General features: G+C 67.3%; 56 protein-coding genes and 1 tRNA gene (2 of these 57 only partly in view). 29 read left to right on the forward strand and 28 right to left on the reverse strand.

From position 1 onward, the window contains the following. Window positions 1-435, reverse strand: the start of a protein-coding gene (locus QUV18_RS19520) for a geranylgeranyl reductase family protein (protein ID WP_300895768.1). The gene continues 738 nt to the left of window position 1, outside the view; 435 of the gene's 1,173 nt are visible here — the first part of the coding sequence; the start codon lies at window positions 433-435; its stop codon lies beyond the left edge, outside the window. Window positions 436-835: 400 nt separating this feature from the next. On the opposite strand from QUV18_RS19520, the gene QUV18_RS19525 reads away from it, so the two are divergent. Further along, window positions 836-1,507: a transposase gene (locus QUV18_RS19525; protein ID WP_300895769.1), complete on the forward strand. Its 672-nt coding sequence runs from the start codon at window positions 836-838 to the stop codon at window positions 1,505-1,507. Between the two features lie 319 nt (window positions 1,508-1,826). On the opposite strand, the gene ettA is transcribed toward QUV18_RS19525, so the two are convergent. Beyond that, entirely contained in the window at window positions 1,827-3,479 is a 1,653-nt protein-coding gene (ettA, locus tag QUV18_RS19530; protein ID WP_300895770.1) for an energy-dependent translational throttle protein EttA, read from the reverse strand. A 221-nt stretch (window positions 3,480-3,700) separates the two neighbouring features. Here ettA and QUV18_RS19535 point away from each other — a divergent pair, with 221 nt between their 5' ends. Both QUV18_RS19535 and dacB read left to right on the forward strand, forming a co-directional pair. Then, a complete protein-coding gene (locus QUV18_RS19535) occupies window positions 3,701-4,315 on the forward strand; it encodes a nicotinate-nucleotide adenylyltransferase (RefSeq protein WP_300895771.1) in 615 nt (204 codons plus the stop codon). Between the two features lie 59 nt (window positions 4,316-4,374). Next, window positions 4,375-5,865, forward strand: coding sequence for a D-alanyl-D-alanine carboxypeptidase/D-alanyl-D-alanine-endopeptidase (gene dacB / locus QUV18_RS19540; protein ID WP_300895772.1), 1,491 nt, complete (start codon window positions 4,375-4,377; stop codon window positions 5,863-5,865). Window positions 5,866-5,871: 6 nt separating this feature from the next. Here the strand turns inward: dacB and QUV18_RS19545 are convergent, their stop codons facing one another. Beyond that, window positions 5,872-6,306 carry an Lrp/AsnC family transcriptional regulator gene (locus tag QUV18_RS19545; protein WP_300895773.1) on the reverse strand — a complete coding sequence of 145 codons (435 nt, stop codon included), beginning with the start codon at window positions 6,304-6,306 and terminating at the stop codon, window positions 5,872-5,874. 109 nt (window positions 6,307-6,415) lie between these two features. Between QUV18_RS19545 and QUV18_RS19550 the strand changes: the two genes are divergently transcribed. The 3 genes from QUV18_RS19550 (at window position 6,416) to QUV18_RS19560 (ending at window position 10,958) form a co-directional block, all read left to right on the forward strand. Next, window positions 6,416-7,546, forward strand: a complete 1,131-nt coding sequence (locus QUV18_RS19550) for a type III PLP-dependent enzyme (protein ID WP_300895774.1) — start codon at window positions 6,416-6,418, stop codon at window positions 7,544-7,546. A 75-nt stretch (window positions 7,547-7,621) separates the two neighbouring features. After that, the gene (locus QUV18_RS19555) at window positions 7,622-9,919 is read left to right on the forward strand and encodes a xanthine dehydrogenase family protein molybdopterin-binding subunit (RefSeq protein WP_300895775.1); all 2,298 of its coding nucleotides are present in this window, start codon (window positions 7,622-7,624) and stop codon (window positions 9,917-9,919) included. Beyond that, entirely contained in the window at window positions 9,897-10,958 is a 1,062-nt protein-coding gene (locus QUV18_RS19560; RefSeq protein WP_300895776.1) for a DUF2235 domain-containing protein, read from the forward strand. The genes QUV18_RS19555 and QUV18_RS19560 overlap by 23 nt, the downstream gene beginning before the upstream one ends. Before the next feature lie 166 nt (window positions 10,959-11,124). On the opposite strand, the gene QUV18_RS19565 is transcribed toward QUV18_RS19560, so the two are convergent. Then, window positions 11,125-11,622, reverse strand: a complete 498-nt coding sequence (locus QUV18_RS19565; protein WP_300895777.1) for a PaaI family thioesterase — start codon at window positions 11,620-11,622, stop codon at window positions 11,125-11,127. A gap of 157 nt (window positions 11,623-11,779) precedes the next feature. Further along, window positions 11,780-12,652: a methylenetetrahydrofolate reductase [NAD(P)H] gene (metF, locus tag QUV18_RS19570; RefSeq protein ID WP_300895778.1), complete on the reverse strand. Its 873-nt coding sequence runs from the start codon at window positions 12,650-12,652 to the stop codon at window positions 11,780-11,782. A 101-nt stretch (window positions 12,653-12,753) separates the two neighbouring features. Between metF and QUV18_RS19575 the strand changes: the two genes are divergently transcribed. Further along, window positions 12,754-13,683, forward strand: coding sequence for a LysR family transcriptional regulator (locus tag QUV18_RS19575; protein ID WP_300895779.1), 930 nt, complete (start codon window positions 12,754-12,756; stop codon window positions 13,681-13,683). A 52-nt stretch (window positions 13,684-13,735) separates the two neighbouring features. Here QUV18_RS19575 and QUV18_RS19580 read toward each other — a convergent pair whose 3' ends face one another. Beyond that, window positions 13,736-14,965, reverse strand: a complete 1,230-nt coding sequence (locus tag QUV18_RS19580; RefSeq protein WP_300895780.1) for an acyl-CoA dehydrogenase family protein — start codon at window positions 14,963-14,965, stop codon at window positions 13,736-13,738. A gap of 217 nt (window positions 14,966-15,182) precedes the next feature. Here QUV18_RS19580 and QUV18_RS19585 point away from each other — a divergent pair, with 217 nt between their 5' ends. Next, window positions 15,183-15,875: a Hint domain-containing protein gene (locus tag QUV18_RS19585; protein ID WP_300895781.1), complete on the forward strand. Its 693-nt coding sequence runs from the start codon at window positions 15,183-15,185 to the stop codon at window positions 15,873-15,875. Window positions 15,876-16,010: 135 nt separating this feature from the next. Further along, window positions 16,011-17,276, forward strand: a complete 1,266-nt coding sequence (locus QUV18_RS19590; protein ID WP_300895782.1) for a glycosyltransferase — start codon at window positions 16,011-16,013, stop codon at window positions 17,274-17,276. A gap of 112 nt (window positions 17,277-17,388) precedes the next feature. On the opposite strand, the gene QUV18_RS19595 is transcribed toward QUV18_RS19590, so the two are convergent. From QUV18_RS19595 to QUV18_RS19625, 7 genes are all read right to left on the reverse strand, one after another. Continuing rightward, a tRNA-Phe gene (locus QUV18_RS19595) sits at window positions 17,389-17,463 on the reverse strand. Between the two features lie 80 nt (window positions 17,464-17,543). Continuing rightward, window positions 17,544-17,726 carry a DNA gyrase inhibitor YacG gene (yacG, locus tag QUV18_RS19600; RefSeq protein ID WP_300895783.1) on the reverse strand — a complete coding sequence of 61 codons (183 nt, stop codon included), beginning with the start codon at window positions 17,724-17,726 and terminating at the stop codon, window positions 17,544-17,546. Further along, entirely contained in the window at window positions 17,723-18,745 is a 1,023-nt protein-coding gene (locus tag QUV18_RS19605) for a ribonuclease E/G (RefSeq protein ID WP_300895784.1), read from the reverse strand. The genes yacG and QUV18_RS19605 overlap by 4 nt, the downstream gene beginning before the upstream one ends. Then, window positions 18,742-19,320: a Maf family protein gene (locus QUV18_RS19610; RefSeq protein ID WP_300895785.1), complete on the reverse strand. Its 579-nt coding sequence runs from the start codon at window positions 19,318-19,320 to the stop codon at window positions 18,742-18,744. The genes QUV18_RS19605 and QUV18_RS19610 overlap by 4 nt, the downstream gene beginning before the upstream one ends. Window positions 19,321-19,335: 15 nt before the next feature. Further along, on the reverse strand, window positions 19,336-19,554 hold the full coding sequence (gene infA, locus QUV18_RS19615) for a translation initiation factor IF-1 (RefSeq protein WP_005978431.1): 219 nt from the start codon (window positions 19,552-19,554) through the stop codon (window positions 19,336-19,338). Between the two features lie 82 nt (window positions 19,555-19,636). Next, window positions 19,637-20,521 carry a carbon-nitrogen hydrolase family protein gene (locus tag QUV18_RS19620; RefSeq protein ID WP_300895786.1) on the reverse strand — a complete coding sequence of 295 codons (885 nt, stop codon included), beginning with the start codon at window positions 20,519-20,521 and terminating at the stop codon, window positions 19,637-19,639. Window positions 20,522-20,635: 114 nt separating this feature from the next. Then, complete coding sequence (locus QUV18_RS19625) at window positions 20,636-20,974, reverse strand: metalloregulator ArsR/SmtB family transcription factor (protein WP_300895787.1); 339 nt, start codon at window positions 20,972-20,974, stop codon at window positions 20,636-20,638. Window positions 20,975-21,229: 255 nt separating this feature from the next. Here QUV18_RS19625 and QUV18_RS19630 point away from each other — a divergent pair, with 255 nt between their 5' ends. The 6 genes from QUV18_RS19630 to QUV18_RS19655 all read left to right on the forward strand — a co-directional run bounded on the left by QUV18_RS19630 (window position 21,230) and on the right by QUV18_RS19655 (window position 25,803). Continuing rightward, on the forward strand, window positions 21,230-21,862 hold the full coding sequence (locus QUV18_RS19630) for an ATP-dependent Clp protease proteolytic subunit (RefSeq protein ID WP_300895788.1): 633 nt from the start codon (window positions 21,230-21,232) through the stop codon (window positions 21,860-21,862). A 145-nt stretch (window positions 21,863-22,007) separates the two neighbouring features. Beyond that, complete coding sequence (gene clpX, locus QUV18_RS19635; RefSeq protein ID WP_300895789.1) at window positions 22,008-23,270, forward strand: ATP-dependent Clp protease ATP-binding subunit ClpX; 1,263 nt, start codon at window positions 22,008-22,010, stop codon at window positions 23,268-23,270. Window positions 23,271-23,546: 276 nt separating this feature from the next. Continuing rightward, complete coding sequence (locus QUV18_RS19640) at window positions 23,547-24,437, forward strand: cation diffusion facilitator family transporter (protein WP_300895790.1); 891 nt, start codon at window positions 23,547-23,549, stop codon at window positions 24,435-24,437. A 125-nt stretch (window positions 24,438-24,562) separates the two neighbouring features. Further along, window positions 24,563-24,946 (forward strand): NADH:ubiquinone oxidoreductase subunit NDUFA12, encoded by a 384-nt coding sequence (locus QUV18_RS19645; RefSeq protein ID WP_300895791.1) that lies wholly within the window; start codon window positions 24,563-24,565, stop codon window positions 24,944-24,946. A gap of 33 nt (window positions 24,947-24,979) precedes the next feature. Then, a complete protein-coding gene (gene mlaD / locus QUV18_RS19650) occupies window positions 24,980-25,441 on the forward strand; it encodes an outer membrane lipid asymmetry maintenance protein MlaD (protein ID WP_300895792.1) in 462 nt (153 codons plus the stop codon). Next, window positions 25,438-25,803: a DUF2155 domain-containing protein gene (locus QUV18_RS19655; protein WP_300895793.1), complete on the forward strand. Its 366-nt coding sequence runs from the start codon at window positions 25,438-25,440 to the stop codon at window positions 25,801-25,803. Before mlaD ends, QUV18_RS19655 begins: the two co-directional genes overlap by 4 nt. On the opposite strand, the gene aat is transcribed toward QUV18_RS19655, so the two are convergent. From aat to QUV18_RS19675, 4 genes are all read right to left on the reverse strand, one after another. Continuing rightward, the gene (gene aat / locus QUV18_RS19660; protein ID WP_300895794.1) at window positions 25,767-26,417 is read right to left on the reverse strand and encodes a leucyl/phenylalanyl-tRNA--protein transferase; all 651 of its coding nucleotides are present in this window, start codon (window positions 26,415-26,417) and stop codon (window positions 25,767-25,769) included. The two genes, QUV18_RS19655 and aat, sit on opposite strands and share 37 nt — an antisense overlap. 121 nt (window positions 26,418-26,538) lie before the next feature. Then, the gene (accC, locus tag QUV18_RS19665) at window positions 26,539-27,888 is read right to left on the reverse strand and encodes an acetyl-CoA carboxylase biotin carboxylase subunit (RefSeq protein ID WP_300895795.1); all 1,350 of its coding nucleotides are present in this window, start codon (window positions 27,886-27,888) and stop codon (window positions 26,539-26,541) included. Window positions 27,889-27,898: 10 nt separating this feature from the next. Then, window positions 27,899-28,396: an acetyl-CoA carboxylase biotin carboxyl carrier protein gene (accB, locus tag QUV18_RS19670; RefSeq protein ID WP_300895796.1), complete on the reverse strand. Its 498-nt coding sequence runs from the start codon at window positions 28,394-28,396 to the stop codon at window positions 27,899-27,901. 179 nt (window positions 28,397-28,575) lie between these two features. Next, entirely contained in the window at window positions 28,576-29,118 is a 543-nt protein-coding gene (locus QUV18_RS19675; protein ID WP_300895797.1) for a LuxR C-terminal-related transcriptional regulator, read from the reverse strand. A 117-nt stretch (window positions 29,119-29,235) separates the two neighbouring features. Here QUV18_RS19675 and QUV18_RS19680 point away from each other — a divergent pair, with 117 nt between their 5' ends. Continuing rightward, window positions 29,236-30,756 carry an AMP-binding protein gene (locus QUV18_RS19680; protein WP_300895798.1) on the forward strand — a complete coding sequence of 507 codons (1,521 nt, stop codon included), beginning with the start codon at window positions 29,236-29,238 and terminating at the stop codon, window positions 30,754-30,756. Here QUV18_RS19680 and QUV18_RS19685 read toward each other — a convergent pair. Beyond that, window positions 30,753-31,064, reverse strand: a complete 312-nt coding sequence (locus tag QUV18_RS19685) for a cupin domain-containing protein (RefSeq protein WP_300895799.1) — start codon at window positions 31,062-31,064, stop codon at window positions 30,753-30,755. The two genes, QUV18_RS19680 and QUV18_RS19685, sit on opposite strands and share 4 nt — an antisense overlap. 158 nt (window positions 31,065-31,222) lie before the next feature. Beyond that, on the reverse strand, window positions 31,223-31,765 hold the full coding sequence (locus tag QUV18_RS19690; protein ID WP_300895800.1) for a DUF6647 family protein: 543 nt from the start codon (window positions 31,763-31,765) through the stop codon (window positions 31,223-31,225). Between the two features lie 103 nt (window positions 31,766-31,868). On the opposite strand from QUV18_RS19690, the gene QUV18_RS19695 reads away from it, so the two are divergent. The 5 genes from QUV18_RS19695 to queF all read left to right on the forward strand — a co-directional run bounded on the left by QUV18_RS19695 (window position 31,869) and on the right by queF (window position 35,209). Then, window positions 31,869-32,789 carry a LysR family transcriptional regulator gene (locus QUV18_RS19695; protein ID WP_300895801.1) on the forward strand — a complete coding sequence of 307 codons (921 nt, stop codon included), beginning with the start codon at window positions 31,869-31,871 and terminating at the stop codon, window positions 32,787-32,789. Between the two features lie 169 nt (window positions 32,790-32,958). Then, window positions 32,959-33,651: a 7-cyano-7-deazaguanine synthase QueC gene (gene queC, locus QUV18_RS19700; protein WP_300895802.1), complete on the forward strand. Its 693-nt coding sequence runs from the start codon at window positions 32,959-32,961 to the stop codon at window positions 33,649-33,651. Continuing rightward, entirely contained in the window at window positions 33,651-34,007 is a 357-nt protein-coding gene (queD, locus tag QUV18_RS19705; RefSeq protein WP_300895803.1) for a 6-carboxytetrahydropterin synthase QueD, read from the forward strand. Before queC ends, queD begins: the two co-directional genes overlap by 1 nt. Further along, the gene (gene queE, locus QUV18_RS19710) at window positions 34,004-34,732 is read left to right on the forward strand and encodes a 7-carboxy-7-deazaguanine synthase QueE (RefSeq protein WP_300895804.1); all 729 of its coding nucleotides are present in this window, start codon (window positions 34,004-34,006) and stop codon (window positions 34,730-34,732) included. The genes queD and queE overlap by 4 nt, the downstream gene beginning before the upstream one ends. Before the next feature lie 12 nt (window positions 34,733-34,744). Continuing rightward, window positions 34,745-35,209, forward strand: a complete 465-nt coding sequence (gene queF / locus QUV18_RS19715; protein ID WP_300895805.1) for a preQ(1) synthase — start codon at window positions 34,745-34,747, stop codon at window positions 35,207-35,209. A 63-nt stretch (window positions 35,210-35,272) separates the two neighbouring features. On the opposite strand, the gene QUV18_RS19720 is transcribed toward queF, so the two are convergent. From QUV18_RS19720 to QUV18_RS19755, 8 genes are all read right to left on the reverse strand, one after another. Then, window positions 35,273-35,542 (reverse strand): glucose-6-phosphate isomerase, encoded by a 270-nt coding sequence (locus QUV18_RS19720; RefSeq protein ID WP_300895806.1) that lies wholly within the window; start codon window positions 35,540-35,542, stop codon window positions 35,273-35,275. Window positions 35,543-35,688: 146 nt separating this feature from the next. Further along, the gene (locus QUV18_RS19725) at window positions 35,689-36,717 is read right to left on the reverse strand and encodes a DMT family transporter (protein ID WP_300895807.1); all 1,029 of its coding nucleotides are present in this window, start codon (window positions 36,715-36,717) and stop codon (window positions 35,689-35,691) included. Between the two features lie 175 nt (window positions 36,718-36,892). Next, complete coding sequence (gene acs / locus QUV18_RS19730; RefSeq protein ID WP_300895808.1) at window positions 36,893-38,842, reverse strand: acetate--CoA ligase; 1,950 nt, start codon at window positions 38,840-38,842, stop codon at window positions 36,893-36,895. Window positions 38,843-38,933: 91 nt separating this feature from the next. Continuing rightward, on the reverse strand, window positions 38,934-39,689 hold the full coding sequence (locus tag QUV18_RS19735) for an ABC transporter ATP-binding protein (protein WP_300895809.1): 756 nt from the start codon (window positions 39,687-39,689) through the stop codon (window positions 38,934-38,936). Window positions 39,690-39,780: 91 nt separating this feature from the next. Further along, on the reverse strand, window positions 39,781-40,536 hold the full coding sequence (locus tag QUV18_RS19740; protein ID WP_300895810.1) for an ABC transporter ATP-binding protein: 756 nt from the start codon (window positions 40,534-40,536) through the stop codon (window positions 39,781-39,783). Window positions 40,537-40,548: 12 nt separating this feature from the next. Then, the gene (locus QUV18_RS19745) at window positions 40,549-41,766 is read right to left on the reverse strand and encodes a branched-chain amino acid ABC transporter permease (protein ID WP_300895811.1); all 1,218 of its coding nucleotides are present in this window, start codon (window positions 41,764-41,766) and stop codon (window positions 40,549-40,551) included. A gap of 4 nt (window positions 41,767-41,770) precedes the next feature. Continuing rightward, window positions 41,771-42,802, reverse strand: coding sequence for a branched-chain amino acid ABC transporter permease (locus tag QUV18_RS19750; protein ID WP_300895812.1), 1,032 nt, complete (start codon window positions 42,800-42,802; stop codon window positions 41,771-41,773). 93 nt (window positions 42,803-42,895) lie between these two features. Further along, window positions 42,896-44,248: a substrate-binding protein gene (locus QUV18_RS19755; RefSeq protein WP_300895813.1), complete on the reverse strand. Its 1,353-nt coding sequence runs from the start codon at window positions 44,246-44,248 to the stop codon at window positions 42,896-42,898. A 218-nt stretch (window positions 44,249-44,466) separates the two neighbouring features. Here QUV18_RS19755 and QUV18_RS19760 point away from each other — a divergent pair, with 218 nt between their 5' ends. The 5 genes from QUV18_RS19760 to QUV18_RS19780 all read left to right on the forward strand — a co-directional run bounded on the left by QUV18_RS19760 (window position 44,467) and on the right by QUV18_RS19780 (window position 50,410). Beyond that, window positions 44,467-45,774: a helix-turn-helix domain-containing protein gene (locus QUV18_RS19760; RefSeq protein ID WP_300895814.1), complete on the forward strand. Its 1,308-nt coding sequence runs from the start codon at window positions 44,467-44,469 to the stop codon at window positions 45,772-45,774. A 71-nt stretch (window positions 45,775-45,845) separates the two neighbouring features. Further along, entirely contained in the window at window positions 45,846-46,214 is a 369-nt protein-coding gene (locus QUV18_RS19765) for a response regulator (RefSeq protein WP_300895815.1), read from the forward strand. Continuing rightward, window positions 46,211-46,498 carry a hypothetical protein gene (locus QUV18_RS19770; RefSeq protein ID WP_300895816.1) on the forward strand — a complete coding sequence of 96 codons (288 nt, stop codon included), beginning with the start codon at window positions 46,211-46,213 and terminating at the stop codon, window positions 46,496-46,498. The genes QUV18_RS19765 and QUV18_RS19770 overlap by 4 nt, the downstream gene beginning before the upstream one ends. Then, entirely contained in the window at window positions 46,498-49,188 is a 2,691-nt protein-coding gene (locus tag QUV18_RS19775; RefSeq protein ID WP_300895817.1) for a sensor histidine kinase, read from the forward strand. Before QUV18_RS19770 ends, QUV18_RS19775 begins: the two co-directional genes overlap by 1 nt. An 85-nt stretch (window positions 49,189-49,273) precedes the next feature. Then, on the forward strand, window positions 49,274-50,410 hold the full coding sequence (locus tag QUV18_RS19780) for a FliM/FliN family flagellar motor C-terminal domain-containing protein (RefSeq protein WP_300895818.1): 1,137 nt from the start codon (window positions 49,274-49,276) through the stop codon (window positions 50,408-50,410). On the opposite strand, the gene QUV18_RS19785 is transcribed toward QUV18_RS19780, so the two are convergent. After that, entirely contained in the window at window positions 50,411-51,274 is an 864-nt protein-coding gene (locus tag QUV18_RS19785; RefSeq protein WP_300895819.1) for an MBL fold metallo-hydrolase, read from the reverse strand. 125 nt (window positions 51,275-51,399) lie between these two features. On the opposite strand from QUV18_RS19785, the gene QUV18_RS19790 reads away from it, so the two are divergent. From QUV18_RS19790 to QUV18_RS19800, 3 genes are all read left to right on the forward strand, one after another. Next, entirely contained in the window at window positions 51,400-51,723 is a 324-nt protein-coding gene (locus QUV18_RS19790; RefSeq protein ID WP_300895820.1) for a TraR/DksA family transcriptional regulator, read from the forward strand. A gap of 85 nt (window positions 51,724-51,808) precedes the next feature. Further along, window positions 51,809-52,018, forward strand: coding sequence for a hypothetical protein (locus tag QUV18_RS19795; RefSeq protein WP_300895821.1), 210 nt, complete (start codon window positions 51,809-51,811; stop codon window positions 52,016-52,018). Window positions 52,019-52,107: 89 nt separating this feature from the next. Beyond that, a protein-coding gene (locus tag QUV18_RS19800) for an enoyl-CoA hydratase-related protein (protein WP_300895822.1) crosses the window boundary here: on the forward strand, window positions 52,108-53,919 show its 5' portion. Its footprint extends 240 nt past the window's final position; only the first 1,812 of its 2,052 coding nucleotides appear in the window; its start codon is at window positions 52,108-52,110; its stop codon lies beyond the right edge, outside the window.

A 53,919-nucleotide genomic window follows, 5' to 3' on the forward strand; every position in this document is an offset into this window, starting at 1 on the left:
GATCAGGCAGCGGTAATCGAGGGTATCGCCGGAGTGCAGCGCGACGCGGCGCGCGGCGAGGTCGAGCGCCTCGACCCGCTGGCCGGAATAGTCGGCGGCGCCGGCGGCGAGCGCCTTCGAGACCAGGAGCTGGTCGAGATCCCAGCGCATGGTCAGGTGCGTGGGCGGCACCCCGTCGAGCCGGCCGAGCGGGCGGCCCTCCATGTAGAATTCGAAATTGCGCCGGGTTTCAAAGAGTTGCGGGTCGATATCAAGGTCGAAGACTTGTTTGAGATGGGTGGCGCAGCGGCCGGTGATAAGGCCGCCGCAGAGCTTGGGGCGCGGGAAACGTGCCTTGTCGACCAGCGCCACCGAGAGCCCGTGTTTCCGGGCCGTCATCGCGGCCGAGGCCCCTGCCGGGCCGGCGCCGAGGATGACGAGATCGAATTGTGGCATGGGCGGTCGGGCTCTTGCGGCGTCTGGAGGAGAGCATACTGCGCCCGTTGCGCCAGGGAAAGGCGCCATTTTACAGGCGCTTAGATCAGAGGGCGGCCCAGTCGCGGAAGCGGTAGGGCGTGGCGGGGCGGTAGCCTGGCAGGCGGCCTGGATGGCGGCGGGGCTGGCTCCATTTCGGTGTCCGGTTCTGGTGCATGGCGGGTCTCCTCGGCGGGGGAGTGTGCCGTGGAAATCCGCCGGAATTGGCGCGGTGGCGGGGTTTTCGGGGTCTGGAATGTGCCGGGAACCGACGTCGGTATCACGTCGGTATTTTGTCGGTATCGCGTCGGTGCGATGGGCGGCCGGGGCGGTTTCCGGCGGGCGTGAACGGTTTTTTAACCGGAATCGGTCAGGCTGGGGCATGTCGAATTACATACGTCCCCGCCGCGGCGGCGCGTCGGTGTTCTTTACCGTCTGTCTGGCCGAGTGTGGCAGCCGCCTGCTGACGGAAGAGATCCTGCGCTTGCGCGCCGCCGTTCGGCGGGTGAGGGAAGAGAGGCCGTTTCATATCGACGCGTGGGTGGTGTTGCCGGATCACCTTCACGCGGTGTGGACCCTGCCGCCGGGGGATTCGGATTTCTCCACGCGGTGGGGCGCGATCAAGGCGCGGTTCACGCGGAGTTTGAACGCGGCGGCGCGCGGGACGGAGGCTGGCGGAACGGAGGCTGGCGCGGATGCCGGGCCAGAGAGAGGGCCGGAGGCAGGGCCAGGTGCTGGGCCGGATGCCGGTCCGCTGCGATTGCCGGCGGAGTTACCGGTGGTCCGGTCGGGGCGGTATGCCGGGCTGAAGCCCGGCCTGCGGGCAGACAAGCGCGAAGGCGCGCTCTGGCAGCGGCGGTTCTGGGAACACCACGTGCGCGACCTCGACGAGTATGCGCGGCTGGTGCGGTATTGCTGGGGCAACCCGGTGAAGCACGGGCTGGTGGAGCGGGCGGTGGACTGGCCGTACTCGTCGATCCACCGGGATGTGCGGCTGGGGATGGTCGAGCCGGAATGGACCGGGGCGCAGGTACCGGGCGCGCGGCGCGCATAGGGCCGGGCAGAACCGGGTTGGCGGGCGCTTGGGCGCGCCGGAGGCGTAGCACGGGCGCTGGCGCGGCGCAGAGCGCAGGCGTGGTACGAGGTGCGGGCGTTGTGTGAGGCGCAGGCGCGAGGCGGCGCGTAGGTGCGGCGCGTGGCGCAATTGTGGTGCGAGGCGTAGCCCACGGCGCAAAAGGCACTACGCGCGACAAGCCGAACCGGATGCGGTGGCCGTAGGCCGGGCTTTAGCCCGGCTACCGCCCGCAAAAAATCCGCGGCGTGCCGGGCGAAAGCCCGGCCTACATGCGGACTCGCTGCCGACCTTCAGGCCCCTACCGCGCGAACTTCTTGTGCTTGATCCGCTTGGGCTCCAGCGCGTCCGGGCCCAGCCGGCGCTTCTTGTCTTCCTCGTAATCCTCGAAGTTGCCCTCGAACCATTCCACGTGCGCCTCGCCTTCGAAGGCGAGGATATGGGTGCAGATCCGGTCGAGGAAGAAGCGGTCGTGCGAGATGACCACGGCGCAGCCGGCGAAATCCACCAGCGCGTCTTCCAGCGCGCGCAGGGTTTCGACGTCGAGGTCGTTGGTGGGCTCGTCGAGCAGCAGCACGTTGCCGCCGGATTTAAGCAGGCGCGCCATGTGCACCCGGTTGCGCTCGCCCCCCGACAGGAGCGAGACCTTCTTCTGCTGGTCGCCGCCCTTGAAGTTGAAGGCCGAGCAATAGGCGCGGGAGTTCATCTGCGCGTCGCCCAGCTCGATCACCTCGGCGCCGCCGGTGATCGCCTCCCACACCGTGTCGCCATCCTTGAGATCGTCGCGCGACTGGTCGACATAGGACATCTCGACCGTGTCGCCATACTCGATGGTGCCGGCGTCGGGCTGCTCCTGCCCGGTGAGCATCTTGAACAGCGTCGACTTGCCGGCGCCGTTGGGGCCGATCACGCCGACGATGCCGCCGGGGGGCAGCGAGAAGGAGAGGTTCTCGATCAGGAGCTTGTCGCCCATGTGCTTCTTCAGCCCCTCGATCTCGATCACCTTCGCGCCGAGGCGCGGGCCGTTGGGGATGACGATCTGGGCCTTGCCGACCTTCTCGCGCTCGGACTGGCTGGCGAGCTCGTTATAGGCGTTGATTCGGGCCTTCTGCTTGGCCTGCCGGGCCTTCTGGCCCTGGCGCATCCATTCCAGCTCGCGCTCGAGCGTCTTCTGGCGCGACTTGTCCTCGCGCGCCTCCTGCGCCAGTCGCTTGGCCTTCTGCTCGAGCCAGGCTGAGTAGTTGCCCTCATAGGGGATGCCGCGTCCGCGGTCGAGCTCGAGGATCCAGCCGGTGATGTCGTCGAGGAAATACCGGTCGTGGGTGACGATCAGGATGGTGCCCTTGTAGTCGATCAGGTGCTGCTGGAGCCAGGCGATCGTCTCGGCGTCGAGGTGGTTGGTGGGCTCGTCGAGGAGCAGCATGTCGGGCGCCTCGAGCAGCAGCTTACAGAGCGCGACGCGGCGCCGCTCGCCGCCCGAGAGAGAGCTGACGCTGGCCTCGTCGGGCGGGCAGCGCAGCGCCTCCATCGACACGTCGATCTGGGCGTCGAGATCCCAGAGGTTGGCGCTGTCGATCTCGTCCTGCAGCGCCGCCATCTCGTCGGCGGTGTCGTCGGAATAGTTCATCGCCAGCTCGTTGAACCGTTCGAGCTTGGCGCGCTGGGGGGCCACCGCCTGCATGACGTTCTCGCGCACGGTGAGGGTCTCGTCGAGCTGCGGCTCCTGCGGGAGGTAGCCCACGCGGATGCCGTCCGCCGCCCAGGCCTCGCCCTGGAACTCGGTGTCGAGCCCGGCCATGATCTTCATCAGCGTCGATTTCCCGGCGCCGTTGGGGCCGACCACGCCGATCTTCACGCCGGGCAGAAAGCTGAGATGTATGTTCTCGAAGCATTTCTTGCCGCCGGGATAGGCCTTGGACACGCCTTGCATATGGTAGACGAATTTCTGCGCCATTGGGGCTCTCTTCCTGAAACTCTGAGGTTGGCGCCCATGTAACCGGGCCGCGCGGCGAATTCAAATGCTCTTGCGGCCCATTCGCGGGCCGTGCGCGCGCCCCGGCTTCTTCTGGCCCTAAATATCCCCGCCGGAGGCTCCCCCGGCCGGCCCCGGGCGCAGGCGGGGCGACGGCACGAAACCGCTGGACACCCGGGTGCCGCTGCGGTCAGAAAGGCGCGATGCGATATGCGCTGCCACATACACGCGCCGGACAGGCGATCGGCCTTCTGGGCGGGTCCTTCGACCCGCCGCATGCGGGCCATGTGCATATCAGCCGCGAGGCGCTGCGCCGGTTCGGGCTGGACCAGGTCTGGTGGCTGGTGAGCCCCGGCAACCCGCTGAAGGAGCGCGGCCCCGCGCCGCTGGAGGAACGGATGGCCGCCTGCCGGGCGATTCTCGACCATCCGCGGATGCATGTTTCGGATTTCGAGGCGCAGGCGGGCACGCGCTTCACCGCCGAGACGCTGTGCGTCTTGCAGGCGGCGCGGCCCGAGCTGCGCTACGTCTGGCTGATGGGGGCCGACAACCTGGCCCAGCTCGACCAGTGGCAGGACTGGGAGGATATCGTCGGCCGGGTGCCGCTGGGGGTGCTGGCGCGGCCCGGTCAGCGGATATCCGCGCGGGTGTCGAAGGCGGCGCGGGTCTATCGGTTCGCGCGTCTGAAAGGGGCGCAGAGCCGGTGTCTTGCCCGTGCGGACGCGCCGGCGTGGTGCTTCGTGAACGTGCCGATGCGCGGGATTTCGTCGACCGAGCTTCGCAAGGCCGGGGATTGGCGCCGCAGTGGCAACAATTGACGGTAACGTGAGCGTGGTAGCGGATTGTACGCGCGGCAGAGTTTGGCATAATTGACCATATGTTAAAACGTGTTTCGAGACGGTTCTTTCTGGGTGGGGCCCTTGGCGGGCTCGCCGGCCTGAGTTGGGCCGAGGCGCCCGAGGTTTCCCTGCGCCCGAGGGCACGGCCGGCGCCGGCCGCGCCCAAGAGGCTGGCCACGCCCGAGGAGCTGATCGCCGAATCGCGGCTGACCGGGGTGGTGAGTTTCTCGGTGGTCGACGTGAAGACGGGCGCGGTGCTGGAGGCGCATGACGGCTTCACCGGGCAGCCGCCGGCGAGCGTGACCAAGGCGGTGACCGCGCTTTATGCGCTCGACGTGCTGGGGCCGGACTATCGCTTCGAGACGCGGCTCCTGGCCGGGGGCGGGGTGAAGGACGGCGTGGTGCAGGGCGACCTGGTGCTGGCCGGCGGGGGCGACCCGATGCTCGACACCGACCAGCTGGCCGGCATGGCCGCGAAGCTGAAGGCCGCCGGGGTGCGCGAGGTGAAGGGCAAGTTCCGGGTCTGGGGCGGCGCGCTGCCCTTCGAGCGGGTGATCGACCCGAGCCAGCCCGAGGAGGTCGGCTACAACCCGTCGGTGTCGGGGCTGAACCTGAACCACAACCGGGTGCATTTCGAGTGGAAGCGCGCGGGCGGGGATTACACCGTGACGATGGATGCACGTTCGGGCAAGTACCGCCCCGACGTGCGCGTCGCGCGGATGCAGGTCGCCGCGCGCAGTGCGCCGGTCTATACCTATGCCGACATGGGCGATCACGATGCCTGGACGGTGGCCAAGGGCGCGCTGGGCGGTGGCGGGGCGAGGTGGCTTCCGGTGCGCAAGCCCGAGGCCTATGCCGCCGAGGTGTTCGCCACCTTCGCGCGCTCGCACGGCATCAAGCTCGAGGCGGCCCCCCCGCCCGGGGCCGCGCCGAAGGGCGACGTTCTGGTCACGCACCGGAGCGAGCCGCTGGACGAGGTGCTGCGGGGGATGTTGAAATATTCCAACAACCTGACCGCCGAGCTGTGCGGGATGACCGCCAGCGCCAAGCGACTGGGCCGGCCGGTGGCGATGAAGGAGTCGGCCGAGGAAATGAGCCGCTGGGCGCAGACCTACCTGACGATGCCGGGCGCCAAGCTGGTCGATCATTCGGGGCTGGGCGAGACCTCGCGCCTGCGGGCTGCCGCGCTGGCGCAGGCGCTTGCGAAGGTCCACAAGGACGGGCTGCTGAAGCCAATTCTCAAGGAATTCCCGCTGCACGCGGCCAACGGGCAGGTCAACGCCGCCCATCCGGTCAAGGTGGTGGCGAAGACCGGCACGCTGTATTTCGTCAGTTCGCTGGCGGGGTACGTGACCGCGCCGGACGGGCGGGAGCTGGCCTTCGCGATCTTCACCGCCGATCCCGAGCTGCGGGCCGGGTTCGACAAGGGCTCGGAATCGCGGCCCGAGGGGGCGGCGACGTGGAACGCCCGGTCGAAGAACCTGCAGCAGACGCTGCTGGAGCGCTGGGGCCGGGTTTACGGCAGCTGAGGCTGCCTAGCTGCGCCGGTCGATCCGTGTCGACAGGTGGATCAGGCTTTCTGAACTTCTGACCCCCTTCGCCTCGCCGATGCGGTCGAGCGTGTCGTCGAGCTCCTCGGTGGTGGCGGCCTCGAGCCCGACGATCAGGTCGACGCGGCCGGACGTGGTGTGGACGGTGCGCACCCCCGGCAGCGACTCGAGCCGGGCGAGGACGGTGGGCGCGCTGCGCGGCTCGATGCTGACCAGGGCCGTGGCGCGGATCGGGGCGCGGAGGGCGTCTGTCACCCGCACGGTGTAGCCGGCGATGGTGCCCGTCTCCTCGAGCCGGTCGAGGCGGGCCTGCACGGTGGTGCGGGCCAGGCCCAGGCGGCGGGCGAGCCCCGCCACGGGCATGCGGGCGTTTTCGCGGAGCAGGGCGAGGAGGGCGTGGTCGAGCTTGTCGATTTGCATGGTGATTTCGGCGATATGTCGGCAATTTTCGACATTTTATACGATCCGCCTGATGAAATCGACGAGAATTGCGCGCAGACTGGAAAGAAACGGGACGCGAGGCAGTGACATGAGAGAAACCCCGACCTGGGCCGACCCGGCCAGCCATATCGCGCGGCACGGGCCGGACATGGCGCAGTTCTATTTTTCCCCATCGGTGTTGCAGGCGACGGCGAGGCGGTTTCGCGACGGTTTTCCGGGGCTCGTGACCTACGCGGTCAAGGCCAATGCGGGGGAGGAGGTTCTGGCGAACCTCGCGGCGTGCGGCATGCGCGCCTTCGACGTGGCGAGCCCGCGGGAGATGTACGCGGTGCGCGCCGTCTGCCCCGACGCGGTGCTGCATTACAACAACCCGGTGCGGTCGGTGGAGGAGGTCGGCATGGCCCGCGCGATGGGCGTGGCGTCCTGCTCGGTCGATTGTTTCGGGGAGCTGGCGAAGCTGGACCCGCTGCCAAGGGAGACGGAGGTGGCGGTACGGCTGGCATTGCCGGTGAGCGGGGCGGCCTATGATTTCGGCGAGAAGTTCGGGGCGGGGCCGGAGAAGGCGGCGGCGCTGTTGCGAGAGGTGGCGGCGATGGGGTTCGTGCCGGCGATGACCTTTCATCCGGGCACCCAATGCGCCGACCCTGCGGCGTGGGGCGCCTATATCGCGGCGGCGGCGGAAGTGGCACGGGCCGCCGGCGTGCGGATCGCGCGGCTGAACGTGGGCGGCGGGTTCGCCTCGCACCGCAGCGGGGTGGCGCCGGATCTGGAGGCGATTTTCGGGCATATCGGGGAGGTGACCCGCAGCGCGTTCGGAGAGGACGCGCCGGGGCTGGTGTGCGAGCCGGGCCGGGCGATGGTGGCCGAGGCGTTCACGCTGGCGACCCGGGTGAAGGCGTTGCGCGGCTGCGGGGCGGTGTTCCTCAATGACGGGTTGTACGGCGGGCTGTTCGAGGCGCGCGACATCGGCATGGGCGACCGCATCCGGGTGATCGGCCCGGATGGCACGCCGCGCGGCGGCAAGGCGGTCGAACGGGTGGTGTTCGGGCCGACCTGCGACAGTCTCGACCGGTTGCCGGCGCCGGTGGCGTTGCCCGGCGAGATGGCGGAGGGCGATTACGTGCTGTTCGACGGCATGGGTGCCTATTCGAGCGCCATCGCCACGCGGTTCAACGGCTACGGCCCCGGCGAGGCGGTCACGGTGGCGGCATTGGCCTGATCGGGTCTGGACACTCGGCGCCCAAGGGCTAGGGTCGGGCACATTCCGACACAGGCCAGAGGACCCCGCTGACCCATGCAGAAATTCGGCAAGAGCCAACCGGCCTCCCGCCTCGAAGATGCGCGTTTCCTGACCGGCCATGGCCGGTATCTCGACGATACCCCGCCGGAAGAGGCGCTGCGCGTCTATTTCCTGCGCTCGCCCATGGCGCATGCGACGATTGCGTCGATCGACCTTGAAGCCGCGAAGGAGGCGCCGGGCGTGCACCTCGTGCTGGATGGCGAGGGGCTGCGCGACGCGGGCGTGACCGAGGGGCTGGCCGCCGTGACGGTGGAGAACCGCGACGGCAGCAAGGGCGCCGCCCCGCGCCGGCCGCTTCTGGCCGAGGGGCGGGTGCGGTTCGTGGGCGAGGCGGTGGCGATGGTCGTGGCCGACAGCCTGCAGGAGGCGCGGGATGCCGCCGAGCTGATCGAGGTCGATTACGAGGATTTGCCGGTGCACATGGCGCTGGCCCCCGGCGGCGAGCTGCTGCACGAGGACGTGCCGGAGAACCGGGCGTTCGACTGGGCGCTGGGCGATGAAGAGGGCACGGAGAAGGCCATTGCCGAGGCCGCGCACGTGGTGCGGCTGTCGGTGGGCGACAACCGCATCATCTCGAACCCGATGGAGCCGCGCGGGGCGTGGGCCGCCATGGAGGACGGGCGCCTGCACCTGTCATTCGGTGGGCAGGGCGTGTGGAACACCAAGCGAAACGGGGCGAAGATCTATGGGATCGAGCCCGAGGAGATTCGCGTGACCATCCCGGATGTGGGCGGTGGGTTCGGCACCAAGGCGCCGGATTATCCCGAGACCTATCTCGTGGGGCAGGCGGCAAGGATGCTGGAGCGCCCGGTGCGCTGGTATGCCGACCGGTCGGAAACGATGCTGGCCGACAATGCGGGGCGCGACCTGGAGCATGACCTGACGCTGGCGTTCGACGAGGATCTGAGGATCACCGCCTACCGGGTCGAGACGCGCTGCAACATGGGGGCGTATAACAGCGGGCTGAACCAGCCGATCCAGACGGTGCTGTTTTCCAAGGTGTTGACCGGGGTCTACGACATCCAGACCGCGTACCAGCATGTCGAGGGGTTCTATACCAACACCACGCAGGTCGATGCCTATCGCGGGGCCGGGCGGCCCGAGGCGATCTATGCGCTGGAGCGGGCGATGGACCGGGCGGCGCGGGAGCTTGGCGTGGATACGTGGGAGCTTCACCGGCGGAACTTCATCAGGCCGGAGCAGTTTCCTTATACTTCCTTTACCGGCGAGACCTATGATGTGGGCGAGTTCGCGCGGCTGCTCGACCGGGTCGAGGCGCAGGCGGATCGCGACGGGTTCGCGGCGCGGAAGGCGGAGAGTGAAGGCAAGGGCAAGCTGCGCGGCATGGGGCTGTGCTATTATATCGAGGCGATCCTCGGCAATCCGACCGAGACCGCGAAGGTGGAGTTTCACGAGGATGGCACGGTGTCGATCTACGTAGGCACGCAGTCGAACGGGCAGGGGCACGAGACGGCCTATGCCCGGTTCCTGTCGGACCAGACGGGGATTCCGGTGGAGCAGATCCGCGTGGTGCAGGGCGACAGCGACCGGATCGAGAAGGGCGGCGGCACGGGCGGCTCGCGCTCGGTGACGACGCAGAACAACGCGACGCTGGCGACGGTGGGAAAGATGGTGGAGGCGTTCACGCCCTACCTGGCCGAGAAGATGGGCGTGGCGGCGGAGGATGTGAGTTTCGACGACGAGACCTTCCGCGCGCCGGGCTCGAACGTGACGCCGACCTTCGTGGAAGCTGCCGAGATGGCGCGGGCGGACGGGCGGACAGACCTGCTGGTGCACGAGGAGACGGCGACGCTTCCGGGCCGGTCCTATCCCAACGGCGCGCACGTGGCCGAGGTGGAGGTGGACCCCGAGACGGGGCACGTGACGCTGGAGCGCTACACGGTGGTCGACGATTTCGGCAACCTGATCAACCCGATGCTGGCCGAAGGTCAGGTACATGGCGGCAGCGTGCAGGGCATCGGCCAGGCGCTGTGGGAGCATGTGGGCTATGACGAGGATGGCCAGCTTCTGACCGGGAGTTTCATGGACTATGCCATGCCACGGGCCGATGATGTGCCGATGATCGGCTTTACCTCGGAACCGGTGCCCTCGACGGCGAACGTAATGGGCATGAAGGGCTGTGGCGAGGCCGGCACGGTGGGGGCGATGGCGGCGACGGCGAATGCCGTGGCCGACGCGCTGTGGCAACGGGGGGTGCGGCAGGCCGACATGCCGTTCACGCCGTCGCGCGTATGGGACATGCTGAACGATGCAATGGCGCCGGTGGGTTGAGAGGCTATATGGCCTGTTCCGCCCGGGCCTGCGCCACGGGCAGAGCCGGTACGAGGGCACGCGGGGGCAGGTCACCCATGTGATCATCCTCGACGGGACCATGTCGACGCTGGACAAGGGGCACGAAAGCAACGCGGGGCTGGCCTATCGCCTGCTGAGCGAGTTGCGCGGGGCGCGTCTGTCGCTCTATTACGAGGCCGGCGTGCAGTGGCAGGACTGGAGCACCACGGGCGACGTGATCCTGGGCCGGGGGATCAACCGGCAGATCCGGCGGGCCTATGGCTATCTTGCCAGCCGCTATCGCGCCGGCGACCGGATCATCCTGATGGGCTATTCGCGGGGGGCCTATGCCGTGCGGTCGCTGGCGGGGATCATCGACCAGGTGGGTCTTCTGAAGGCGCAGGACGCGACCGAGCGGAACATCATGACCGCCTATCGCCATTACCAGGCGGGGGGCGAGACCGCGGCCGAGCGGGCCTTTGTCGAGGCCTATTGCCACGAGGCGGTGGAGATCGAGATGATCGGGGTCTGGGACACGGTGAAGGCGCTGGGCCTGCGGTTGCCGGTGATCTGGCGCTGGTCGGAGCCGGCGCACGCGTTCCACAACCACCGGCTGGGGCCCGCGATCCGGCGCGGGTATCACGCGCTGGCGCTGGACGAGACGCGCGAGGTCTATTCGCCGGTCCTGTGGGAGACGCCGGAGGGGTTTGACGGCAAGGTCGAACAGGTCTGGTTCCGCGGCAATCACGGCGACGTCGGCGGCCAGCTTGGCGGGGTCGAGGCGGCAAGGCCGCTGGCCAACGTGCCGTTCCGCTGGATGATGGGCAAGCTGGAGGAATGCGGCGTGGCCCTGCCCGAAGGGTGGGAGGCGCGGTTCCCGGCCGATCCGGATGCGCCGTCCTGCGGGTCGTGGGGCGGCTGGGGCAAGATCTTCCTGCTGCGCCGCGCCCGGGTGGTGGGGAAGGACCCCTCGGAGCGCCTGCACGAAAGCGTGCGGGGGCGGGAGGACCTGATGGCGCACGTGGCGGCGGCTCAGTGACTTCGGGCGCTGGCGCGGGTGGCTATCGGCGGATTTCGAGTATTTGGGCCAAGAAGAAGCGGGGCCTGCGCTGCTTCTTCTGGCAGGAAGTATCCCGGGGGAACGTTGAAGTTCGGTACGAATTTCAACGTGGGGGGCAGCGCCCCCTCGACGGGTGCGGGTGGTGTCAGCCGTCTGCGCTCATGATCAGGCAGGTGGTGGAGGCGGTGGCGTAGAGCTTGCCGTCTTCGGCGCCGCGGATTTCCCCGGTGGAGACGCCGGTGCGGCGGCCGGCATGGCTGACCTGTCCGATGCCGTCGACCCGGGTGCCCAGCGGAATGGCGCGGGTGATGTTCACCTTGTATTCGAGCGTCGTGTAATGCTGGCCCTTCTGCAGCATGGTCATCAGCGCGCAGGCCATGCAGCTGTCGAGAAGGGTGCCGTACCAGCCGCCATGGACGCCGCGCATCGGGTTGGTGACATGAAATTCGGGCGTCCCCGAAAAGACCACGCGGCCCTTTTCGACGCTGGTGAGCTCAAAACCCATGGTGGCGCCGATCGGGGGGCCGGAGAGCTTGCCGGAGAGGATATCCTGCATGAACTCGAGCCCGCTACGCGACAGGAGGTCGGTCATGTCCGGCAGGTCTTCGAGGGTTTCGGCGACGTGGGGTTCGGTATCGGACATGCGGGGCCTCATTCGTTTGCGGCCAAGCGTATGTGGCCCCCGCCACGCGGGGCAAGTCTGACGCTACGGCATGAAAAAGGCCCGGCCTGCTTGGGATGCTGAGGCCGGGCCGGAGGGACGGGGGCGGAGATCCCCGACCAGAGAGTCGTGAGTGGTATCAGGCGACGTCGCGCAGTTCGACCTGCGAGCGGACGCCAAGCGCGTGGCAGACGTCGCGGGTGAGGTCGGGACGGTTGAGCGTGTAGAAATGCAGGTGCTCGACGCCGCCGTCGATCAGCTTGCTGCAGAGCTCGGTCGCCACGGCAACGGCCAGCAGGTCGGCGCGGCCGTCGTCATGGGCCTCGGCCTTCTCGAAGGCGTCGGCCAGCCATTTCGGGATCGAGGTGCCGCAGGATTCGGCGAAGCGGCGGGCGCCCTTCCAGTTCTCGATGGGCAGGATGCCGGGCAGGATGGGCGCGGTGATGCCGGCCTTGTCGCAGGCGTCGCGGAAGCGGAAGAAGGTGTCGGCCTCGAAGAAGAACTGGGTGATCGCCTCGTCCGCGCCCGCGTCGAACTTGCGCTTGAGGTAGTCTACATCGGCCCCCGGGTCGGCGGCCTCGGGGTGTTTCTCGGGGTAGGCGCCGACGCGGATCTTGAACTTGCCGGTTTCGGCCAGGGCCGAGATCAGCTCGCAGCTGTCGGAAAAGCCGTCAGGATGCGGGGTGAAGCCGCCCGAGCCCTTGGGCGGGTCGCCGCGCAGGGCCACGATCTCGTTCACGCCCGCCTCGGCGAAGGTGTCGGCGATGGCCAGCGTTTCCTCGCGGCTGGCGTCGACGCAGGTCAGGTGCGCGGCCACGTTGAGGCCGGAGGTCTTGTGCAGGGTCGCCACCGCGTCACGGGTCAGCTCGCGCGTGGTGCCGCCGGCGCCGTAGGTGACCGACACGAAGGACGGGTCGAGCGGGGCGAGCGCCTGCACGGTGTCCCAGAGGCGGAAGGAGGCCTCGAGCGACTTGGGCGGGAAGAACTCGAAAGAGACGGACGGGGCGGTCATGGGGGCGGATTCCTTTGCAAAGCCTGCTTGCCCTTATGTCGCATTTGCGCGAACGTGAGACAACTTCATAAACTTCATGATCTAGATGAGGCTGGCTAATAATGCATATCGACTTCCGGCATCTGCGGACGATCCGCGCGATCCACCAGTCGGGCGGGCTGGCCAAGGCGGCGGAGCTTCTGCACATCACCCAGTCGGCGCTCAGCCACCAGATCAAGGGGTTGGAGGACCAGGCCGGGGTCGAGCTCTTTGTCAGGCGGTCCAGGCCCTTGCGCCTTTCGGCGGCGGGGCTGCGGCTGTTGCGGGTGGCCGAGAAGGTGCTGCCCGAGATCGAGGCGCTGGAGGCGGAGTTCGAGGGGCTGCGGCAGGGCAGCGCCGGGCGGTTGCATATCGCCATCGAGTGCCATGCCTGTTTCGAATGGCTGTTCCCGGTGCTGGAGCAGTTCCGCAAATCCTGGGGGGACGTGGACGTGGATATCCGGCCCGGGCTGGCCTTCGACGCGCTGCCCGCGCTGCAGAAGGAGGAGGTCGATCTTGTCGTGTCGTCGGACCCGGAGGACATGGAGGGCATCACCTTCCGGCCGCTTTTCGATTACGAGCCGGTATTCGTGGCCTCGTCGCAGCATCCGCTGGCGGAGAAGGATTTCATCGAGGCGGAGGACCTGCGGGGCGAGACGCTGATCACCTACCCGGTGGAGCGGACGCGGCTGGACGTGTTCACCGAGTTGCTGACGCCCGCCCGGGTGGAGCCGCGGGCGGTGCGGCAGGTGGAGCTGACGGCGGTGATACTGCTGCTGGTGGCGTCGAACCGTGGGGTGGCGGTGCTGCCGGACTGGGTACTGCGGGAGCAGCGGGCCAGTTCGGATTACATCACCCGGCGGCTGACGGAAAAGGGCGTGACCAAGCGGCTTTACGCGGCGATCCGGGAGGATGACGGCGACAAGCCGTTCATGGCGCACCTGTTGCGGCTGGCGCGGGAGATCCCGGTCAGGATGCAGCGGCGGGCGAAGGAAGTGACCGCGGTGGAGTAGGGAAGGCTTCGGTTCGGATTAGTCGTGCGCGGCTCGGCCCACCAGGAACGCCTCACATCTTCTGCTGCGTGTATTTCCTCAGCTCGGCCCGGGCCACCTGGCGGCGGTGCACCGCGTCGGGACCGTCGGCAAGGCGCAGGGTGCGCAGGTGGGTCCACATGGCGGATAGCGGGACGTCCTGGCTGACGCCCTGGCCGCCGAACATCTGCACGGCCTCGTCGACGACCTTGAGCGCCACGCGGGGCGCGACCACCTTGATCTGGGATATCCACGGGGCGGCGGCGCGGGCATCGCCCTGGTCCATCATCCAGGCGGCCTTGAGGCAGAGCAGGCGGGCCTGTTCGATCTCCATTCGGGCCTCGGCGATGATGTCGTAATTGGCGCCAAGCTGGACCAGCGGCTTGCCGAAGGCCTCGCGCTCGATGCCGCGGCGGCACATCAGCTCCAGCGCCGCCTCGGCCTGGCCGATGGCGCGCATGCAGTGGTGGATGCGGCCCGGCCCGAGGCGGCCCTGGGCGATCTCGAAGCCGCGCCCCTCGCCGAGGAGCAGGTTTTCCACCGGCACGCGGACATCGGTGAAGCGGATATGCATGTGACCGTGGGGCGCGTCGTCATGGCCGTAGACCTGCATCGGGCGGAGTTTCTCGATGCCGGGCGTGTCGGCGGGGACCACGATCATCGAATGGCGCTTGTGCCTGGGCAGGTCGTCGCCGCCGGTTTTCACCATGACGATATAGACCTTGCAGCGCGGGTCGCCCGCGCCGGAAGCCCACCATTTCTCGCCGTTGAGCAGGTAGGTGTCGCCGTCGCGCACGCAGGACATCTCGAGGTTGGTGGCGTCGGAGCTGGCGACCTGCGGTTCGGTCATGAGGTAGGCGCTGCGGATCTCGCCCTCGAGGAGCGGGGTGAGCCAGCGGTCTTTCATGTCGTCGGTGCCGTAGCGCTCGAACACCTCCATGTTGCCGGTGTCGGGGGCGTTGCAGTTGAACACCTCGGCGCCCATCGGCGTCTTGCCCATCTCCTCGGCGAAGCAGGCGTATTCGACGGTGGTCAGGCCGAAGCCACGCGCGCTGTCGGTGAGCCAGAAGTTCCAGAGGCCTGCCTCCCTGGCCTTTGCCTTGAGACCTTCGAGGATCTCGGCCTGTCGGGCGGTATAGGCCCAGCGGTCGCCCTTGGCGATCTCGGCGTGATACTCGGCCTCGAGCGGGGCGATCTCGTCGCGGACCATGGCGGCCACGCGGTCAAGCAACGTCCTGATCTCGGGCCTGATCGAGAAATCCATGCACGGCTCCTGTCGTCGTCGTGGTTGGCCCCGCGGGGGGCGGGGTGGCCACATCTCTTGACCGTTTCGGCAGGATTGTCGCCGTAATGTCAACACGTATCCCCGGAAATCCCCAATTCCCGCCACAAAGCCGGGCTAGGGTGACCGGCAGAACGAGTTCCCTGTCGCAAAGGCCCGGTCACGGGCCGGGGCGGACAGGGTGTAAGGGGTGTTTCGAGTGACCAGTGCAAAGGCGATACCGGCGATCGGCGACGGGTATGACGGCCCGTTCGCCGGGACGCTTCGGCCCGGTGCGGCAGGGCGTGGCGAGACGCCCGGAGACCGGGTCGTGCCCTGTTTCACGCCCGGCACGATGGTGACGACGCGGGCCGGCAAGCGGGCGGTCGAGACGCTGCGGCCGGGCGACATGCTGCTTACCCGCGACCGGGGATTTCAGCCAGTGGTGTGGCGCGGGATGCGCCGGGTGCCAGGGGCGGCTCTGTCGCCCGAGACGGCGCCGGTGACGATCCGGGCGGGCGCGCTTGGGCCGGGGCAGCCGGAGCGGGACATGACGGTCTCGCCCGGGCACCGGATGCTGAGCACCGACGCCGACCTGCTGCGTGGCGTGGGCGAGCCGGAAGCGCTGGTCGAGGCGCGGGCGCTGGCCGGGCTGCCGGGGATCGGCCGGGTCACGGGCGGCCCGGTGGGTTACGTGCACCTGCTGATGGAAAAGCACGAGGTGATCCTGGCGGAAAACACCTGGACCGAGAGCCTGCGGCTGACGCCGACGCTTCTGCGGGCGCTGTCGGCGGCGGGGGTCGATGTCGGCCAGCGGCTGGCCCGCGCCGGCGATCGGACGGCGGCGACGGCGCAAAGCCCGGCGCGGCATTGCCTGACGGTGACGGAGGCGGCGCAGGGGCTGCGCGTTTGATGCGGGGCAGTGGGGGCCATCGGCCCCAGGAGCACCCGGTGTCAGAGGGTCAATGACAAATCGAATATATCCGTTATTCTTTGGTATGGTTTTATCCAATGGTATGGGAATTTCCATTCGAAGGATTGACGGCAAATGAGTGCGCGCACCTCGACGTCGAAACCGGTTATCGCCTTTGTCGGGGCCGTGTATCCCGGGCAGTTCGGCGGGGTGTGCGATTACCTGAGACAGGAGAACCTGGCCGAGACGTATTTCTTTACCACGCCCGGGAACTGCAAGAGGAACAACAGGCACCGTCCTCACCTGCGGGCCTTCGTGCCGGACGGCGCGATCGTCGGCTCCCAAGGCTACTACTATTCCGCCAAGGTCGAGCGATCAGCCCGGATAAGCCGCGGGCTGCACAGCGCCATTCGCGATTTCGAGAAGGAAAGGAAGATCGATGTCCTGGTGTGTCATTCCCTGTGGGGCGCGCCGCACATGCTGTATGGCGAAACCGGCGCGGCCATCGTCAGCTATATCGAATTTCCGAGCTATCGCACGCATGGCTGGGACCCGGCCTATCCGCCGAGCCCCTCGCAACGGCTGACCGATCACAACAGCGAAATGCTCAATCTTTACCAGGTTGTCAGAAGTGACCTCGTGATCTGCCCGTCCCACCATGCCAAGGGCATGATCCCGAGCGCGCTGCAGGGAAAGGTCGAAGTCCAGATGGAAGGGTTCGACATGACCTCCTGGAAGACGATCGCGGTCGCCGGCGAGGACAAACCCTTCACCGTCGGCTTCGCCGCGCGTGACCTTTCGAGTGCCAAGGGGATCGACCGCTTCATGAGCATCGCGGATAGCCTCGCGAAGAAGGATGCCGACATCGAGTTCGTCGTCATCGGCGACGAAAACGCCTCGAGCTACGGATACGAGAAGCAGTGGGTCGAACAACGCTATCCGGGCGAAACAGTCTCCTTTGCCGAGCACCTGCGGCGCATTCACCCGAAAGCGGCGCGCAAGGTCACCTTCGCGGGCCTGCTCAAATATGACGAGTACGAGAAGACCCTACAGGGCATCGACGTGTTCCTTTACCCGCTTCGTCACGGCGTCGCGAACTGGGGGCTGGTCGAGATCCTGGGACGTGGCGGGTGCGTCATTGCCTCGAACGAAGGCTATCCCGCGGAAATCATTCAGCACGACGTCAACGGTTGCCTGTTGCCTCATGACGAAAGGCACTGGGTGAAAGAAGTGCTTTCGCTCAAGGGTGATCCGGCACGCCGGCAGACGTATTCCGGTAACGCCCGCAAGATGGCGCAACAGGCGTTTTCCCTGGAGGTGGTCGCAAACCGGTACATGCACCTGTTCGGCCAGGCCATCGTGAACAGGGACGCGCGCCATGCGGGGGCCTCGCTTTATTGAGGGGCGGGGAAGCGGGCCTCCCTTTCTGTTTCAGCGCAGCTGTGCGGCGGCATCGTCTTCGCAAACGCTGATCGCTATTGCCTTGGAGATGGGTGAGGCTGTTTGGAGATAATGGTGCCCGGGGGCGGAATCGAACCACCGACACGAGGATTTTCAATCCACTGCTCTACCCCTGAGCTACCCGGGCACGGGGAACGGCGGGGCCGTTCGGGTGGAGGCGTTCTAGGCGAGGTTCGAGAGGGTGTCCAGAGGGAATTCGCGGCAAATTCAGTGTGGTTTGCCGTCGGGGCGGTCGAGCTCGTCCAGGGCGCGTTCGGCGTCTTCGGGATCTTCGGAGGGCACCGCGTAATCGCCGCGGATCCACTTGCCGAGGTCGATGTCGGCGCAGCGTTTCGAGCAGAAGGGCCGATAGCGTTTGTCGGTGGGGTTCGAGCAGATCGGGCAGGTCATGAGAGCACCTCGGCGAGCGGCACCCGGTCGCGCTTGCGCTGGAGCTCGTAATGGCCGAGCGGGGTCCAGCCGGCGAGGGCGGTTTCGGTGGCGTCGTGGCGGAAGGCGGCGCGCAGGGTGGTTTCGAACTGGCGGCGGTCCTTCTTGCCCATCGGCGCGAGGTCGAGCGTGATCTGGCCGCCGAGGCCCCGGAGGCGGAGCTGGCGGGGCAGGTCTTTGGCCGCGGCGAGGTTGGCCTTGAGGCCCGCGGCGGGGGAGGTGTCGCCGCCGGTGTTGACGTCGACCGCCACCAGCGCGCGGGTGGGTTCGATGTAGAAAGAGGCGCCGCCAGGCAGGGGCGCGAGGGGGGATTGCAGCGCGTCGAGCGCGTCGAGCACGCCGTGATCTTCGAAGGCGTCGGGGGTGTCGGCGAGGGTCGCCTCCATAACCCAGTCGCGCCAGGCAAGCTCGTGCGGGCCGTCGCCCTCGGTGAGTTTCTCGGGCTCGCCCGCGCGGTCGGCGGTGACCTGCTCGGCCATGGCGGCCATGGTGCGGATATCCTCGGCGATGGCGTCGGGGTCGGCGCCGGCGCAGGAGGAGCGCAGGATCAGGCCCATCTGCGCCCCGCTCATTTCCTCGTGCGCGATCTCGAGCAGGCTGTCGCGGATGTCGTCGTCGCGGATCTGGCGGGAAATGTTGAGGCCGGGTGCCCCGGGGGTGACGATAGCGTAGCGGCTCTTGAAGAGGAGCTTGGAGGAGACCGGCACGGCCTTGCCCGGCTCGGCATAGCCGGTGACCTGCACCAGGATCGGCTCGCCCGGGGAGAGGCCCTTGACCTGCCGCAGGAAGACCGGGCCGTCGGGGGTGTTCAGGAACATGCCGCCCTGGCCCTTCATCGGGCGGTCGGCGCGGGCGCGGTAGATTGCGCCGGGGCGGGGGCGGTCGCTGTCGATCAGCAGGTCGGTGAGGCGGCCGTCCTCGATCAGGGCGGCGGCGTCGCGGCCATTCACGGCGCCAAGGGCGATGACGGTGCCTTTCATGGTGTTCCTTTCCAGATCGGGTGCCCGGCGGCGCGCAGGAGATTGGCCGTCTCGGCCAGCGGCAGGCCCACGACGGCGGTGAAGGAGCCTTCGATCCACGGGATGAGGGCGCCGGCGGGCCCCTGGATGCCGTATCCGCCGGCCTTGCCCTGCCAGTCGCCGGTGGAGAGGTAGCCCGCGATCTCGTCGTCGGTGAGGCGTTTCATGCGGACGGCGGTGACGACGTCGCGTTCCCACAGCTTTTCGCCGCGTTTCACGGCGACGGCGGTGATGACCTTGTGGCGACGGCCCGACATGAGGCGGAGGAAATCCGCCGCTTCGTCCGCGTCGGCGGGTTTGCCGAGGATGCGGCGGCCGACGGCGACGGTGGTGTCGGCGCAGAGGACAGTATCGTCCGGCCCGGCGGTGACGGCCGCGGCCTTCTGCCGCGCGATGCGCACGCAGTAGGGGCGGGGCAGTTCGCCCGTCCGGGGGGTCTCGTCGATCTCGGGCGGGCGGATGTCGTCGGGTGACAGCCCGAGCTGCGCCAATAGTTCGAGGCGCCGCGGACTGCCAGATCCGAGGATGAGTTTCATCGGGTTTTCAGACGCTTACTTGAAGCGGTAGTTGATCCGACCCTTGGTCAGATCGTAGGGGGTCATCTCGACCTGCACCTTGTCGCCAGCCAGAACACGGATGCGGTTCTTGCGCATCTTCCCTGCCGTGTGTGCGATGATTTCATGGCCATTTTCAAGCTCGACCCGAAATGTCGCATTGGGCAGGAGTTCCTTCACGACACCGGGAAATTCGAGCGTATCTTCCTTGGCCATGACGTCTCCATTGTTGATCGCCCCGCCTGAACGCGGAACGTTGCTTACATGATCCCATTCGCCGTTTATTTCAAGGCTTTTATCAGCGCAGCCGTTCGGCCGTGACATAGGTGTCGCGCCCGTCCTGCTCGGCCCAGTGGGTGCGGCCCAGCACGTTGCCGTCGGCGCGGACACGGGCGATGGCGGCCGGGTCGACCTCGGCATAGGCCCAGCCGGGGGTGTTCATGCTGCCCTCGGCCAGGATGCCGGTGGGCGGGAAACCGGTGTCGGGCGGGCCGAACACGCCGCCCATGCCGGCGTTGGTGTCGACATGCTCGCACCACTCGGCCTTGCCCACGAGAGAGGCCATGGCCGAGACGCACTGGGTTTCCAGCGCGCGGGCCATGGCGCCGATGCGGACGCGGGAATAGCCGGCCTGCGCCTCGGTGCAGGAGGGCACGAGGATCAGGTCGGCGTCGTGCAGGGCGCGGCCCAGCAGGGGGAATTCCGAATCGTAGCAGATCAGGATGCCGATCTTGCCGAGCGCCGTGTCGAAGAGGTGCAGCGGGCCGCCGCCGATCACGTCCATCGCCTCGCGCTCGTAGCGGGTCATGAGCTGTTTGTCCTGGTGGGCGGTGGCGCCGGTGGGGGTGAAGACATAGGCGCGGTTGACCGGGCGGGGGCCGAAATCGGGGTCGTAGACCGGGGCGGAGGCGCCGACTATATGCACCTTGTATTTCGCCGCCAGCTCGGAATGGAGGCTGTTGGCGTCCTCCATCCGTTCGGAAACGGCGACCATGCAGCCCTCGTGGTCGGCGGCGGTCTCGGCCCCGGCGAGCGTCGCCAGTTCCATCGCGCCGTATTCGGGGAAAAGCAGCAGCTCGGCGCCCTGGCCGGCGGCGTCGGCGACCCAGGTCTCGATCTTGGCGGCGTAGTCGGCCCAGGTCTGGTGGAAGTCGAGCGGGTAGGCGGAGGTGGCGATTTTCATGGTGTCATCGTTCCGGTGCGGAGGTGGCGTGCGCCCTGTTTAACCGGATCGTGGCGCCGAATGCCAGAGGGTCGTGGCCGCGAAGGTGGTTGGCGGCCCGGTCGGCTGCCCCGTTCAGCCGCCCTTGGCGCAGAACAGGTCATAGACCACTTCGAGCACCCGTTTCGGCCGGTCGTCGGCGAGGCTGTAATAGATCGTCTTGCCCTCGCGGCGGGGCACGACAAGCCCCTCGATCCGCAGGCGGGATAGCTGTTGCGACACCGCCGCCTGCCGGGCCGAAAGGAGGCGTTCCAGCTCGGTCACGGATTTCTCGCCCGTGACGAGGTGACACAGGATCATGAGCCGCCCCTCGTGGCTGATCGCCTTGAGGAAATTGGCGGCCTCCTGCGCGTTTTCCGCCATGTGCGCCCTGTCTTCGGGGCTGAGCGATGTGTCGAGTACCGGAAGTGCCATCGTGCCGTCTTTGCAATGTCTGCCGTTGTCTACTGTGTTCGGGGCCGATGTGCAAAAGCGATATGCGCGCAGGCGTTCGGGCTGGGCCGAAATTGCCACAGCCTGCCTGCCGAATGATCAATCACCGGGGCCGGCCGGTGCCGCGGGCGTGATCCGAAATTGCCGGGCGGCACTTGCAGCCCCTCTGGCTCACCACTAAGACTCTCTTAGCACCTGATCCGTTAAGGGTCGGACACTCAAGCAGGCAGGCGGATTATGAAAGACCCATTCGAAGTATACATGAACACGCTCGTGCCCATGGTCGTGGAACAGACCAGCCGGGGCGAACGGGCCTACGACATCTTCTCGCGCCTCCTGAAGGAGCGGATCATCTTCGTCAGCGGCCCGGTGCATGACGGCATGTCGAGCCTGATCGTGGCGCAGCTTCTGCACCTCGAGGCGGAGAACCCGTCGAAGGAAATCAGCATGTACATCAACAGCCCCGGTGGCGTGGTCACCAGCGGGCTGTCGATCTACGACACGATGCAGTACATCAAGCCCAAGGTCAGCACGCTGGTCATCGGGCAGGCGGCGAGCATGGGCTCGCTTCTGCTGACGGCGGGGGCCAAGGGGATGCGCTTTTCGCTGCCCAACAGCCGAATCATGGTGCACCAGCCCTCGGGCGGCTACCAGGGGCAGGCGACGGATATCATGATCCATGCCGAGGAAACGCTGAAGCTGAAGCGGCGGCTGAACGAGATCTACGTCAAGCATACCGGCCAGACGCTGAAGAAGGTCGAGGATGCGCTGGAGCGTGACAATTTCATGGACCCCAGCGAGGCGAAGGCCTGGGGACTGATCGACGATATCGTCGAGAACCGGGTGAAAGACCCGGACGAAGGCGCCTGATCGGCGGGAAAGCCGGCGAAACGGGCAGGGCCATTTTTCACATTGAGGTGACTGGGGCTCTGTCTTAAGCTGGCGGGAAAGCGAATGGAATATATGGGTCAGGCCTGACCCGGAAGTCGGCGGGGCACGGCCCGAAAGGTTACGAATGGCGAACAATTCCAACGGCGACAGCAAGAACACCCTGTACTGCAGCTTTTGCGGAAAAAGCCAGCACGAGGTGCGAAAACTGATTGCCGGGCCGACCGTGTTCATCTGTGACGAATGTGTCGAGCTGTGCATGGACATCATCCGCGAGGAGACCAAGAGCGCCGGCCTTAAATCGAGCGAGGGCGTGCCGACGCCGCGCGAGATCTGCGACGTGCTCGACGATTACGTGATCGGGCAGGCGATGGCCAAGCGGGTTCTCTCGGTCGCGGTGCACAACCACTACAAGCGGCTGAACAACTCGGGCAAGAGCGAGATCGAGCTGCAGAAGTCGAACATCCTGCTGATCGGCCCGACCGGTTGCGGCAAGACGCTGCTGGCGCAGACGCTGGCGCGGATCCTGGATGTGCCGTTTACCATGGCCGACGCGACCACGCTGACCGAAGCGGGCTACGTGGGCGAGGATGTGGAGAACATCATCCTCAAGCTGCTGCAATCGAGCGAGTACAATGTCGAGCGGGCGCAGCGCGGCATCGTCTATATCGACGAGGTCGACAAGATCACCCGCAAGAGCGAGAACCCCTCGATCACCCGCGACGTGTCGGGCGAGGGGGTGCAGCAGGCGCTTCTGAAGCTGATGGAAGGCACGGTCGCCGCGGTGCCGCCGCAGGGCGGGCGCAAGCATCCGCAGCAGGAATTCCTGCAGGTGGACACGACCAACATCCTGTTCATCTGCGGCGGGGCGTTTGCCGGGCTCGACAAGATCATTTCGCAGCGCGGCAAGGGCAGCGCCATGGGCTTCGGCGCCGATGTGCGTGACGTGGATGCCCGCGGCATCGGCGAGGTGTTCACCGATCTCGAGCCGGAAGACCTTCTGAAATTCGGTCTGATCCCGGAATTCGTCGGCCGCCTGCCGGTGATCGCGACGCTGGAAGATCTCGACGAAGAGGCGCTTGTCACCATCCTGACCGAGCCGAAGAACGCGCTGGTCAAGCAGTACCAGCGCCTGTTCGAGCTGGAGGATGCGCAGCTCACCTTCACCGACGACGCGCTGAAGGCCATCTCGAAGCGCGCCATCGCCCGCAAGACGGGTGCCCGCGGGCTGCGCTCGATCCTCGAGGATATCCTGCTCGACACGATGTTCGAGCTGCCGGGCATGGAGAATGTCGAGGAAGTGGTCGTCAACGAAGAGGCCGTCACCTCCGACGCGGCGCCGCTGATGATCTACGCGGATGCCAAGAAGGAAGGCACCAGCGCCGGCTGAGGCTTTTCGGCATAACGGGAATTTGGAAAGGCCCCGGCGAGACGATCGCCGGGGCCTTTCCGATTCCGGGTGCCGGGGCGAAGCGTTTCGACTTTGACTCGAGGCGTCAGGCAAAGGCGAAACGCGCGCCGGTTCGCGCATCCTGCGCGTATCGCGACAACCTGTATCTCGGGTTTTCCCGAAACGCTTTAATGAGAGTTATTATCATTAGCGAATTCAACGTCTTGAGCGTTCGACCGCCACCCTGTATGGCCGACAGGACCAAAGGGGAACGCCATGTCTGACGCGCTGAAGCTGGCTTTGGGCAGTCTTGTGATCGGCTGCGTCGTGCTGTGCCTGAAGGTGCTGGCGTGGTGGATGACCGGGTCTGTCGCCCTGCTGTCGGACGCGTTGGAAAGCACGGTGAACCTTGCCACCGCCTTTGCCGCGCTTGTCGCGATCCGTGTCGCGGCGCGGCCGCCGGATGCCAACCACCCCTATGGCCACCACAAGGCCGAGTTCTTCAGCGCGGTGCTGGAAGGGGTCATGATCATCGTCGCCGCGCTGTTCATCCTGCGCGAGGCCTATGCCACGGTGTTCAGCCCGCAGGCGCTGGACGCGCCCCTGGAAGGGCTGCTTATCAACGGTGCCGCGACGGTTCTGAACGCCGTGTGGGCCTCGGTGCTGGTGCGGCGGGGCGGGGGGCTCAGATCGCCCGCGCTGGTGGCCGACGGCAAGCACCTGTGGACGGACGTGGTGACATCCGCCGGCGTGGCGGCCGGTGTTCTGATGGCGATGCTGACCGGGTGGTGGGTGCTCGACCCGCTTATGGCGGCCGCGGTCGCGGCGCATATCCTGTGGTCGGGCTCGCGCGTGGTGACGCAGTCGCTCAGCGGCCTGATGGACGAGGCCGTGCCGGAAGAGACGCTTGCCCGGGTGCGCGACGTGATCTCGACCGAGGCGAGCGGCGCGGTCGAGGCGCATGACCTCAGGACGCGCCACGCCGGCAGCGCAACCTTCATCGATTTCCACCTCGTCGTGCCGGCGGAGATGACCGTCTACGATGCCCACGAGATTTGCGACCGGGTCGAGGCGGCGATGGGTGAGGCGGTGCCCGACGCCCGCGTCACCATCCATGTGGAACCCGAGCACAAATCCAAGCATACCGGCATCGTGGTGTTGGACTGACCTGGGGCGGCGTTCGCGGGCGACGTTACCCCGGACGCGCGGCGGCCTTGGAAAACCCGGCCTTCTGCACTGGACCTTTGCCGCCATATGCGCCATATCGGAGGGAGCCATCACCGGAGGGTTTCATGGGGCTCATCAACACGCTTCTGCGCGCCGTGACATGGTGGAACGGGGCCACGCTCAACACGCTGATCTACACCTCGCGCAAGGGTGTGAAGGTTGGCGAGGACGAGCAGGGCAATGTCTTCTACCGCGACCGCGACGACAAGCGCCGCTGGGTGATCTTCAACGGCGAGGCCGAGGCCAGCCGGGTGAGCCCGGCCTGGCATGGCTGGCTGCACTACACCTACAAGGAACCGCCGACCGAGCGGCCGCTGCCGCGCAAGGCGTGGGAGAAGCCGCACGAGGAGAACCTGACGGGCACGGCGCTGGCCTATGCGCCCGCGGGCTCGATCCGGCGGCCGGAACCCGTCGAGCGGCGCGATTACGAGGCGTGGAGCCCCGAGTAACGGCGGCGCCACGGGTCGGGAGAAGGCAGGCTCATGTCCACGCAGCAAACGACGGAAGTCCTGGTCGGCGGCGCCGTTCTGGCGGTGGCGATCGGCTTCATGGTCTACGCGGGCCAGGTGACGGGGTTTTCCGGCGGGCAGCCGGAATATGACCTGAGCGCCAGCTTCCGCAGCGCCGACGGGGTCAGCGTGGGCACCGACGTGCGGCTGGCGGGCGTCAAGGTGGGCCGGGTCACGGATATCGCGCTTGACCCGCAGACCTTCCGCGCCTCGACACGGTTTTCCGTGCGCGAGGGGATCGACGTGCCTGACGACAGCGCCGTGGCGATCTCGTCCGAGGGGCTTCTGGGCGGCAATTACGTCGAGATCCTGCCGGGCGGCTCGCCCTTCTTCCTCGAACCCGGATCGGAGATCGAGTTCACGCAGAGCTCGGTCAGCCTGGTCAGCCTGCTGATGAAATTCGTGGCCGGTGACGACGAGGGGTCTGCGGAATGAGGCGGGCCTTGGCGGGGGTGGTGCTGGCCTGCTTCGCGGGCCTGGCCGTGGCGCAGGAGAACGCCGTGGAGATCGGCACCGGCGTGGTGCTGCGTGGTCTCGACAAGGTCAATGCCAGCGTCACCGATATCGAGCTGCAAAGCGGGCAAAGCACCGAGTATGGCCGGCTGACCGTCCGGCTGGGCGAGTGCCGCTATCCCGAGGGCGATGCCGCGGGCGATGCCTTTGCCTTCCTGACGATCACCGATACCGCCAGCGGCGACGAGGTGTTTTCCGGCTGGATGGTGGCCTCGTCCCCGGCGATCAACGCGCTGGAGCATCCGCGCTACGACGTCTGGGTCCTGCGCTGCAAGACCGGCTGAGGCGACGGGTCGAACGACACTGCATTGATCGAAACCGGCATTTCCAGCGCCTCGTGCAGCAACGAGCGATAGCGCGCGCGGGAGATTTCCGTGGCGCCCAGCGTGGCGAGGTGCGGGGTCAGGAACTGCGTGTCAAAGAGGGTGAAGCCGCAGGCGTGCAGGTGATGGGTGAGATGCGCCAGCGCCAGTTTCGAGCCGTCGGTGCGGCGCGAGAACATGCTTTCCCCGAAGAACGCCGCGCCGAGTGCTACGCCGTAGACGCCGCCGGCCAACTGCCCCGCCTGCCAGATTTCCAGTGAATGGGCGTGGCCCAGATCGTGCAGCGTGCCGTAGATGCCGGCGATTTCGTCGTTGATCCATGTTTCGGACCGGTCGGCACAGGTGGCGACGACCGCGTCGAAATCGGCGTTGAGCGTCACATCGTAGCCGCCGCGCCGGATGCGGCGGGCGAGACTGCGCGAGATGTGGAAGCCGCTCATCGGGAGGATGCCGCGGCGGCGCGGGTCGACCCAGAAGATCTCGGGGTCGTCGCGCGATTCGGCCATCGGGAAGATGCCCGAGGCATAGGCCCCGAGGATGAGCTGGGGGCTGAGGAGGGGGGCGTCGTCCTTCATGGGCGAGGCCACTGGGAGACGGCGGCGGGCAAGGGGGCGCTGCCCCACGTTGAAATCCTTGAGTACTTCAACGCTCCCCGGGATACTTGGAGGCCAGAAGAAGCCGGGCGGGATGGCGGGATCAGCCGCGCAGGTTGGTTTCCAGCCATTTTTCGAGCCAGTGGATGTTGTAGGCGCCGGTCTGGATGTCCTCTTCCTGCAGGAGCGCGTGGAAGAGCGGCACGGTGGTGTCGACCCCGTCGACGATCAGCTCGCCCAATGCCCGGTTGAGCCGGGCCAGCGCCGACTGGCGGTCGCGGCCGTGGACGATGAGCTTGGCGATGAGCGAGTCGTAATAGGGCGGGATCTTGTAGCCGTCATAGAGCGCCGAATCCATCCGCACGCCGAGGCCCCCGGGGGCGTGGAACTGGGTGATGGTGCCGGGGCGGGGCGAAAATTCGGGCAGTTTCTCGGCGTTGATCCGCACCTCGATGGCGTGGCCGTTGATCTTGAGGTCTTCCTGCGTGAAGGACATCGGGTAGCCCTCGGCCACGCGGATCTGTTCCTGCACGAGGTCGACGTCGAAGATCGCCTCGGTCACGGGGTGTTCGACCTGCAGGCGGGTGTTCATCTCGATGAAGTAGAACTCGCCATTCTCGTAGAGGAACTCGATCGTGCCGGCGCCGGCGTAGTTGATGCGCGCCACGGCGTCGGCGCAGATCTTGCCGATCCGCTCGCGCTCTTCCTCCGAGATGGCGGGGCCGGGGGCCTCTTCCAGCACCTTCTGGTGGCGGCGCTGGAGCGAGCAGTCGCGCTCGCCCAGGTGGACGGCCTTGCCCTTGCCGTCGCCGAAGACCTGGATCTCGATGTGGCGCGGCGTGGTGAGGTATTTCTCGATATAGACCTCGTCATTGCCGAAGGCGGCCTTGGCCTCGGACCGGGCGGTGAGGAAGGCGCGTTCGAGCCCGGCGGCATCCTGTGCCACCTTCATGCCGCGCCCGCCGCCGCCGGCGGTGGCCTTGACGATGACCGGGTAGCCGATCTCGTCGCAGAGCTTCCTGGCCGCGTCGACATTGGGCACGCCGCCATCGGAGCCGGGGACGCAGGGCACGCCGAGGTCCTTCATCGTGTCCTTGGCGGTGATCTTGTCGCCCATGATCCGGATATGCTCGGCCGTGGGGCCGATGAAGGTCAGGTCGTGATCCTCGACGATCTGCACGAAATTGGCGTTCTCGGAGAGAAAGCCGTAGCCCGGGTGGATGGCCTGGGCGCCCGTCACCTCGCAGGCGGCGATGATCGAGGGGATCGACAGGTAGCTGTCGGAGCCCGGCGGCGGGCCGATGCAGACGCTCTCGTCGGCCATGCGGACATGCATCGCGTCGGCATCGGCGGTCGAGTGCACGGCGACCGAGCGGATGCCCATCTCGCGGGCGGCGCGGATCACGCGAAGGGCGATCTCGCCCCGGTTGGCCACAAGGATCTTGTCGAACATGGGTGCGGCCTTATTCGAGGATGATGAGCGGGGCGCCGTATTCGACGGCGGCGCCGTCTTCGACGAGGATGCGCTTGACGGTGCCGGCGCGCGGGGCGGGGATGTGGTTCATCGTCTTCATCGCCTCGACGATCAGCACGGTGTCGCCCTCGGAAACCTTGTCGCCGACCGAGACGAAGGGCGGGGCGCCCGGTTCGGCCTGCATGTAGACGGTGCCGACCATCGGCGAGGTGACGGCGCCGGGGTGGCTGGCCGGATCCTCGCCCGGGCCCGCGTCGGCGGGTGCGGCCGGGGCCGGGGCGGCGGGGGCCGCCGGGGCCGCGGGGGCGGGCGCCGCGGGGGCGGCCATGTGGGTCACGACCTCGGTCTTGCGGCTGACGCGGACGTTCAGGCTGTCGTTTTCGCCGTAGTCGCGCTTGACCTGCAATTCGGTCAGATCGTTCTCGTTCAGCAGCTCCGCCAGGGCACGGATAAAGGCTACGTCGGTGTCGTGGGTTTTGTTCGCCATCTCAGTCCTCGACCAGAAGCGACCTTTCGCCGGTCGCATGTTTTTGCCGCTTATAGGGGAAGCCGAAGGGCGAGAAAAGCGGCGCTTTGCCATTCAAGGTGGGGCAAGCGCGCAAAAATTGCGAGGGGAAACGCGAAATTTTGCTGAAGCGGGGGCTGGGGCGGGCGGCGCGGCCACGCTCAGAGGGGCATGCCGGAGAGCTTTGCCACCAGTTCGGCCAGCTTGCGGGCCTGGAACTTATCGAGCAGGCGGGCGCGGTAGACCTCGACCGTGCGGTAGGAGAGGCCGAGCTCGAGACCGATCTCCTTGGAGGTCAGGCCGCGGCAGGTGAGGATGGCGACCTCGCGCTCGCGCTGGGTGAGTTCCACCAGCGGGCGTTCGTCGGAGAGGTCGGCGAAGGACCAGACGCCGCGGGCGAAAGGGTCGTCGGGGGTGACCGACTGGCCCCGCACGCGGCACCAGAAGAGCGTGCCGTCGCGCCGTTTCATCACCCGTTCGTCGTGGTAGGTGCCGGTCAGGCGCATGGCCTTGAGGCCGCGTTCGCCGATGCGGCGGTAATCCTCGATCGAGGGGTAGTAATGGGCCAGCGGAATGCCGGCATACTCCTCCGGAGCACCGCCGAAGATGGCGGCGAACTGGCGGTTGCACTGGCGGATGATGCGGTTTTCGAGCACCGCCAGCCCCACAGGCGCGTGGTCGAAGGCCATTTCCTTGATCTGCATTGGCGCACTATGCCTTGGCCGCCCGGGCGCGCCAAGCGGGCATGCGTGATTCTACGGAATTGATTGCGGCGCGGGGCGGTGGTTTGGTGGCGCCGAAGCCGGCGAGGGAGGACAGGCATGAACATCGGTCAGTGGCTGATGCGGACGGCGCAGATGCGTGGCGGCGAGGCGGCGATCTACCTGGGGGCGGAGCCGGTGGCGGATTACGCCGGGTTCCATGATCGCGCGGCGCGGCTGGCGGGCTGGCTGGGCGCGCAGGGGATCGGGCCGGGCGACCGGGTGGGGATCTTCATGAAGAACTGCCCCGAATTCCTGATCGCCTTTTACGGCGTCTGGTATGCCGGGGCGGTGGCGGTGCCGATCAATGCCAAGCTGCACGGGCGCGAGGCGGCGTGGATCCTTGGGCATTCGGGGGCGAAGATGTGCTTCGCGACGCCCGACCTGGCCGGGGCGCTGGACGAGGCCGATGTCGAGGCGGCGGTGGTCGACGTGACCGGCGGCGCCTTTGCCGGGGCGATGGAGGCCGAGCCGGTGGCGGGCCCGGCGCCGCGAGAGCTCGATGACCTGGCGTGGCTGTTCTACACCTCCGGCACCACGGGGCGGCCCAAGGGGGTGATGATCACCCACCGGATGCTGATTGCCACCTCGCTGACCTATCTTGCCAGCGTCGACCCGGTGACGCCGGCCGATGCCACGCTTTATGCCGCGCCGATGAGCCATGGGGCGGGGCTTTATGCGCCGGTGCATGTGCTGATGGGGGCGCGGCATGTCTGCCCCGCCTCGGGCGGGTTCGAGCCGGGGGAGATTTTCGACCTGGCGAAGCGCCTGGGCAACCTGCACCTGTTCGCCGCGCCGACGATGGTCAAGCGGATGACGCAGGCGGCGAAGGCGGCAGGCTATGGCGGCGAGGGGCTGCGCAGCGTGGTCTATGGCGGCGGGCCGATGTACGTGGCCGATATCGTCGAGGCGGTGGAGGTGTTCGGGCCGGTCTTCGTGCAGATTTACGGGCAGGGCGAGGCGCCGATGGGCATTTCCGCGCTGAGCCGCGAGGAGGTGGCCGACCGGACGCATCCGCGCTGGCGGGAGCGGCTGGGCTCGGTCGGGCGGGCGCAGGCCGGGGTAGAGGTGAGGATCGGCGATGCAGAGGGCGCCCCTCGTGCCGTGGGCGAGCCTGGCGAGATCATGGTGCGCGGCGACGTGGTGATGCGGGGGTACTGGGAGAACCCGGAGGGAACGGCGAAGACGCTGAAGGATGGCTGGTTGATGACCGGCGATATCGGCACGATGGATGCCGACGGGTTCGTGACGCTGCAGGACCGTTCGAAGGACGTGATCATCTCGGGCGGGACGAATATCTATCCCCGCGAGGTGGAGGAATGCCTGCTGATGCACGGCACGGTCAGCGAGGTCTCGGTGGTCGGCCGGCCTGACCCGGAATGGGGCGAGGACGTGGTGGCCTTCGTGGTGTGCGAGGGGGCGCTGGACGAGGCGGCGCTGGACGCGCATTGCCGCGAGCATATCGCGCGGTTCAAGCGGCCGAAGGCGTATTTTGCCGTGCCGGACTTGCCGAAGAACAACTATGGCAAGGTGTTGAAGACCGAGCTGCGCAAGCGGCTGGAGGAGGGGGCGGGCGGTTAACCGGGCTTGGGCTCCAGCAGCTCGACCTCGACGAAGGCGCATTCGAAATCGTTGCCGTTGATCACGTCATGCTCGACGCCCAGTTCGCGGAAATAGGGCACGCCGTTCTGCATGGGCGCGGTGACCCGCTCGCCATTGCCGAGGTCGATCTCGAGCACGCCGTCGAAGAGCGGAACCACGATGTAATCAAAGGCGTGGCGGTGCCAGCCGGTGTTGTCGCCGCGTTTGGCGAAGCGCCATTCGGTGACGCGCACGCGGTCGTTGTCGATCATCACGGTCGGGGTGGCGGTGCCGGGGTCTGAGCACATGGGCTGTCCTTCGTTCTTGGTGGGGTCAGCCTAGGAGCCCTTGCCGCCGGGCGAAAGCGCCGTTGTGCAAAAAAGGGCCGCGGGCCAGGTGACGCCGCGGCCCCAGTATCGCACCACTGGCATGGGAAGCCCCGGGGCGAGTCTTGGTTAACGAATGGTTAATTCGGGTGGAAATCGTCGGGCGTGCAGCCTGCCGCGAGGCTGGCGGCGATCCAGTTGATCGAAATGCTTTCGCCCCGTTCGGCCAGCCATGCCGCCTGAAGCCGGTAGGCGGGCAGTTCCTGCTGGCCGGGGCAGTACCAGTGCCGCGCCGTGGCCTGCCGGTGGTGGGTGAGTTCGTGCAAGAGGACACTCACGTCCTGCGGGTTGCGCATCGACCACGGGCGGACGAGGAAAATGGTTTGGGTATCCGGGTCATAGAGGCCGCGGCGGGTCGCGCCCAGCCGCCCGCCGCTGTCGGACATGGCGCGCGCCCGCTGGGGTGAGATCAGGCGGAGGCGCGGCGCGGTGGTGCGTGGCGGATAGGGGCTTTCGGCGTCGAGCCAATGGTCGAGCGTGGCGATGAGATCGGGCAGGGTGGTCGCGCGCTGCCAGTCGGGCTCCGGTTCGGCGGCGTGGGCGGTGAGCGGGCCGAGGCCGAGCCAAAGGGCAATAGCGATCGGGGCGATCCGCGCAAGCGCGAACCGGGGCAGGGGTTGCATGGCACCCTCCGTAAAATTTTGCTGAACGTGGGAGTCATGCTAACCTTGGGTAAAGAAAGCCTCAAAGGATCGTTCCTCAACCGCAGATGAACCGCGTTCACCCATGACCCAGCGCCCGCTTCCCCCGTTCTCCGCCATCCGCGCCTTCGAGGCCGCCGCCCGGCATCTGAGCTTCAAGGCGGCGGCCGAGGAGCTGTGCGTGACCCCCTCGGCGATCAGCCACCAGGTCAGGACGCTGGAGGATCATTTGGGCCAGCCGGTCTTCGTGCGGGCGGCGAACAGGCTGGCGCTGACACGGGCGGGGGCGGAGTATGCCGGGGCGCTTTCCGGCCTTATCGGCGGGCTTTTCGCCGCGACGGACCGGGCCACGGCAGGGGCCGGGGCCGGGCCGTTCCGGGTGCAGGCGACGGCGGCGTTCAATGCCCGCTGGCTGGTGCCGCGGCTGGAGCGGTGCCCGTTGCGCGAGGCCCTGTCGGTGACCACGGCTGCCGGGGCGCCGGATACGGATTTTGCCAGCAATGACGCGGACTTGATCGTGCATTGGTGCGACAGCCCGATCCCCGGCTGCCACGTGCTTCCGATGCTGAAATCCGTGCGCTTCCCGGTGGCGAGCCCCGACGTGGCCGCGCGGATCAGGACGCCGCGGGACCTTTTGCGCGAGCCGCTGTTGCGCGACCAGGTGCTCGATTGCTGGGGCGACTGGTTCCGGGCGGCGGGGGTGGTGGCGCCGGAGGAGGGCCTCGGGGGCAGGTTCAACGCAAATTGCGATATCAACCTGACCGCCGCCGAGCGGGGACAGGGGGTGGCGCTGGCGTGGGATGGGATCGCGCGGGCGACGCTGGAGGAAGGGCGGCTGGTAAGGCTCTTCGATATCGAGACGGCGCCGAAGGTCATATATTCAGTGGCTTACCCGGAAGCACGGGCCGATGACCCGCGCATCGCGGCGATGCGCGACTGGCTGCTGCATGAAAGCCTGGAGGACGGCACCAGCGCCGATCCGGTGCGGGTCGAGGCGGCGCAGTAGGCCCGGAAACGCGACGTCGGTATCGCGTCGGTATAACGTCGGTATCTTGTCGGTGTTTTTGCCGACGGGAGCGCCCGATGACCCTTCCCCTTGCATTCGATGAGGCGCGGCGTTAGTCAGCCGCCCTGCGGTCGCAGCCTACCCGCATAACAAAACAAGGGTCACAACCATGGATACGATTGTCATCTGCTCGGGCGGGCTCGATTCCGTGTCGCTCGCGTACAAGGTCGCGGCGGAACACCGCCTGCGGGGCCTGCTGTCCTTTGACTACGGGCAGCGGCATGTGAAAGAGGTCGAATACGCGGCGGCCTGTGCCAAGCGCCTGGGCGTGCCGCACAAGGTGGTGGATATCTCGAATGTGGGCGCCGCCCTGTCGGGGTCGGCCCTCACCGACGATGTCGACGTGCCCGACGGGCATTATGCCGAGGAGACGATGAAGATCACCATCGTGCCCAACCGCAACGCCATCATGCTGGCGATCGCCTTCGGCATGGCGGCGGCCGAGAAGGCCGATGCGGTGGCGGCGGCGGTGCACGGGGGGGATCACTTCATCTATCCCGATTGCCGCCCCGGATTTATCGACGCGTTTCAGACGATGCAAAATCATGCGCTTGAGGGTGTGGCCGAGGTGCAGCTTTACACGCCGTTCGTGACCATCTCGAAGGCCGATATCGTGAGTGAGGGGGCGAAGCACGGCACGCCGTTTGCCGAGACATGGTCGTGCTACAAGGGCGGCGCGGTGCATTGCGGGCGTTGCGGCACCTGTGTCGAGCGGCGCGAGGCGTTCGATATTGCGGGGGTCGAGGACCCGACCGTCTATGCCGACCCCGATTACTGGCGGGAAGCGGTGGAGCGGGCCTGATGTACCGGATCACCAAGGAATTCGCGTTTTCGGCTTCGCACCAGCTGACGGAGCTGCCGCCGGAGCACCAGTGCGGGCGGCTGCACGGGCACAATTACGTGGTCGTGGTGGAGTTGGCGAGTGCGGAGCTCAACGCGCATGGGTTCGTGCGGGATTATCACGAGTTGGCGCCGCTGAAGCGGTATATCGACGACGACTTCGATCACCGGCACCTGAACGATGTTCTGGAGGATGACATGGTCACGGCCGAGCGGCTGGCGAAGCATTTTTACGACTGGTGCGCCGCGCGGTGGCCGGAGACCGCGGCCGTGAAGGTCAGCGAGACGCCCAAGACATGGGCCGAGTACCGGCCATGACCACGCGCGACACCATCCGGGTTTCGGAGATATTCGGGCCGACGATCCAGGGCGAGGGGGCGCTGATCGGGCAGCCGACGGTGTTCGTGCGGACGGGCGGGTGCGACTACCGCTGTTCGTGGTGCGACAGCCTGCACGCGGTGGATTCGGAGTATCGCGAGACATGGCGGGCGATGCCGCCCGAGGATATCATGGCCGAGATCGAGCGGCTTTCTGGCGGCAAGCCGATCATGGTGACGCTGTCGGGGGGCAACCCGGCAACCCAGCCGCTTGACCGGCTGATCGAGCAGGGGGTCGCGAAGGGCTACAGCTTCGCGATGGAAACCCAAGGCTCGGTGGTGAAGCCCTGGTTTGCCGATTTGCGGATGCTGGTGCTGAGCCCCAAGCCGCCGTCATCGGGGATGGGCACCGACTGGCGGATCGTGGCGAATTGCGTGCGGGCGGCGAAGGCGGCGCCGACGGTCTTGAAGATCGTGGTGTTCGACGAGGCGGATTACGCCTATGCGCGCGAGGCGTCGGAGCGGTTCCGGGAGTTGCCGGTCTACCTGCAGCCCGGCAACCACACGCCGCCGCCGCCCGAGAACGACAGTGCCACGGTCGACCATGCGGGGATCGACGACCGGATGCGCTGGCTGGTCGACAAGGTGGTCGAGGACAAGTGGTACGGGGCAAGGGTGCTGCCGCAGCTGCATGTCATGCTGTGGGGCAACAAGCGGGGCGTCTGAGGGGATGATGCGATGAGCGACGATATCTACAAGGGGCTGAAACAGCTGGGCGGGGCGACATCGATGCCACAAAGCCCCGAGGAGGCCGAGCTGGAGCGGGTGCAGAACCCGCAGGCGGACGTGGCCTACAACGTGCGGTTCACGGCGCCGGAGTTTACCTCGCTCTGCCCGATGACGGGGCAGCCCGATTTCGCGCACCTGGTGATCGACTACGTGCCGGGGGAATGGCTGGTGGAGAGCAAGTCGCTGAAGCTGTTCCTGGGCAGTTTCCGCAATCACGGGGCGTTCCACGAGGATTGCACCGTGTCGATTGCCCGGAGGCTGGTGGAGTTCCTTGAGCCGCAATGGCTACGGATCGGGGGGTACTGGTACCCGCGCGGGGGCATTCCGATCGACGTGTTCTACCAGACCGGACCCATGCCCGAGGGGGTGTGGATTCCCGACCAGGGCGTGCCGCCCTATCGCGGGCGGGGATAAAAAAACGCCCGCCGGAGGGATGCCCCGGCGGGTCGCTTCAAGTCAGTTGACTTCTCAGGTGCCTCAGCACGGGCCGCGGCGGTAGCGGCCGTCGCCGGTGGCGTAGGCGCACTGGTTGTTCGCGGCGTTGCGGGCGACCAGCGTACCGGCCGCGGCGCCGCCGAGGGTCGAGACGACGGTCCAGTCGCTGTCGGCGTCAAGGGCCTTGGCGGTGATGAAGCCGAGGCTGCCGCCGATCAGCGCGCCACCAACCTGGTTCTGCTGCTGGGGTGTCATGCAGCCGGCAACAGCGACGGGCGCGGTGAGGGCAAGGGCGAGAACGGTCTGTCTCATGGAAATCCTCCGATTTGTGGCGGCGTTTTGCCGCGATTTCGCTGATTGGAAGCTAGGTTTCTTTGGCGAAAGCGGAAGAACCAGTTTTGCGGACGGCAAATTTTTGCAGAGGGTTCAGGCCCGTACCGGCAAAATGTTGCTTACGGTCAGGGCCATGTCTGATCGTCGGGAACTTTTTGCGGGTGGGGGCTGCCCGGAACGGTGACCGTTTCGGCCACGTAGACGGCCTCTTTCCCGGTGCGGGCGGCACGCAATTCGCGGTAGCCGATATAGAGCCCGCTGGCCACGATCAGCGCCATGCCGAGGATCGTGGTGAGCGCCGGCACCTCGCCCCAGAGCAGCCATGCCATCACCGAGGCTATGGGCAGGTAGCTGTAGTCGAAGGGCGCGATGATGCTGGCATCGGCCACCTGGTAGCCGCGGGACAGCAGGATATAGGCGGCCATGCCGATCAGCCCCAACAGGGCCAGCGTGGGCAGGTCGGTGAGCGTTTCCGCCGGGATCGCCCAGCGGAGGTGATGAAACTCGGGCCCGAATGTCAGCACGCTGTTGAGCAGGTAGCCCATGCCCAGCAGGATCGGCCCGGTGAAGGCGAGGGTGTAGAGACCGACGGTGAGGCTCGATTCCCGCTCGCCGATCTGCCGGGCGAGGATCTGCGAGGCGGCGTAGAAGGCCGCGCAGACCAGGGGCAGGATCGAGATCCAGGTGAAATTGTCGCCCGCGGGGTTCATGGCGATGAGCACGCCCGCGAAGCCGGTGACGAGTGCGCCGATCCGGTGGATGCCGATGGTCTCCTTGAGGAAGACCGCCGCCATCACCGCGATCATCAGCGGGGCGGAGAAGAAGATCGTGGTGACCTCGGCCAGCCCCATGAAGGGAAAGGCGGTGTAGAACAGCGAGAACCCGACCGAGAACAGCGCCGCCCGCAGCAGGTGCAGCCGCCAGAGCGGCGAGGTTAGCCGGTGCGGCCCGCCCAGCACCAGGATCAGCGGCACCAGCACCAGCACGGCGGCGCAGGAGCGCACGAAGATCAGCATCCAGATCGGGTAGGTCAGGAGCAGGGACTTCATGAAGGCGTCCTGTCCGGCGAAGAGGCACATGCCGACGAGGACGCAGGCAATGCCGTGCGCCGTGCGCGATGGCGCATGGAGGGTGTCGGGTGTGCATGTGGCCATGCCGGCACGCTTGCCGTTCGCGGCCAGTACCGTCAAGCGCGTTTGCGACCGGAGGTCGGAAACAGGCCTCGGGGCGGGATAATCCCCCGTGGCATCGCACAAAAAAAGGCCGGCGCGATGGCACCGGCCCGAGGCGGCCCGGCCGGGCCCCCGAAAGGGCCCGGCGACAGGGAAATCACTCGCGGTTCATGCGGTTGTCGATCAGGTCGTCGACTACGCCGGGATCGGCGAGGGTCGAGGTGTCGCCGAGCGCGCCGTAGTCGTTCTCGGCGATCTTGCGCAGGATGCGGCGCATGATCTTGCCCGAGCGGGTTTTCGGCAGGCCGGGCGCCCACTGGATGAGGTCGGGCGAGGCGATGGGGCCGATCTCCTTGCGGACCCAGTCGCGCAGCTCCTTGCGGAGCTCTTCCGACGGCTCTTCGCCCGACATGAGGGTGACGTAGCAGTAGATGCCCTGGCCCTTGATGTTGTGCGGGTAGCCCACCACGGCGGCCTCGGACACTTTCGGGTGCGCGACCAGCGCCGATTCCACCTCGGCGGTGCCCATCCGGTGGCCCGAGACGTTGATCACGTCGTCGACGCGGCCGGTGATCCAGTAATCGCCGTCGGCATCGCGGCGGCAGCCGTCGCCCGAGAAGTAATAGCCCTTGTAGTCGGAGAAATAGGTCTTCTCGAACCGCTCGTGATCGCCCCAGACGGTGCGCATCTGGCCGGGCCAGCTGTCGGTGATGACGAGCACGCCCTCGGCCGGGTTCTCGGTGATCTCCTCGCCCGATTGCGGGTCGAGCACGGCGGGTTTGACGCCGAAGAACGGCTTCATCGCCGCGCCGGGCTTGAGCGCGTGGGCGCCGGGCAGGGGGGTCATCAGGTGGCCGCCCGTCTCGGTCTGCCACCAGGTGTCGACGATGGGCACCTTACCCTTGCCGACGATGTTGTGATACCACTCCCACGCCTCGGGGTTGATGGGCTCGCCCACGGTGCCGAGGATCTTCAGGGTGGAGAGGTCGCATTTCTCGACATACTCGGTGCCCTGGCCCATCAGCGCGCGGATAGCGGTGGGGGCGGTGTAGAACTGGTTCACCTTGTGCTTCTCGCAGACCTGCCAGAAGCGGCTGGCGTCGGGGTAGGTGGGCACGCCCTCGAACATCAGGGTCGTGGCGCCGTTGGCCAGCGGCCCGTAGACGATGTAGCTGTGCCCGGTGACCCAGCCCACGTCGGCGGAACACCAGTAGATATCGCCGTCATGGTAGTCGAAGGTGATCTCGTGCGTCATCGAGGCCCAGACGAGGTAGCCGCCGGTGGTGTGCACCACGCCCTTGGGCGCGCCGGTGGACCCGGAGGTATAGAGGATGAAGAGCGGGTCCTCGGCGTTCATCGCCTCGGGCGCACAGTCGGCCGAGGCCTTGTCCATCAGGGCGGCGTAGGTGAAATCGCGGCCCTCCTTCATGTCGACATCGGCGCCGGTGCGCTCGACCATCAGGACCTTGGTGTCGCCGCTGATCTCGAGCGCCTTGTCGACGTTGGACTTGAGCGCCGTGTTGCGGCCGCCGCGCGGGGCCTGGTCGGCGGTGACGATCAGCTTGGCCTCGCAGCCGCTGACGCGGGCGGCCAGCGCCTCGGGCGAGAAGCCGGCGAAGACGATCGAGTGGATGGCGCCGATGCGGGCACAGGCCAGCATGGCATAGGCCGCCTCGGGGATCATCGGCATGTAGAGAACGACGCGGTCGCCGCGGCCGACGCCCAGCTCCTTGTAGACGTTGGAGAGCTTGTTCACCTGTTCGGAAAGGTCGCGGTAGGTGATGTGCTTGGACGGCTCGTTGGGGTCGTCGGCTTCCCAGATGATGGCCGTCTGGTCGCCGCGTTTCTCGAGATGGCGGTCGACGCAGTTGGCGGCGACGTTGAGCTGGCCATCCTCGAACCACTTGATCGAGACGTTGCCAAGGGTGAAATCGATATCCTTGATCTTGCTGAACGGCTTGATCCAGTCGACGCGCTGGCCGTGTTCCTTCCAGAAGGTGTCGGGGTCGCTGATCGAGGCCGCGTACATCTCCTCGTATTTCGCGGCGTCCACGTGGGCGTTCGCGGCAATCTCGGCAGCGGGGGGATAGGTTTTCAGTTCGGACATGGCGGACCCTTGGTTTTTTCAAATTCCGGTCGTGGTGAAACGGCCCGCGCCGCCGGCAGGGCAAAGACTGCAGGGCGCACGCCGTTCGGCCTCAGATGGCCAGGTATTCCGAGCGAAGCTCCTCGTTTTGTAGAACCTCCTCCGCGGTGCCGTCGAAAACGATACCGCCGGTGTCGAGGATAACAGCGCGATCGGAAAGTTCCAGTGCGCGCACCGCGTTCTGTTCGACGATGATCGTGGTCATGCCCTGTTCCTTGATCAGGCGCAGGGTTTTCTCGATTTCATCGACGATGACGGGGGCGAGCCCCTCGTAGGGTTCGTCGAGCAGGAGGACCTTGATGTCGCGGGCCAGCGCGCGGGCCACGGCCAGCATCTGCTGCTCGCCGCCGGAGAGGGTCACGCCCTCCTGCTTGCGGCGTTCGGCAAGGCGCGGGAACAGGTCGTAGAGCCGTTCGAGCGACCAGCCCACGGGCGGGGCGATCTGGGCCAGCTGCAGGTTCTCCTCGACCGTCAGGCCGGGGATGATGCAGCGGTCTTCCGGCACCAGGCCGATGCCGGCCTGGCTGGCCTGGTGGCTGTTCATGTTGTGCAGCGGCTGGTGGTCCAGCCAGATCTCGCCGTGGTTCACCTGGGGGCTGTCCATCCGCGCGATCGAGCGCAGCGTGGTGGTCTTGCCGGCGCCGTTGCGGCCCAGCAGGGCGAGGATCTCGCCCTCGTGGACGTTGAAGCTGATGTCCTGCACGATGTAGCTTTCACCGTAATAGGACTGCATGCCCCAGACCGACAGGAAGGCGGGGGCCGTTTCGGCGTAGTTCTTGCCCTTCGAGAAATCGGGTTTGACGTTCATGGTTCGTGTCCTCCCGTCCCGGACCTGATCCGGGACCTCCGTTATGGGGGCGGGGCTCCGGGGCGGGCCCGGGGCGCCGGTGAAATGTCGCTCAGGCGCTTTCGCCGAGATAGGCCTCGCGCACCTTCGGGTGGCCCTTGATCTTGTCGGGCGTGTCCTCGACCAGCGGGGTGCCCTGCGCCAGCACGGTGATCCGTTCGGCCAGCGAGAAGACGACGTGCATGTCATGCTCGATGATGGCGATGGTGATGTCGCGCTCGTCGCTGATCTGCTTGAGCAGGTCGATGGTGTTGTTGGTGTCGGCCCGCGCCATGCCCGCCGTCGGCTCGTCGAGCAGCAGCAGGCGTGGGTTCTGGGCGAGGCACATGCCGATTTCCAGCCGCCGCTTGTTGCCCCGGGACATCGAGGCCGCCTTGGTGTGGCGCTGTTCGGCGAGGTTGAGGTTCTCGAGCATCTGCTCGGCCTGGCCGATGATGTCCTTCTCGTTCTCGGTCTTCTCGATGGCGTGCATCCGGAAGGCGCCGTCGCGGGTGGCGAAGATCGGGATCATCATGTTTTCCAGCACGGTCAGGTCGCCGAAGATCTCGGGCGTCTGGAACACGCGGGAAATGCCCATCTGGTTGATCTCGTAGGGCTTGCGGCCCAGCACCGACTGGCCGTCGAACATGACCGAGCCGGTATCGGGGATCAGCTTGCCGATCAGGCAGTTGAGCAGGGTCGACTTGCCCGCGCCGTTCGGCCCGATGATGGCGTGCACCGAGTTCTCCTCGACGCTCAGGTTGACGTCGCCCAGCGCCTGAAGGCCGCCGAAGCGCTTGTTGACGTTCTTGACCTCAAGAATTCCCATGGGTCCGTCTCCTTATTCGGCGGGGTTGCGCTGGTTGGCGGCGTCACGCTCGGCATCCGAGCCCTTGGCGTCGCGCCGGCGGAAGGTGAAGCGCCCGATCCTCTGGCCGCCCTCGACAAGGCCGCCGGGCAGGAAGATCACCACCAGCATGAACAGCATGCCGAGCGTCAGGTGCCAGCCCTTGCCGACGAAGGGGTAGATCAGGGCCACGACCACGTCCTCGAGCCCGTCGGGCAGGAACGAGAACCAGCTGTGCAGCACCGCGTCGTTGATCTTCGAGAAGATGTTCTCGAAATACTTGATGAAGCCCGCGCCGAGGATCGGCCCGATCAGGGTGCCGGCGCCGCCCAGGATGGTCATCAGCACCACCTCGCCCGAGGCCGTCCACTGCATCCGCTCGGCGCCCGCCAGCGGGTCGACCGCCGCCATCAGCCCGCCCGCGAGCCCGGCATACATGCCCGAGATCACGAAGGCCGCCAGCGCGTAGGGGCGCGAGTTGAGGCCGGTATAGGTCATCCGGGTCTGGTTCGACTTCACCGCCCGCAGCATCATGCCGAAGGGCGAGCGGAAGATCCGGATGGCGATGTAGAAGGCCAGGATCATGCAGACCGCGCAGACGTAGTAGCCGGTGTTGAAGTTGAAGTCCCAGGCGCCGAAGCTCATCTGGTTGTTGCCCCGCATCGACCAGCCGAACAGGTGCGGCAGGTTGGGCAGGCCGGCGCCGTGGAAGATCTGCGGATCGTCGCCATAGACCTGAAGCCCTGTCTCGCCGTTCGTCAGGTTGAACTTGGGGTTCGACAGCACCGAGTAGGCCAGCGCGAAGGACATCTGCGCGAAGGCCAGCGTCAGGATCGAGAAGTAGATGCCCGAGCGCCGCAGGCTGATATAGCCGATCAGCAGCGAGAAGAGCCCCGCCAGGATCACCGCCACCACGATGGCCGGGATGACGTTGTAGGTGAACAGCTTGAACATCCAGACCGCGGCGTAGGAGCCCACGCCGAGGAAGGCGGCGTGGCCGAAGCTGAGATAGCCGGTCAGGCCGAAGAGGATGTTGAACCCGATGGCGAAGATGCCGAAGATCACGAAACGCTGCATCAGGTCCGGGTAGCCCGCGTTGAACTGCGCCATGGCGCTGTTCGTCGGGAAGGGGTTGAGGATGAAGGGCGCCAGGATCGTCAGGGCGATGACGATCAGGAAAAGCGCCGTGTCTTTCTTGTTCAGTCCCAGCATTGGTTCAGTCCTCCATCACGCCTTTGCGTCCCATCAGACCGCGCGGGCGGGTCAGCAGGACAATGATGGCGACAAGGTAGATGATGATCTGGTTGATCCCGGGGATGGTCGTGGTGGCCCAGGTGGTCGAGGCGAAGCTTTCGAGGATGCCCAGAAGGAAGCCGGCCAGCACGGCGCCCGGCAGGCTGCCCATGCCGCCGACGACGACGACCACGAAGCTGAGCACGAGGAAGTCCATGCCCATGTGGTAGTTGGGCGGGTTGATCGGCGTGTACATCACCCCCGCAAGCCCCGCCACCGCGGCGGCGATGCCGAACATGATGGTGAAGCGCCGGTCGATGTTGATGCCCAGCAGGCCCACGGTCTCGCGGTCGGCCATGCCGGCGCGGACGACCATGCCGAAGGTGGTGAATTGCAGGAAGGCGAAGACCCCGCCGATGATCAGCGCCGCGAAGACGAAGTAGATCAGCCGCCAGTAGGGGTAGATGATGGCGTTCGGGTCGAAGCCGAACATCACGCCGAGGTCGAGGCTGCCGGCGAAGGCTTCGGGCGCCGGGGTGGGGATCGGGTTGGCGCCGTAGAAATACTTGATGACCTCCTGCAGCACGATGGCCAGGCCGAAGGTCACGAGGATCTGGTCGGCATGGGGGCGGCGGTAGAAATGCTTGATCAGGCCGCGCTCCATGATGAAACCGATGAGCAGCATGATCGGGATGGAAAAGAGGATCGCAATCGGCACCGACCAGTCGCTGATCGCGGCCCCGATCTCGGGCCCGAACCAGTTCTCGACGTAAGGTGTCTGGACCTTCAGCGGGTTGCCGAGGAAGTCGGTCCGGCTTTCGTCGACCGTGGTGACGCTGAGGTTCAGGATGCGCTGTACGGTCACGGCGCAGAAGGCGCCGATCATGAACAGGGCGCCATGGGCGAAGTTGACGACACCGAGCGTGCCGAAGATCAGCGTCAGCCCCAGCGCGATCAGCGCGTAGGCCGACCCTTTGTCGAGCCCGTTGAGAATTTGCAGAATGATTGCGTCCATTGTTCCCACCCGTGGGTTAAGTCGAATTGGGTGTATCCGGGAGTGTCGGATGAAAGCCCCGGCCGCGCGTCGGCGGCCGGGGGGCCGGGGCGGTTAGGCGCCGGCGTTGCACTCACCCAGCGTGGCCTCGTCGCCACCGAACATCGGGTGGTTCGGCGGATACATGACCTGGTCGACCGGCGTGATCTCGACGATTTCCAGCGTGTCGTACTGGCTCGACGGGTTCTGCGCGCCGCGCACCACGAGCACGTCCTTGAAGCACTGGTGGTCTTCGGCACGGTAGAGCGTCTTGCCGTTGCCCAGGCCGTCGAATTCGAAGCCCTCCAACGCCTCGGCCACGCCGCAGGGGTTGAACGTGCCGGCGCGTTCGCAGGCGTCGGCATAGAGCAGGACCTGCGCATAGCAGGTCTGGGCCGAGTTCGACGGCGGCTTGCCGTATTTCTCGCCGAAGGACTTGACGAACGCCTTGGAGCCCTCGTTCTCGAGCTGCCAGTTGTAGTTCATCGAGCCCAGCACGCCCTTGATGTTCTCGCCGGCGCCCTGCGCCATGAGCTCGGAGTAGAGCGGCACGACGATCTTGAAGTCCTTGCCGTTCACCTGCTTGTCGAGCAGGCCGAACTGGATGGCGTTGGTCAGCGAGTTGACCATGTTGCCGCCGTAGTGGTTGAGGACCAGCACGTCGGCGCCCGAGTTCAGGACCGGCGTGATGTAGGACGAGAAGTCGGTCGAGGCGAGCGGGGTCTTGACCGTGTTGACGGTTTCCCAGCCCAGCGCCTCGGTCGAGGCGACGATCGATTCCTCCTGGGTCCAGCCCCAGTTGTAGTCGGCGGTCAGGTGGTAGGCGCGGCGATCCTCGCCCATCTCCTTGGCCAGCACCGGCGCCAGCGCGGCACCCGACATGTAGGCGTTGAAGAAGTGGCGGAAGCCGTTGGCCTTGCGGTCCTTGCCGGTGGTGTCGTTGGCATGGGTGAGGCCGGCCATGAAGATGATGCCCGCCTCCTGGCAGAGGCCCTGGACCGCGACGGCCACGCCCGAGGACGAGCCGCCGTTGATCATGATGGCGCCGTCCTTCTCGATCATCGACTTGGCCGAGGCGCGCGCGGCGTCGGACTTGGTCTGGGTGTCGCCGGTCACGAACTCGACCTTCTTGCCCAGGATGCCGTTGCCCTGCAGCGCCTTCGAGGTGAAGGTGCTCAGGCAGCCGCCGTCGCCTTCGCCGTTCAGGTGCTCGACCGCCAGCTTCTGTGCCAGCAGCTCGTCGGCGCCCTCGTCGGCATAGGGGCCGGTCTGGGGCACGTTGAAGCCGAGGGTCACGGAACTGCCGGTCGGCTCGTTCATGTAGGCCGCCGCGGACGATGCCGTGAAGATCGTCGGCAGCGCGACGCCGGCACCAGCGACTGCGCTGGTCTTCAGCAGGCCACGACGAGTCAGAGTCGATTTAGACATTGATATCCTCCCGTTAATGAACTTCGCCGGAGGGCCTCCTCTGCGCCGCCGGCTCACACAAATGTGCAAAGCGATTATCGCAGGTCGGAAGAAAATGTCGCAACAACTGGCTACGGCGAAAGGATTTTTTTGTAAAGAAATGGACAAAACCGTTCGAAATTTTGTAAATATATTTTTATGACGCTGCGGAAACCGCGCGATTCAATGGGAAAAACGTGATGGCGGAATCCTCGATGATCGGCAGCCGCATCCGCGAAAGGCGGGTGATCAGCGGGCTCAAGCAATCCGAGCTTGCGAAGCGCGCCGGCATCTCGGCCTCCTACCTCAACCTGATCGAGCACAACCGCCGCAGAATCGGCGGCAAGACCCTGAACCGGCTGGCGGATATCCTCGGGGTCGCGCCCGTCCTGCTGTCGGAGGGGGCCGAGGCCACGCTGATCGCCGCCCTGCGCGAGGCCGCGGCAAGGGCCGAAACCGAGGGTCGCGCCGGGGCCGAGGCGGACCGGGTCGAGGAACTGGCCGGCCGGTTTCCCGGCTGGGCGCGGCTGCTCAGCGATCTCGCCCGCCAGCGGGCCGAGCTGGAAGGCACGGTGAAGGCGCTGACCGACCGGCTGGCACATGACCCGCAGCTCGCCGCCTCTCTGCACGAGGTGATCTCGACCGTGACCGCCATCCGTTCGACCGCCTCGATCCTGGCCGATCCCAGGCCGCTCGAACCGGAATGGCAGACCCGCTTTCACCGCAACATCAACGAGGACAGCCAGCGCCTGGCCGAGGGCGCGGAGGCGCTGGTGCGCTACCTCGAACAGGCGCCCGACGCCCGGTCGGAGGTCATGTCGCCGCAGGATGAATTGCACGCCTTCCTCGAAGAGCACCGGTTTCATTTCCCCGTCCTGGAAGGGGCGGGGGGCGCGGACCGCATCGCGGCGGTGATCGCCGGCGCGGACCGGCTGGAAAGCCAGGCCGCCCGCAGCCTCGCCCGGACGGTGCTGGGCCAGTATGTCATCGATGCCGAACGGTTGCCGGCCGAGGAGATGGCCCGGGCAGTGGCCGAACACGGGCCCGACCCCGCGGCCATCGCCGCCGCGACCGGCGTCGACATGCCCACGGTCTTCCGCCGTCTCGCGACGATGCCCGAGACCGAGGCCGGGCCGGTGGGGCTGGTGGTCTGCGACGGGTCGGGCACGCTGATGCTGCGCAAGCCGGCGCTGGGCTTTACCATGCCGCGCTCGGCCGCGGCCTGTGCGCTCTGGCCGCTTTACCAGTTGCTGACCCAGCCCGGCGCCCCCGTCCGCCTGCGCCTGCGGCAGGGCGAGGCGCGGGTGCTGGCGCTGACCGTCAGCGAGGAGGTGGCCCCGGCCCGGTTCGACCGCCCGGCGCTTTACCGGCCGCACATGCTGCTCTTGCCCGACCCGGGGCCGGAGGCGGCGGGCCCGCTGCGCGAGGTCGGCGTCAACTGCCAGGTCTGCCCGCTGAGCGATTGCGAGGCGCGGCGGGAGCCGTCGATCCTTGGCCGCGGCTTTTGACAGGCCCGCACAACTTGTCGATAGTGAACTGCAGCCGTCATTCGGCGCAATCGGAGGGGGAGGCCGATTGGATGGGGAAAAAGGTGATCCTGATAGAGGACGAGCGGAACATCATCGAGGCGATTAGCTTCATCCTGAGCCGGGACGGGTGGGAGGTGAAGACACACTCCAACGGCCATGACGCGATGCAGGCGGTGCGCGACAGGCGGCCCGACCTGGTGATCCTCGACGTGATGCTGCCGGGCAAGAGCGGGTTCGACATCCTGCAGGAAATCCGCGACGATGCCGAGCTGGGCGCGACGCCCGTGCTGATGCTGACGGCGCGCGGCCAGCAAAAGGACCGCGAGATGGCCGAGCGCGCGGGCGCCAGCCGCTACATGACCAAGCCGTTCTCGAACGCCGAAGTCCTGGAGGCGGTGCGCGATCTGGTGGGGCCGTGACCGCCAAGAAGACGCCCGTCTTCGTCCAGCGGCGCACCTACCGGCGCCGCCGGGTGGCCGACGGCGCCCGGCTTCTGCCGGTCTTCGGCGGCATCCTTTTCCTGATCCCGCTGCTGTGGGAGGGTGACCCCGCCGGGGCCGAGGCCGTGCCCGACGGCGCGCGCACCGCCTGGGTGATGACCTATCTCTTCGTCGTCTGGTTCGGGCTGGCGGTGCTGTCGGGTGTTCTGGCCCGGTTCCTGGTGGCCGAGGACGATGGCGGCGACGAGGAGGGGGACAGCTGATGGTTACCCTCAACGTCCTCGTCCTTGTCTGCCTGCTTTACGTGGCGTTCCTGTTTGCCGTGGCCTTCGGCGCCGACCGGGCGGCGCTGGTGGGGCGGGGGACGTGGCTGCGCTCGCCCATCGTCTACACGCTGTCGCTGTCGATCTACTGCACGGCGTGGACCTTCTATGGCGCGGTGGGCTTCGCCGCGCGCTCGGGGCTGGAATTCGTGACGATCTATCTCGGGCCGACGCTGGTGATGATCGGCTGGTGGTGGACCCTGCGCAAGATGGTCCGCGTGGGCCGGAGCCAGCGGATCACCTCCATCGCCGACCTGATCTCTTCCCGCTACGGCAAGTCGAACACGCTGGCGGTGTTCGTCACGCTGGTCGCGGTGATCGGGCTTACGCCCTATATCGCGCTGCAGCTCCAGTCGGTGACCCTGTCCTTCGCCACCTTCGCCGAGGCCGACCCCTTCACCGACGCACCGCCCAGCCAGCAATCGACGGCCTTCTGGGTGGCCGCGGGGCTCGCCGTCTTCACCATCCTCTTCGGCACCCGCAACCTTGATGCCAACGAGCGCCATCACGGCGTGGTCATGGCCATCGCGCTCGAGGCGGTGGTCAAGCTTTTCGCGCTGCTGGCGGTGGGGGTCTTCGTGGTCTGGGGGCTGGCGGGCGGCGTCGACGAGATTCTTGCCCGCATCGATTCCTCGCCCATCGCGCGGTGGGAGGTGCCGGGCAGCCGCTGGGTCGGGCTGACGCTGCTGTCGGCGGCGGCCTTCATGTGCCTGCCGCGGATGTTCCAGGTGATGGTGGTCGAAAGCGAGGACGAGGATCACCTGCGCATGGCCGCATGGGCCTTTCCCACCTACCTGATGCTGATGAGCCTGTTCGTCGTGCCGATCGCGGTGATGGGGCTGGAGCTGATGCCCGAGGGGGCGAACCCCGACCTTTTCGTGCTGACCCTGCCGCTCAGGAACGGGCAGGAGGGGCTGGCGATCCTGTCCTTCCTCGGCGGGTTCAGCTCGGCCACCTCGATGGTGATCGTGGCGGCGATTGCGCTGTCGACCATGGTGTCGAACCATATCGTGATGCCGATCTGGCTGTGGTCCACCGGGGGCGGGGCGATGGTGTCGGGCGATGTGCGCAGCGTGGCGCTTCTGGCGCGGCGGCTGTCGATCGCGATGATCCTGTTCCTGGGCTACTGCTATTTCCGCCTGTCCGGCGGGGGCACGGCGCTGGCGGCGATCGGGCTGATTTCCTTCGTCGGCGTGGCGCAGTTCCTGCCGGCGCTGATGGGCGGGCTGTTCTGGCGCGGCGCCACGCGCTCGGGCGCGCTGGCGGGGCTGGGGGTGGGGTTCGTGCTGTGGCTCTACTGCCTGTTCCTGCCCAGCTTCGGCGCGTCGGAGATCATGCCCTATTCGGTCATGCAGAACGGGCCGCTCGGCATCGGCTGGCTTCGGCCGCAGGCGCTCTTCGGGGCCGACGGGATGGACCCGGTGATTCACGCCGTGATGTGGAGCCTGCTGCTCAACACCTGCACCTTCCTCGGCGTCTCGCTGCTGACCCTGCCCAAGCCCATCGAGCGGCTGCAGGGGGCGCAGTTCGTCAATGTCTTCCAGCATTCGCAGACGCCCGGAAGCTGGTCGGGGGGGCTGGCGCGGTCGGAAGACCTGATGATCATGTCGCAGCGGATCATGGGCGCGTCGGAGGCGCAGGCGATGTTCTCGAAGGAGGCGCGCAAGCAGGGCATCGCGGGCTACCTGCCGGAACCGACGCCGGATTTCCTGCAGATGCTGGAGCGGGAGCTTTCCGGCTCGGTCGGCGCTGCCACGGCCCACGCGATGATTTCGCAGATCGTCGGCCGGGCGACCGTGTCGGTCGAGGACCTGATGGCGGTGGCCGACGAGACCGCGCAGATCATGGAATATTCCAGCAAGCTGGAGGCCAAGACCGAGGAACAGGCCCGCACCGCCCGGCAACTGCGCGAGGCGAACGAGAAGCTCACGCAGATCTCGGTGCAGAAGGATGCCTTCCTCAGCCAGATCAGCCACGAGCTGCGCACGCCGATGACCTCGATCCGGGCCTTCTCGGAAATCCTGCGCGACAGCGAGGGGTTGTCGGAGGAGGAGCGCAACAAGTACGCCTCGATCATCCTCGAGGAGGCGACGCGCCTCACGCGGCTGCTCGACGACCTGCTCGACCTGTCGGTGCTGGAAAACGGGCAGGTGGTGCTGAATTCGCAGACCGGGCAGCTTTCGGATATGCTCGACCGGGCGGTTTCGGCGGCGGGGGTGCAGGACCGGCTGCGCATCCACCGCCGCCGCGAGGCCGAGAAGATCACGCTGCACACCGATCTCGACCGGCTGGCGCAGGTGTTCATCAACCTCATCTCCAACGCCGGCAAGTATTGCGAGGCCCCCGACCCGGCGCTGACCATCCGTCCGCAGGCCGAGAACGGCAACCTCGTGGTGGATTTCATCGACAACGGGCCCGGCATTCCCACTGACCAGCAGGCGATGATCTTCGAGAAATTCTCGCGTATCGGCCAGACCAAGGCGGGGGGCGCGGGGCTCGGCCTTGCCATCTGCCGCGAGATCATGGGGCGGCTGGGCGGCGACATCACCTATCTTCCGGGGCAGGAGGGGGCGGCGTTCCGCGTGGTTCTGCCCCTGCGTGAGGCGGCGACGGTGCAGGCCGCGCAATAACAACTTTCGTAAACGCGATGGTAAGGATGCGGGCGCTAGGATGCCGCGGGCGGCCGGACCGGGCCGGCGAATTGCGGCGAGGGCGATGTCGAGCGAGGAACGGAAATCTGTCATCCACCGGAAGGCCGCCAGCGCGCGCGAGGATTTCGACGCGCGCGCCATGTCGCCCTCCAAGGCGTTGCGGCTGTCGCTCGAGAAATGCGGCGACCGGCTGTTCCAGCTTGCGCTGACGGTCGGCACGCTGGAACAGCGGCGGCTGACCCATGCCGCGGTGAAGGAGGAGGTGGGCGACGACACGCTGATCCTGCTGCTTGACGGGGAGGGGGGCGCGCGGGGCGCGGCGCTGCTCGACCTGCAATTCGCGCAAGCGCTGGTCGAGGTGCAGACCATGGGCCGCGTGCGCCCCGGCGCCGCGCCCGACCGCCCGCTTACCGGCACCGACGCCGCCATTGCCGCGCCGCTGGTCGATGCCATGCTGACGGGCTTCGACGACAAGCTCGAGGAGGCGGTGCCGGGCCACCGGCCGCTGGGCTTCCGCTTCGGTGACCGGGTGGGTGATGCGCGCGGCCTGCTGCTGGCGCTCGAGGCGGCGGATTACGAGCTGTTCCGCCTGACCGTGGATATCGGCGGCGGCGCCAAGACCGGCATCCTGGCGCTGATCCTGCCCGCCGCCGTGCTGGCCCGGCCGGAGCCCGGCACGGGCGAGGCGGGGGAAGGGGCGGCGTTCGACCTGGGCGACCTGGCGATGCAGGTGCCGGTCACGCTCGACGCGGTGCTCGACCGGGTGCAGCTTTCGCTGGCCGAGGTCTGGGCGCTGAAACCGGGCATGACCCTGCCGGTCAGCACGTCCGCCATCGGGCGCACGGAACTGGTCGCGGCCTCGGGGCACGTTGCGGCGCAGGCGCGGCTGGGGCAGATGAACGGCATGCGCGCTGTCCGGCTTTGCGGCGCGGGGGAGGAGGGGCCGCGGGCGGCGCCCGGCATGGCCCAGCCGGGGGCGGAGCCCGCGTTGGCCGACATGCCCGGGCCCTCGGCCGAACCGCCCGCGCCCGAGCTTGCCAACCTTGCCATTAGCGAACCGCCCACGCTGACCGGCTTGCCGGACTTGCCGGACCTGCCCGCCACGGGCGGCGGCCTGCCCGATTTGCCCGACCTGCCGGGCGAGGGCGGCGGGGATGGCGGCGGCCTGCCGGACCTGCCGGCGCTCGTCGACCTGAAATGATCAGAGCTTGTTGAGCGGCACTTTCAGGAACACGTCGCCCTTGTCATCCGCCGGTGGCATCCGCCCCGCGCGCATGTTGATCTGCAGCGAGGGGATGATCAGTTTCGGCATCGCCAGCGTGGCATCGCGTTCGTTCCGCATCTTCACGAAGCTGTCGCGGTCGCGGCCCGCGCCCACATGCACGTTCTTCGCCTTCTGCTCGCCCACCGTGCTTTCCCAGGCGTACTCGTCCCGCCCCGGCGCCTTGTAATCGTGGCCCACGAAGATGCGGGTGGCGTCGGGCAGCGACAGGATCTTCTGGATCGAGGCGTACAGTACCTCGGACGAGCCGCCGGGAAAATCGCAGCGGGCGGTGCCGAAATCGGGCATGAAGAGCGTGTCGCCCACGAAGGCCGCGTCGCCCAGCACGTAGGTCAGGCAGGCCGGCGTGTGCCCCGGCGTCTGCAGCACGTCGCCGCGCATCTGGCCGAGGTGGAAACTGTCGCCCTCCACGAACAGCCGGTCGAACTGCGAGCCGTCGCGCTGGAACTCGGTGCCCTCGTTGAACACCTTGCCGAACGTGTCCTGCACCTCGCGGATCTTCTCGCCGATGCCGATCTGCCCGCCCAGCCGCTCCTGCAGGTAGGGTGCCGCCGAGAGGTGATCGGCATGCACGTGGGTTTCAAGAAGCCACTGCACCTCGAGCCCATTGGCCGTCACGTGCGCGATGATCCGGTCGGCCGAGCGCGTGTCGGTTCTGCCCGAGGCGTAATCGAAATCCAGCACCGAATCGATGATTGCGCAGGCACGTCCGGCGGGATCGCGCACAACATAGGAAATTGTATTCGTCGCATCGTCGAAAAATGCGGTAACATCAGGTGACATCCGGGCCTCCCCTGCGCTGCGCCATATTGAAACCTTTGCATATGTTTGAACCGCAGGGGTTGACTTGGGTCAAGGACGATCACGACATGACATGACAGGGTGTGCCGGATTGACGGAGGAAAGACATGCCTGACACGACCCCGTACCGCAAGGCGCTGCTCGACCGGCTTGGAGAGCTCGACAGCCGCCTGCACCAGATCGAGGCCGAGCTTGACGAGCCCCATTCCAAGGATTGGGAGGAGAACGCCGTCGAGCGCGAGGGCGACGAGGTGCTCGAACGGCTGGGCCACAGCGGCGAGGCCGAGATCGCCCGCATCCGCGCCGCCCTGCAACGGCTGCGCGACGGCACCTATGGCGAATGCGTCCGCTGTGGCGAGGACATCGCGAAGGCCCGGCTGGATACGCTGCCCGATACGCCGCTCTGCCGCAACTGCGCGGCGGCGGCCTGATGTGCCGCCCGGCCGCGCGGCGATGGCGCGGGCGGGCGTTTGTGAACGGTGATCCCGGTACCAACCGCAACCTGGGAGGACGACCATGACCAAGCTGACCGAAGACATGAACCGCTTGCACGACCGCATCCTCGAGACCGATGAGGAGCACAGGCACCAGTTCCGGCCGAAGCTCACGGAATTGATCGAGCGGATGGAGGAGGCGGGCGAAAACGTGCCGGCCGGCATCCGCGACCTGCACGAGGAGCTGACCGCCGACGCCATCGAGGCACAGTTCGACAACATGCCCGTGTGATCTGCGCACCGGTGCCGCGCAACGCTTGCCAGCACCTTGTTTGTCCGGTCTAATCGCGCGGAACGAACCGGGTGAAGGCGGGGGCAGGCGTGACGCAGCAGGTGCAGCAGCGGGTGCAGGACGGGGTCACCGTTCTCACGCTCGACCGCCCGCCGGGCAATGCGCTTGTTCCGGCGCTCAGGTCGGAACTGCGCGAGGTGCTGCGGGCCGCCCTGGCCGATCCGGCGATCCGCGCCGTGGTGCTGCACGGCGCCGGTAGCGGGTTCTGCGCCGGGGTCGATCTCAACGAATTCACCGCCGACGAAGACGGGCCACGGGTGCCGCTCAACGACCTGTTTGCCATGATCGAGGAGGCGCCGAAGCCGGTGGTCGCGGCGCTGCACGGCTCGGCGCTGGGCGCCGGGGTCGAGCTGGCCCTCGCCGCCCATGCCCGCGTGGCGCAGCGCGGCACGCGCGTCTCGATGCCCGAGGTGACGCTCGGCCTGGTCCCCGGCGGCGGCGCGACCCAGCGGCTTCCCCGGCTGGTCGGCGCGCAGGCTTCGCTGGAACTGATGCTGTCGGGCCGCGCGGTGGAGGTGACGGATGCCCGCCTGGCCCGCGTCTTCGACCGGATCACCGAGGAAGACCCGCTTGCCGCCGCGCAGGAGCTGGCCGCAAGCCTGGCGGACAGTGCCTCGTGGACCCGCACGCGCGACGTGACCCGGGGCCTTTCGGACCCGGCGGCGTTCCAGGCGGCAGTGGGCAATGTCGCCGCCCGGATGCGCGCGGGCGGCTCGGCCGAGGCCGATATCCTCGCCTGTGTCGAGGCGGCCCAGCTTCTGCCCTTCGACCAGGGGCTGATCTTCGAGCAGAGCCGCCACGAAGAACGCCTTGTGCTGCCCGAGTCGCGGGCGATCCGCCATGTCTTTACCGCCGAACGCCGCGCCGCAAGCCTGCCGAGAACCGCCGTGGGCGACGTGCCGGTGATCCGCACCGTGGCCCTGACCGGCACGGGGCCGAGGCTGGCGGGGCTGGCCGCGCTGTGCCTTTCCGCGGGCATGGACGTGCTGCTGCTGACCGCCACGCCCGACCAAGCCGCGGCGGTGCGGGACACCCTCGAGACGGCCCTGGCCGAGGCGGTCGAGGCCGGCCGCCTGGCGCCCGGGGTACGCGACGACCAGCTGTCGCGGCTCGTACCGCTGGAACGCCCCGAGGGGCTGGCCCGCGCCGACCTGGTGCTCGACACCGGCACGCCCGCCTTCGAGCGGCCGGTGGCCTTGCCCTCCAGCCTGATCTGGGGCCTGCTCGACGAGGCGACCGGGGCCGAGGGGCGCGCGCGCGAAGCGGGCGCCGCCGGCCGCCTGCTGCGCCTGCGCCTGCCGACCGGCGGCCCGGCCGTGCGGCTGGCCGAGGTGGCCGCCCCGCCCGAGGCGCCCCGTGCGCTGTCATGGGCCGTGCACCGTGCCTTCTCGACCGCGTCCCGCTCGGTGCTGCTGTCGTCCGAGGCCACCGGTTTCCTGAGCGACGCGATGGGCGCGGCCCTGTTCGGGGCGGCGCTGACCCTGCTGGCGGGCGGGGTGCCCCCGGCGCAGGTCGAGGCGGCGGGGCGGACACTCGGCTTCGCGCGGGGTCCCCTGCGGCTGATCGACGAGCTCGGCGCCGTTCCCACGTTGCGCCGTCTGCGCCGCACCTTCGAGGCGCGGCAGGTGCCCGAAGGCCCGCTGCGCCTGCTGTCGGACCGGCTTGCCGATCACGGGGGCGACACGGCGCGCGCATTGGCCTTCCATGGTCCCGCCGGGCAGACGCTTGCGCCCGATCCCGGCCTGGCCGACTGGCTGGCGGCATGGCGCGCCGAGCACCCGGATCATGCGCCCGGTTGGCCGGGGGTCGACCCGGCGCTTGCCATGCACGCCGCGATGGTC

Origin of the sequence: Roseovarius sp. (assembly GCF_030373445.1) — a bacterium.
GTDB lineage: Bacteria > Pseudomonadota > Alphaproteobacteria > Rhodobacterales > Rhodobacteraceae > Roseovarius.

Excerpts from the sequence above, each read along its gene's own strand:
- QUV18_RS19740 (WP_300895810.1), bottom strand. The coding sequence starts at position 40,536 with ATGGGAATTCTTGAGGTCAAGAACGTCAACAAGCGCTTCGGCGGCCTT.
- QUV18_RS19760 (WP_300895814.1), top strand. The coding sequence starts at position 44,467 with ATGGCGGAATCCTCGATGATCGGCAGCCGCATCCGCGAAAGGCGGGTG.
- yacG (WP_300895783.1), bottom strand. The coding sequence starts at position 17,726 with ATGACCTGCCCGATCTGCTCGAACCCCACCGACAAACGCTATCGGCCC.
- queE (WP_300895804.1), top strand. The coding sequence starts at position 34,004 with ATGACCACGCGCGACACCATCCGGGTTTCGGAGATATTCGGGCCGACG.
- metF (WP_300895778.1), bottom strand. The coding sequence starts at position 12,652 with ATGACCGCCCCGTCCGTCTCTTTCGAGTTCTTCCCGCCCAAGTCGCTC.
- ettA (WP_300895770.1), bottom strand. The coding sequence starts at position 3,479 with ATGGCGCAGAAATTCGTCTACCATATGCAAGGCGTGTCCAAGGCCTAT.
- QUV18_RS19645 (WP_300895791.1), top strand. The coding sequence starts at position 24,563 with ATGGGGCTCATCAACACGCTTCTGCGCGCCGTGACATGGTGGAACGGG.
- QUV18_RS19735 (WP_300895809.1), bottom strand. The coding sequence starts at position 39,689 with ATGAACGTCAAACCCGATTTCTCGAAGGGCAAGAACTACGCCGAAACG.
- accB (WP_300895796.1), bottom strand. The coding sequence starts at position 28,396 with ATGGCGAACAAAACCCACGACACCGACGTAGCCTTTATCCGTGCCCTG.
- QUV18_RS19560 (WP_300895776.1), top strand. The coding sequence starts at position 9,897 with ATGCAATGGCGCCGGTGGGTTGAGAGGCTATATGGCCTGTTCCGCCCG.
- QUV18_RS19535 (WP_300895771.1), top strand. The coding sequence starts at position 3,701 with ATGCGATATGCGCTGCCACATACACGCGCCGGACAGGCGATCGGCCTT.
- QUV18_RS19610 (WP_300895785.1), bottom strand. The coding sequence starts at position 19,320 with ATGAAACTCATCCTCGGATCTGGCAGTCCGCGGCGCCTCGAACTATTG.
- QUV18_RS19765 (WP_300895815.1), top strand. The coding sequence starts at position 45,846 with ATGGGGAAAAAGGTGATCCTGATAGAGGACGAGCGGAACATCATCGAG.
- mlaD (WP_300895792.1), top strand. The coding sequence starts at position 24,980 with ATGTCCACGCAGCAAACGACGGAAGTCCTGGTCGGCGGCGCCGTTCTG.
- QUV18_RS19785 (WP_300895819.1), bottom strand. The coding sequence starts at position 51,274 with ATGTCACCTGATGTTACCGCATTTTTCGACGATGCGACGAATACAATT.
- QUV18_RS19525 (WP_300895769.1), top strand. The coding sequence starts at position 836 with ATGTCGAATTACATACGTCCCCGCCGCGGCGGCGCGTCGGTGTTCTTT.
- clpX (WP_300895789.1), top strand. The coding sequence starts at position 22,008 with ATGGCGAACAATTCCAACGGCGACAGCAAGAACACCCTGTACTGCAGC.
- QUV18_RS19555 (WP_300895775.1), top strand. The coding sequence starts at position 7,622 with ATGCAGAAATTCGGCAAGAGCCAACCGGCCTCCCGCCTCGAAGATGCG.
- QUV18_RS19545 (WP_300895773.1), bottom strand. The coding sequence starts at position 6,306 with ATGCAAATCGACAAGCTCGACCACGCCCTCCTCGCCCTGCTCCGCGAA.
- queF (WP_300895805.1), top strand. The coding sequence starts at position 34,745 with ATGAGCGACGATATCTACAAGGGGCTGAAACAGCTGGGCGGGGCGACA.
- queD (WP_300895803.1), top strand. The coding sequence starts at position 33,651 with ATGTACCGGATCACCAAGGAATTCGCGTTTTCGGCTTCGCACCAGCTG.
- QUV18_RS19790 (WP_300895820.1), top strand. The coding sequence starts at position 51,400 with ATGCCTGACACGACCCCGTACCGCAAGGCGCTGCTCGACCGGCTTGGA.
- accC (WP_300895795.1), bottom strand. The coding sequence starts at position 27,888 with ATGTTCGACAAGATCCTTGTGGCCAACCGGGGCGAGATCGCCCTTCGC.
- QUV18_RS19575 (WP_300895779.1), top strand. The coding sequence starts at position 12,754 with ATGCATATCGACTTCCGGCATCTGCGGACGATCCGCGCGATCCACCAG.
- infA (WP_005978431.1), bottom strand. The coding sequence starts at position 19,554 with ATGGCCAAGGAAGATACGCTCGAATTTCCCGGTGTCGTGAAGGAACTC.
- acs (WP_300895808.1), bottom strand. The coding sequence starts at position 38,842 with ATGTCCGAACTGAAAACCTATCCCCCCGCTGCCGAGATTGCCGCGAAC.
- QUV18_RS19625 (WP_300895787.1), bottom strand. The coding sequence starts at position 20,974 with ATGGCACTTCCGGTACTCGACACATCGCTCAGCCCCGAAGACAGGGCG.
- queC (WP_300895802.1), top strand. The coding sequence starts at position 32,959 with ATGGATACGATTGTCATCTGCTCGGGCGGGCTCGATTCCGTGTCGCTC.
- QUV18_RS19580 (WP_300895780.1), bottom strand. The coding sequence starts at position 14,965 with ATGGATTTCTCGATCAGGCCCGAGATCAGGACGTTGCTTGACCGCGTG.
- aat (WP_300895794.1), bottom strand. The coding sequence starts at position 26,417 with ATGAAGGACGACGCCCCCCTCCTCAGCCCCCAGCTCATCCTCGGGGCC.
- QUV18_RS19640 (WP_300895790.1), top strand. The coding sequence starts at position 23,547 with ATGTCTGACGCGCTGAAGCTGGCTTTGGGCAGTCTTGTGATCGGCTGC.
- QUV18_RS19755 (WP_300895813.1), bottom strand. The coding sequence starts at position 44,248 with ATGTCTAAATCGACTCTGACTCGTCGTGGCCTGCTGAAGACCAGCGCA.
- QUV18_RS19655 (WP_300895793.1), top strand. The coding sequence starts at position 25,438 with ATGAGGCGGGCCTTGGCGGGGGTGGTGCTGGCCTGCTTCGCGGGCCTG.
- QUV18_RS19750 (WP_300895812.1), bottom strand. The coding sequence starts at position 42,802 with ATGGACGCAATCATTCTGCAAATTCTCAACGGGCTCGACAAAGGGTCG.
- QUV18_RS19565 (WP_300895777.1), bottom strand. The coding sequence starts at position 11,622 with ATGTCCGATACCGAACCCCACGTCGCCGAAACCCTCGAAGACCTGCCG.
- QUV18_RS19680 (WP_300895798.1), top strand. The coding sequence starts at position 29,236 with ATGAACATCGGTCAGTGGCTGATGCGGACGGCGCAGATGCGTGGCGGC.
- QUV18_RS19725 (WP_300895807.1), bottom strand. The coding sequence starts at position 36,717 with ATGGCCACATGCACACCCGACACCCTCCATGCGCCATCGCGCACGGCG.
- QUV18_RS19775 (WP_300895817.1), top strand. The coding sequence starts at position 46,498 with ATGGTTACCCTCAACGTCCTCGTCCTTGTCTGCCTGCTTTACGTGGCG.
- QUV18_RS19550 (WP_300895774.1), top strand. The coding sequence starts at position 6,416 with ATGAGAGAAACCCCGACCTGGGCCGACCCGGCCAGCCATATCGCGCGG.
- QUV18_RS19690 (WP_300895800.1), bottom strand. The coding sequence starts at position 31,765 with ATGCAACCCCTGCCCCGGTTCGCGCTTGCGCGGATCGCCCCGATCGCT.
- QUV18_RS19675 (WP_300895797.1), bottom strand. The coding sequence starts at position 29,118 with ATGCAGATCAAGGAAATGGCCTTCGACCACGCGCCTGTGGGGCTGGCG.
- QUV18_RS19605 (WP_300895784.1), bottom strand. The coding sequence starts at position 18,745 with ATGAAAGGCACCGTCATCGCCCTTGGCGCCGTGAATGGCCGCGACGCC.
- QUV18_RS19745 (WP_300895811.1), bottom strand. The coding sequence starts at position 41,766 with ATGCTGGGACTGAACAAGAAAGACACGGCGCTTTTCCTGATCGTCATC.
- QUV18_RS19720 (WP_300895806.1), bottom strand. The coding sequence starts at position 35,542 with ATGAGACAGACCGTTCTCGCCCTTGCCCTCACCGCGCCCGTCGCTGTT.
- QUV18_RS19620 (WP_300895786.1), bottom strand. The coding sequence starts at position 20,521 with ATGAAAATCGCCACCTCCGCCTACCCGCTCGACTTCCACCAGACCTGG.
- dacB (WP_300895772.1), top strand. The coding sequence starts at position 4,375 with ATGTTAAAACGTGTTTCGAGACGGTTCTTTCTGGGTGGGGCCCTTGGC.
- QUV18_RS19795 (WP_300895821.1), top strand. The coding sequence starts at position 51,809 with ATGACCAAGCTGACCGAAGACATGAACCGCTTGCACGACCGCATCCTC.
- QUV18_RS19630 (WP_300895788.1), top strand. The coding sequence starts at position 21,230 with ATGAAAGACCCATTCGAAGTATACATGAACACGCTCGTGCCCATGGTC.
- QUV18_RS19695 (WP_300895801.1), top strand. The coding sequence starts at position 31,869 with ATGACCCAGCGCCCGCTTCCCCCGTTCTCCGCCATCCGCGCCTTCGAG.
- QUV18_RS19590 (WP_300895782.1), top strand. The coding sequence starts at position 16,011 with ATGAGTGCGCGCACCTCGACGTCGAAACCGGTTATCGCCTTTGTCGGG.
- QUV18_RS19685 (WP_300895799.1), bottom strand. The coding sequence starts at position 31,064 with ATGTGCTCAGACCCCGGCACCGCCACCCCGACCGTGATGATCGACAAC.
- QUV18_RS19780 (WP_300895818.1), top strand. The coding sequence starts at position 49,274 with ATGTCGAGCGAGGAACGGAAATCTGTCATCCACCGGAAGGCCGCCAGC.